Below are 57,671 nucleotides of genomic sequence, written 5' to 3'. Positions count from 1 at the left end.
AACCAGAGTCGGCATAGTCGAAGAACATCTTTGGAACGCGTCTGCGAGCGCGCGCTTTGAGGTCACTGATTTCTAGTATTGGTGCCATGTACGGGCCTCCCCCCGAAACATTAGTTTTTATGTATAGAGGGATTGCACGTATCGGTGATATGTCAACATTACATGTATACGACTTCAGTCTACCAGTATTGGGAAAAGTGTTATTCGCATTCATCTATGAATGCCGTAAGTACTCTGAAATATCTTTGAATTGACGGTACTGACTAAAGCGTAACTGTCAAATAACTATCTGAATTTGCTTGTTTTGTTTGTTTGCATAAACGTTTAGTGAGTGTCTGGTTGAGACTTCATCTTGCCTGGGTGCTATTTGTGATATGTAACTGAAATATATCTCAAAAAAGCGACATAAGCTTACTTTGCAGATACTCGAAGTTTAAGATTGGTGAGTGAAATTACGTAGCTTGTGAGGGCGTGTTGGTGGGGTGGGGGCCAGAAATTTCATGTAAGAGCGAACGTAGATGAGAGAGGCGATGCTACAAAAGAGGGCGTATACAGTGAGTGCTGGTCTTGCCGTCTCGTTGTGCAATCCGGGCGATGAGCTCTTCTGATTTTGCGCAGCTGGACCGGTGGGAAGCGGAGGTGCTGCTTCCCATTGTGAGTATCTGTATGGGAGGATCAGGGAGGCTTCGTGTTCTTATTTCTTCTGCCGGCTGATCCAGGCCATCCAATTGTAAAACCAGTTCCGAAGATTATCTCCGCACCGTTTAAGCACATTGGATATATAGTTCATGGCTTACCCTCCATGTGCAGTTTTGGCTGCCTCAATGGTGGGCTCAATTAGCTAAATGTAAATGAAAGAACTGCCTCAAGATTTAAGTTTGGATGGCGAGCCGAAGAGAGCTCACCATCCAATTGGCGGTTTACTTATCAGCGATAACCTTGTCGGCTTCGGCTTTTCTCATTACCAAGTCTTCTGTCTTACTCGTCGTAAGATTTGCGAATTGATCCCAATAAGTGCGGCCTCTCCATCGTATGAATGAGCCAAACTCGAACCAGAAGGCAGCGAGACTGAGAACAACCCCGCCTACGATCCAAAGCCAGAAATTTCCTTGTCCGAGGTTTTGAAGTAGTTCCTGAGCTTGTTTTCCTGCTTCTACCAAATCTAACATGATGATCTGATAGAGTGAGTAAAGCCCAAACAAGGCTGTGATGATGAGAACTGTCGCTTTAAAGTACTCACGCTTTAATGCTGACTTTAGATCAGGCTTCTGAAGAGAGGCATTATATACATTCAAATTGAGTAGACGCTTTCCTGGGGTCTGACCCATTCTAGCAAGAAACAAGGCAAATACGAATGGGGCGAGCAAATAGAAGAACGGCTCTGATGGGAGGTAAGTTCTTTGATTACCGTATTCATCAGAGTAGTAACTCACTGAGACAGAACGTGTGACATTGCCTTCCTTCCAGATTTTCTGAAGAGCCGTTATGTGGAAGCTACTTGCAAACATGTTTGTTTGCTTGCAGAGAATTTGCTGGCGTTGATGGCCTGGTTCGAGCGGTAAGATCTCATTCATACGCTCTTGCGAGATCATGTCAAATTGAGGTGCACAGGCAGTTGTCTTGAGAAGTTCTGGCGCAAGAAATCGTGTAGAAAAAACACTGTTATATGCGACGACAATAGCGGTAATGACAAAGCCGAGGATAAACAGATCTAGTAGATACGCGAATGCTCTTCGCCAGAAGTACTTTGCAGTCATTGGATATGTACCGGCATTTAATGCTAAGTACCTGAGGAACAAGAGTGATCGCAGATACCGCAAAAGCTGATTAAAATTTTGTTTCTATATACAGTCTTAGGTTCAAGGAAATCAAAGAATTAATCGTATGCAGAAGGGAGAAAGAGGCCTGTTCCCGTAGTAATTATTTTCTCATGCCGGGTCATTATAATTTCATATAAATGGTGACCCCGAGTGTCACCTTGAGTTTTTTAATTTATTATATTTTTCAAGTAGTTATTGATGTTACTTGCTTTTGTACCCCACAATCTACCCCACAAACTGAGTTTTCACGGTACTCTTGAGGTTGATCTTCAGGGACCTTTTTTGTTGGGGTATACCTCAGGGTATACCTTTTGAAGATGCTGGGGCTCTCAAGTAATTTCTGGCTTTGAGTAGCGATCTTCGGCTTTTCCTTTGCCAAAGTATGCAACTGATTGCTTTCTTCGTCACTTGGTCATGCTCAATTGGCGTCGTACTGCGTGCTTGGAGCAGGTATGATTCTACTACTCATTCATTGCCGGAGTAGCGCTCATGCCCGCAGTAAAGGCCCTTGATCATTCAGCAGCTGAAGCCCTATGCAGTTCCTTTGGAGTTGAGATTGTGCCCTACAATGTTCGCTTCCGTACCGGAGTAGATGCACCACCTCAAATATGCGGCTCCGCGCGTCTTCAGCGCCTTATAGAGCGTCATGGGGAGGATGTTGTATGGAAGGCTCTCTATGCCTTGCTGAACACCACCTACGACAGCAAACAGCTGCAATCGGCTGTTGTTAGTGCTCTGGTTGATCTGCTTCTGCAGTACCCGAGCTGGGGGGAGCGCTTGGGTGAGTTTTGCGATGTTTTGGACAAGGTAAAGATTGGCGAACTGTACGACATGTGCCGGAATGCACCTGGTGTTGATGGGGGAGCACCGAAGCGCCGTGTGATCTTCACTGCATACTTGGAAGCGCTGCTTATACCGGAGTTGGAAGGAAAAAGCCTAATGTATGAGACAGGGATGTCTCAGGACACGACTATGGGGCAAGGTAGTCGATAAACTGGTTCTCAAACTGAGTTACCCACGTGACTAAGTGGAAGGTTGTACTCTTGATTGCATAGCCTTCTTTATCAGTGTGTACCTCTTCTGTGCGGATTCTTAATGATCGAACCAATGCGAATAGGTTGATGATATTGCGGTTGTTGACAGTAACTTCATTCGTTTTCGCATTAGCGAACTTGGCCTGGAAAAGTACAACGTATCGGAGTTCAGCTGAGAAGGCATTTCACGACCCCAAGCGTTATAAATTGGTGCACATGCGCTTACTGAGACACTTTTCATCTCAATAGTCTCACCCAAATCAACATTCTCACCGGAACGATTTATCGGTGCGTAAAGCTCTAGCGGCTCGCCATCTTTCGCAATTAAGGTTGCGGCCAGTCCTTCTTCTCGTCCGGGAATTTCTGCAACTCTTCGATAACGATATTGAGGCTTAAACTTAGCCCGCCAAACCTCGTTGATTATCAAAACAGCGTCTCCGCCTAAACGCAGAACATCGTTAGCAAGCTGCCGCATTAAGATATACTTTTGCCCGTGCTCATCTACACGTAACTCCCGCATATTAATCATCTTTTTATCTTTAAAAATGAAGACAGCAAAAACGTGATGACCATCTTGTAAGAACAATCGTCGCGCTACCTCAAAATATTCGCGTGCTATTTCATACAAATCTCCGCTAGCACTAAACATTTTGCTTGTATCGAAGCCGTATCTCTCAGCAGCCTCTTCAAGATTCTCACGACTGACGGTTTCGCTCTTTCTCTCAAAATCAAAGCGTTCACCGGTTGCAATCCATATATTTAGCGATCTTCGCTCACTGTGCCCAATCATGCATGGCAAGCGCCCTCCAGCCATTGCGCGGTCATAGGGTATCTCGCCTTCATCTGTAACAACAATCGGCTCAGGTAGACCCATTTGCTTATGAGCATCCGAGACTAAAAGCGCAAGATGCCCGTAGGCAACTGCTACTGCGTCCAATAACTCATAATCTGGAAGCGTGTTCTCTACCCACCGTCTTTCAACTCGAAGAACCCCATCCTTGCGAATATGTGCTCCTTCGTCATTTGTAGGAATTCGCTCGATTAGGTTTTGAAGCCCTTCAAATAACTCTGCCGGAATTTCCTCTTGCATTCCATCATCATAATAAGAAGAAATAATCTCAGCATGAACTACGCTATGTTGTTCCAGATCTCCTTGCTTCTCGATTTTGTTTCGCGCATCTACCATCCAGCGCATTAGCGGTAATGCTTTTAAGCGCTCCTGCCATTTGCTGTACCAGTTTTCAAAGTCTGGGATGATAGATTTATTGCTTTGAAGAATAAAGGTAACTGTTCTAGCAGTCTGAATTGCGGTTTGAATTGATATTCGAAACTCTTCTGGATTGAAATAGGCTTCTTCTGCCTGATGCCACTGGCGATGCAGGTCACTCAATCGTCGATCTACAGCGCTAAGCGGGCAATGTTTGCTGTCATGATTAGAGTCACGCATTGGAATTCACCAAATTATCAAACTGACTGAGGACCACGTCGAATTAAAATCATCTTTTTGTAGAGCTTCACAGCTGCTACTCCAGTTTTTTGTCAGAGCTTTATAGCTTAGCATACGCTCTTCGGATGCAATCAGCACTATTGCAAGCCCGTGCTCCGCTCAGCCAGAGCTTATTTCCGATCTTGTCGGTTAACGGGCACTTGGCTACCCCTCGCTATTGACAGATCCCAGAATTCTCACCATGCTATTTCATAGCTAGCCTAAGGCTGGTGAGCGCATCAAACAGAGGTGCGCGGGGATTGGCGTCCCTTTCTGTTACAAGGCGTTCCAACCGCGCCACGTCTCCCTGTGAGCGTGGTTTTCTATGGTCGGGCGAATGAGAGCACGTATGTGCGCCGCTTCCTTGTAGCGGTAACGCCAATCTTGTTCTGCCCGACCACCAGAGATTGGCGTCTCTGTTGTCGGGTTGCCCTGCTACAAGGAAGCCGACTATGCATACTTCAAACAATTTTTCAGATCAGACAAACAGCTTGCTCCAAGTGGCCGTTGACTTCGTCGCCCAGCGTTGTGAAGTCAACTCTGTTGGAGAGATGGTCCATCTACATGTGATCCTCACCCAAGATGAAATGGATCGGCTTGCGCTCTTTGGTGCGATGGTTGATGAGCTGGAAGATCCTGATAGCTATGCGTAGGTCAGAGATGTTGGTGCTTGTCTAAGTGGTAGACACTGTGTGTGCTTATTGCCTGCCCGCTCTGTCTGGGACTAGCAGTGTTTGGGCAGCCCTCATAAGGGGAGACGCTGTATGCTTTGCCGACCTCATGGCGTCCCTCTGCTGTCCTTGCGGCCTAAATTTATTTTCAACTGCATAAGGTTAGAGTGAGTTCCCGTGTCCCCGTTCTGACCTTATGTTGTTTGTTCGAGTTGCTGTCGTGCCTCTGTCGCACTTCTCTGGAATTAGAGCCTCTTAGGTCTTGAGGCTGAAGGGGTAAAACCAGTTCTGCCTTGTCGCGGTATCTGATGAGTGTTTGTCGCGCCTGTAAGGGCAGCAGCTTTGCCCTTACTTACTTTTGTTGGGCTATCCTATGCTGGCTCTGGCGTTGCTGAAGTGGCCTCTTCCATGATCTCTAGCTTAGGCAGGGCGTTCACAATCTTCATCGTCTGAAGGCTTACTGTGATGACGCGTTGGAAGAGTTCTAGCGGGTAACGTGGATTGCCCACTGTCTCGATAGCGTACCGGTTGGCATCGTTGACGATACCGCTGGCCTTGTCAGTCTTCACGCATTGGCGTTCCATCACCCATGCAAGGGCAGGCTTGCCATTGACCACGTAGTCATAGGCTTCCTCTGGAATGCCTGTCATGGTGATATTTGCGTTGTAGGTCACCGTGGACTTGTCATCGACCTTCTTTGATTTTCCGTCTTCATCCTTGGCTTGTTTCTTGCCGAACTTCATCTTCTCAACGCGGAAAAAGGCTTCCTCATCTGTGATGTTCGCCAGCTCCAGAGAGCCTTCTTTGAAGATGACAGGATAAGGCTCAACACTCTCATAGTTCACATGCAGCTCACCCAGCGCTTTGCCTGCCTTGGAGAATGCCCAGAAGTCTTCAACTCGGGAAACCGCAGGGATGCGCGGGAGTTCTTTTGACAGGTTGTTCTTGAAACGCTCGCGGTAATCGGAGGAATGAAGCAGGCCATAGATATAGTAGAACAAGTCTTCCTTAGAGATGGACACAATCGAGTAGGCGTCTTGGAAGTGCTTTAGTCCCTCATCACTGATACCGTCTCTTTCTGTGTAGGCTGCTTCACCAGTGGCAAAAAGGCCATCATCGGTGCTAGTGGGCACGTAAAGTTTGAGGGGAAAGCACTGCGACCCGGCAAGTGAAGATGCGATGCAGAACTCAGGTAAATCTTGCGTCATAAGCGCAGAAAACATTACATTCCCTCTCGCAGCTGATAGGCAGATAGTAAGGTTCTGGCTCTCCCTTTCTGGAAACAAGTGGTGCATTTGGTACACCATCTCATTAAAGCGCCGATCAAAATATGCCCATTGATGAGTGAATGGCCGATAGAGGGAATGAACAACTCTCGCTGGATCATAATTAGCCTTTTTCGAGCGTTCAGCATCCTTGAGCAACGCCCTAGACCAACTGATTTGCTTGGCGTTCCTGTCAAAAAAAGTTTTAGGTTCTCGACCTCCACCGGCTTCTATAAACCTGTCGATCTCCGAATTGAAGAAGGCAATCGTGCGTTTCATTTTAGATTTGACTTCAATCTCAGAAGAATTGAAGCACCAAGCATCTCGGCTGGACAACACACCTTGCGAGAAATTTTGGAAAATTGCGTTGTCTTCTAGCCCCTTCTTGTCTCCAAGAGCAGGAAAACGAGCAAACGAACGATCTGCTTGATTTATCCAGTCGTTATTCTCGTCAGGTGTAAGTTGCGTCCATCCTTTTGAAGCTTCGATACCGTTAATGGACTTAAGGCCGCGTATGATAGACAGCTTTTCTTTTTGATCCAGATAATCACCAATATCGCGATAGTATATTTTCCCAAAATCAGTTGCTTCAGGATTGCGAACTAAAACTGATATTGCAACTGGAGTTCTGGTGCCTTCGCCAAATACGTTACCCCGTTCCTTGCGGCGTTCTTCACCAGATGTTCGAGCGTTGCCTCGTAAGTTGAAAATATATAAGCTAGAAAAGTCTTCAGTTAAGGACTTTCGAAGACCATCGTTTGCATTCCCATCGATCCAGCCTGCATTGGAAACGAAAGCAACAACGCCTCGTTTTTGGCCTGTATCAATTATTCTGTCAGTGGCCCAGCGAACGGCGCGGATATAGCTATCGTAAAGATTTTTTTGTAAGGTCGCTTTTGAATTTGCAGCGTAAGTCGAACGAATACGTTCATCCAAGTTTGCATAGGATATATTCGCCGCATTATCGTTCTCGCTACGCTGACCGGAAGAATAAGGTGGGTTGCCCACAATTACCCGAATATCGCGTTCCTTCTGGCGTGTTCTGCGCTCGGAGTTGTCAGGCATCAGGTCGGCTATCATGTCCTGTTGTTGCTCATAGAGCTGGAAAGTATCAGTCAAGCAGATGCCTTCAAACGGCGTGTAGGTGCCCTTCTCATGCAGTTCTTGCTCGTCTGCCAACTCATGATAGACCGCTTCAATATTGATGGCTGCAATGTAATAGGCTAGCAGAACAATTTCGTTGGCGTGGATCTCATTGCGGTACTTGTGCTCCAACTCCTCAGGCTTAATGAGACCAGACTGGAGAAGGCGGGTAATGAATGTCCCTGTCCCTGTGAATGGGTCAATGATGTGAACGTCCTTGCTGCCCAGCGTTTGACCAAACTCCGCTTGCAGCACATCGTTTACAGAATGGATAATAAAATCCACCACCTCAACAGGTGTATAAACGATGCCAAGCTTATCTTTCAGCTTTGGGAACGCTTTCTGGAAAAACTCGTTATAAAGTTTCACTACTAGGTTCTGCCGGCCTCCAGCGGTCTCAATAACGCTGGCTTTGCGCTTCACACTGGCGTAGAACTTACTCAGACTCTCAGATTCTTTGCCAAGATTTTCCTCCTCCAACGCTTCCAAAATCACATTGATAGCCTTGGAAACCGGGTTTTCTCTTGTGAAGGCATGGCCTTCAAATAAGGCATCAAACACAGGCTTAGTGATGATGTGTTGAGCTAACATTTCAATAGCATCACTTGGGGAAATTTCTGGATTCAGATCGTCTCTCAACTCAGCAAGGAACCCTTCAAATGCTTTGCGCTGGGCGGTTCCCTCTTTCTCAACAATAGTCGTGATGCGTGTGATATGGGTTTGAGCAATCGTGGCAATATCAGTCGCCCAGTCTTCCCAGTAATCCCTCGTACCACACTTCTTCACGATGCGAGCAAGTAGCGCCTTGGTGAACTCATCAAAGACAAAACCGAGCTGTTCCTCGACAGGGAGGTCCATGGAGACGCTATCGCCATCTGAACGGCTATCATCCGCTGAACCACCACTGCCAATGTCAGACTTCAGCGCTGCCCTCTTTTTCTCAGGCAAGCGATCCACAACAGGCACGACTTCAATTGACTTTGTGATGTCCTCGCCAAGCGATGCCTTATTGATGGTCGCATCAAAACGCTCGTCATGAGCTCTCAATGCGTTAAGAATTTGCCAGACAACCTTGTACTTCTCATTGTTGTTCAGCGCTTCTGCTGGTTCGACATCGGGTGGAATGCCTACTGGAAGGATCACGTAGCCAAGCTTCTTACCCTCTGCGCGGCGCATCACACGTCCGACAGATTGAACAACATCGACCTGGCTTTTGCGAGGATGCAAGAACATGATTGCGTCCAGTGAGGGAACATCGACTCCTTCAGATAGGCAGCGGGCATTAGAGAGAATGCGGCAATTGTTTGCCTCTGCATCAGCCTTCAACCAACTCAAAAGTTCGCCACGCTCCTTGGCGTTGAATGTCCCATCAACATGAGCCGCATCACACAGGAGGAGCTTATCGGCCTCAATTCCTTCTTCTTCAGCCAATGTCGAAAGGTAATCGTCTACGACCTTTTCAAACTCATCAACGATCAGCTTGGAGCTCTTGATATCCTTGCAGAAGGCCAAAGCACGGCGCATGGAGTTCTTGTCCCCGGCCCCATCATCAATAAGGTTCTCTTTGGTCAGCGCCTTATAACAACCGATAATCTTGGTTGCGTCATCCAGCTTCAGCTCAGCGCCATCTTTAAGTCGGTTCTGCACCGTGCGGCTGACCATGCCTTCATCAACCGCAAGAACGATGACCTTGTAATCTGACAGCAAACCATTTTCGACAGCCCATCCAAAACCTTTATGGAAGAACACAGGTCCAAACAAAGCCTCGTCGTCCATTGAGGTGAGAACAGCATCTACCTGCTTTGCCTTGGACTTAACCTCATCGCCGAAAATGCGTGGCGTGGCTGTCATGTAAAGACGCTTCTTCGCCTTGATGAAGCTGTTGTCGTGGACTTTTACAAACTTGGATTCATCTTCACCTGCCAGAGTTGCGCCGGTGGTCCGGTGGGCTTCATCGCAAACGATCAGATCGAAGTCGGGAAGCCCTAGCTGCTGAGCATCATTGAGTACCTGAATGGACTGGTAGGTTGCAAAGATAACGGTCATTTCATCACTGGGAAGATCTGCAATCTTCTCAGCAAGTTTGTGTGCATCAGTCGTGGCCGGAATGACGAGGTCATGGATATTGATGTCAGCAACATCATCCTTGACTTTGCGCTTGCCTACCTGCGTGTCTGAACAGACCGCAAAAGCTCTGAAATCCTCTACTGCATCATTCTTCCACTCGGTCACTGTTTGAGCCATAAGAGCAAGTGAAGGCACGAGGAACAATCCTAGCTTCCCTTTGCCAGCATGCTCTTCCATCAGGCATAGACCTGTGTAGGTCTTACCAGTTCCGCAAGCCATGATGAGCTTGCCACGGTCATGCTCTTTAAAGCGCTCTCGAATGACCCCAAAGGCCTCTACCTGATGTGGTCGTGGTGTCTTCTTGGAGCGAAGAACCACTTCACTGGTAGCGAGGTACTTCTCCCAATCGACACGGCTCTCTTCAAGCTGCGCAAGGCCGATACGGGTGGTCGTGATCTGCTGGCCTTGCAGAGCGTCCTCTGCATTCTTGCTGTATGGTGCTTCTGTTGAGTCAACAATGATGCGGCGAGTAAATGGCTCTTTACCGGATGCAGTGAAGAAGGAGTCGATCTCCCCTTTTTGCACGTGATGATCCCGCTTGTAGAACTTACATTGAATTGCGCAGTAACCCGATCCATCATTCATGCGGGCTACAAGGTCTATACCCGTGTCCTTGCCATCTCGACCATGCTCTTTTGCCCAGTCTCGAAATGTCCATACATGGTCGTATTCTGAGCGCTGAATATCGTCGTTCTCGAAGTAAACCTTTACGAGGTCTTCAAAGTACGTCCCTTTCTCTCTCTCGGTGACTGCCTGGGCGCGGTAACTGGCTAAGAGATCATGTAGGGAGGACATCATAAACACCTAATACATCAAAAGAATCACAATTTCGCGCTGCATATTGCAACCATAGATATAATTCTATCAATCATTAGTTTTTGCATGGCCTCAGTTTTATATAATCAGTTGTGTGCCGTTCTCTCAGCTTGTCCTAGCTGTCTCTGAAAGGTCCTTAAGCTGTGTCTATGACTGTTCTGTCGCTGTGCCGATCTTGTTAAGCTCATTTGGATTTGCTGTTTTGATTTGGTGGGTTATCTCTTTTGTGAGTGTGTCACTTGTTGAAGAGGGACGTTTCCTTGATCTGGGGTAACAGGTTGCTGATGGGGCTTGCGGCCTGACGGTTGCGTGTTCAAAACAGTGATGCTATTTATCCACCTAGAGCTTCAGAGTGCCAAGAGTACCAGAAAGCCGTTTAAGCCTGTTCTGGGCGCTTTCTCATCCTCGCTTTGATAATCCCAGTTCATTTGCCTTGAAGGCGCCTCATCATGGCTTCTAGCGCTTGTGCTGTGCCTTGATGGGGGAGAGGCGTTGCAGTGCTACGCTGGGCGTTTTAAAGCGTGCTGCAGTTCGATTTGGGCTTCTGCCTACGGTTGGTGGCGTCTGAGAGTGTTTCCTGCTTTATACGGGCTTTCTAAGCCTCAACGCGCGTAGTCCTGCTTCCCTCTTTGCTTGAGTGCTCTTGAGTGGGCAAAATGGAGCGGATGCTATGATGGGGCTGAACTCTGTCGTTTTTCAGCTTTAAAGGCCTTGCTTACCTTCCCCTCTTAAAAGCCCGTGGAAGCAAAAAAAGGATATACAATCAATCTATTACGCCTGTTTGGGTGAGGGAGCTACCCTCCGCTTTTTGCCCCCTTTGATTAGCGGTTGGAGAGCGAAGTTAAGCGGATGAAGGGGAGATCAGCCAATTGCAGCCAAAATGCGAAACTGAGTGAGTACGTTAAAAGGGGGTGATTTTACATGTTTTGAGGGGTGGGGCTTTGATTTACTTAATCTTTTCCGCCTGAACCTGACATGTAACCCCGCTGTTTTTTCAGCTGTAACGGGCCATAAATCGGGCTCCGCCACCGCAGCAAACTGAAAAAATCAAAACACGGTCCCTAAACCGGGGGGGGCAAGAACAGCCGGACCCGCTAGAGCAAGAACTACATTGCATTGTGGTCTACTTCTTCTAGGTAAACTACTTTGCCATCCTTGATGACGACGCGAAAAGCTCGATCATCCGCTCTTACATCAAAAATGTGGTCAACAGCTGATAACCATTCCATGTAAGGTGCGTCTTGAACGCCGTTTATCTTCATCGTGTAATCGACTTGGTCCAAACGGTTGTCGACGTAGTCGTATGCAATGACGGAAAGAGATATCGGATTGTAGGTAAGGTGGCTATTTACTGCATCTAATGCTAGCATCATAGCTCCGTTTTTACTGACGACTATCTTAGTTCCATTCGTCACATATCGCTTCACCTTTGCGGCAAATTCAATGTATGTCGCCGGAGCTTCAATGAGATCGGCACCAGTCACGATTATCTGAATACCCAGCCCTATTGTGACCAGCCATGCGGGCAAAGAGGCGCCAGGAAAGATGTCAACTTCAACTAAGCCCTCTAAATCATACTGCTCAATGAGTTGTTGTTTATAAGCCTGAGCTTCCTGTTCTTCGTCTTCAGCCGTTCCATAGGTCACATCCAAAAAACAGATGAAAAGCTGGTCATCTGGCTCCTGACTGGATGCTCCAAATGTCAAATCTAAATTTTCTTCAGACATGCAAACCTCGCGAAAGCTCTAAATTGTTGATACTTCGCGATTCTATTTATTGAAACAAGCATAATAATCCTGCCGACTGCAAACAGCCCTCTGACCTCTCTGCCGATCACAGTGGCAAAAGCACGTTCATCTACGACATGCGTGAGCGTCGTAAGTCGTTGCTGTTGAAATCGTATTGAGGGAGCAGAGCAGCATAGAGACGTCAGAAGGATAGCTTGCTGCCCGCCAAAAAAATCTCACTTTTTTCGCGAATGTGTGCAGAGCCTCACTTACCCCTCTCCAGCGCTCCTTAAGATCAGAGGCATCTTCAACCACTGCAAGAAAGGAGAAGGCATGGAGATGATTGATATGGTCATTGCAAATGTAGCGTCACAGCTAATCGTATTCTGCATACTCAGTATTTGGGCTCACTAAGCACTGCGCTGCTTGGTGTCATGAACTTGGGGAAATGTATGTTTCTGCTGAATGAAAAGGCGCGCGCCTATGTCAAGTGTTAGCTTCTTGCATCTCCTCAAGAACCCGATTGGGTTTCCGGTTTGGCTTGAGACATGGGTAGGAGCTGGAATTCGGGACGTCCAATTTAAAGTTGGGTGCATTAAGCACCATCGGCTATCCATGGATTTGGGCCTGACACCATGCGATTGCCCAGACTACAGATGATATTGTTAGGGCCTTGAGGGCCCACTCGATTACGATCATCTTCTGTTTTGCTGTGAGTTTGGTAGGCTGTTCCTGCATCGTTCTCACCGTGGTTTCAGGTGTGGTTCTTCAGCAGGGAGTAAGCGCCGGAGGCGCGTCCTTTGCCCTGCTTGAGTGCTGCTAAATCGACCAAATTGAAAATCAAACTTTTTGGCTGTCTTTTCGGTTTGGCTCATAGCTCGTAGCTTCTAGGGCCACCGCAGCAGAGAACTCAGAAACATGTAGTTCAACTACCTCAGGAGCAATTCCTGCAGATACTGCTTGCTTTCGCATGTTCTCAACTGTCCGCCGCCAATAGGCCTCCCGATCTTTACCGCGCTTTTTGGCAAAAATTGCAGCAACATGCCTGATTTTCCCTTTTCGATGCTTCATTGGGAACAATATCGTGTTGTTTTTCGGATCGGTGTTGTTGGCTGTGTCAGTCATGGAAGTTGCCCCTTGGTCCAAGATATATATAGTACCCCAACTTTGGGGGGTAAAAGGAATGGCTGAATTCTGCGATTTCAGTTTTACGCAGCATCTCTTTCACCCCCACTTTGGGGAGTGAGGCACCCCAACTTTGGGGAGTGAGGATTTTTTCTTGTCCGGTTCTCGTTGGCAGCTTGCCGTTTGGATTTTTTGAGGCCTCGCACTTTCATAGTCCAACGCTTCGCATCTGTAGCAGTCTTTCCTTTCCATTCATTAGTTGCGGGGTTACCTTCCCAATCTCCAATCCAAGTTAATCGGAACTCATTGGGATGCCCTGTGCCCTTGCCAGCTCTGCCTCGATTAACTGCAATCAATCCCACATACGCCAACTCGTCTATCGCATCGGCTATCCGGTTTCTGCCAACTCCGTACTCAGCAAATTGTAGGTGCGTGACCTTGCGCTTGCCGTTCTCCTTTCCACCATGAGCGATGTGCTCGATTTTGAGCCGGTCTAAAACTTTCCTAGCGTTGATACTGAGTGAGCGATACGTCTCGGATTCGAGGAGTTCACCTGTAACCCATATCCAATCTCCCTCAGGAGGCTTGTTCTTTGGCCCTTTATTGCGAAGTGTCTTGGGTGTTGTGCGCCCTGTTGCGTCATGCTTTGAGTATTTGCCTGCCATATTGCCCTTCAGTGTAATAGTAGGAGAGGGAAGGCCGCTTGCGCGACCCTTTTGTTAGGCTGCTTTACCTTTTGCTTTTTGAGTGTCGTCGTTGGCAGCTTGCTTGCTATCAAGCCAGCGTTCGATTTCATTGAGCCGCCAGCGTTGCCCCCTAGCTCCTTTGCTGATGTTGATTGGTGTAGGGATGTCGCAGGAAGGATCTTTGCGAAGTGCCCACAGACGGTTGAGCGATAGGCCAAGGATCACAGAGAGCTCTGTGGCTGTGATCAGCTTTGGCAGTTCGTTTTTCTCCGTTTCTACAGTCTTCATTTCTCAATTCCTTTCCTGCGGTCAGCCCATAAAAAAACTCGCCCTCGGGGCGCAGTTAGGTCATTTAGACACACTGCGCCTGTTGGCGAGTTTGGTTGCACATACTGGATACTGGACACAGTACGTGCGCATATTCGGTTTTTGAGAGACATCTCGTGGTTACAATGCACAGAACGTGCAACACTCACAAATATATCCCAGCAAGAAGAGAACTAAATTGAATCGTCTTAAGATGTCTAGTGGGATGCTGCAAAAACTTGTCACACGCAAAGCACTATGACGGTAGGAGGTATTATTTATCAGCAGGTTACAGGTTGAAAGTTTTTGCATTAATTTATGTGAGATGCGTTCAAGTGAAGTGAAATAACGTTGCTGCCTGCTTCTTCGGTTACAACATCCGCCCAGTTTTGCATGATCACGCGCCTTTGCTCTAACAAGTCTGCCTGATTGTAGGAGCGCTCAACTTTCTTTCTCACTTCGTGGCCTTGCTGGATTTCAGCGGCATCGTAGGGAAGGCTCATCTCTGCTGCCCATGTGCGGAAGGTTGCACGAAAACCATGAGGAACATAGCCGGTTTCATGTGCCTTCATCAGATCAGACATGGCGTTTTCTTGGAGAAAGGGATTTCTCTCTCTGGCGTGCTTAGCTTGGCGGGGGAACAGGTATCCATTTCGCGCATGTGGTTTCGTTAGCTCAATTACCCTGAGAGCTTCTTTACTCAGCGGGACACGCTGCGGGCTTTGATGTTGCCCAACACGCCCTTTCATGTCTTCAGGAGGAACGTTCCAGACATCATCTACAATATCGGATAGTCGCATACGTCTGATCTCACCTGACCGTCTGGCGGTGAGTATGACCAGCTGTAATGCACGTGCTTGAACGGTTCCGAGCTCTTCAAGCTTCCTGTAGTAGGCTGGAAGGTCAGATAATGGCATGGATGGGAAGGGCTGGGCTTTACTAATCTGTTTTCCTAAAAGCCGCTGGGCGCGCTCTGTGGTATCAAGGCGAACGTCTAGACCCATATCAAGGGCGTGAGCAAAGCCAATCTTCAGCCTTTGCATAGCCTTCTTTGCAACCTCTTGCTTAGAATGCCAGATCGGCTTCAGAACCTTAATTAGATCAGCTGGTGAGACCTCTTCTATGGGTTTGTTACCGATCTTAGGAAGGACATGGGTGTTTAATGCTGACCACCACCGCCCATTGACACCTTCCCCCTTCAAAGCGGACTTCCGAGCCTCGAACGCTTGCTCTAAGACGTATCTAAGCGTCAAGCTGTGCTCTTGCGCCTCTAACTGCTCTCGGTTGCGCTGGGCTACAGGATCTTTGCCTTCTTCCTTTATGGCTCGCCATTTAGCAGCCATCTCACGGGCCTGTTGGATGGGAACTGCGGGATAGGAGCCAAGGCCCATCTCTCGACGCTTTCCTGTAATTGGAGAGGTGTAGATGTATGCCCAGCTCTTTCTACCTGATTTGCTTGTGATGAAATATAGCCCGCCCCCATCACTCAACTTGCCAGGTGTATTGCTTCGAAGCTGTGCTGGTTTCAGGCGGAACAGGCTTGGCATGATAAGTACCCCTCAACGCTACCCCACAATCTACCCCACAAAATTTTCGCAATGGCGCATAATCTTGCACAAGCTAATGAGGCTCTATTGCACTATAAGACCCTGATTTGCCTGAACTTTGCAAGATCTAATAGGAACTAGTGAAAAGTAGTGTTGGTGACCCCGAGTGGATTCGAACCACTGACCTGCCGCTTAGGAGGCGGCCGCTCTATCCAGCTGAGCTACGGGGCCTTTAGGCGTGTCTTGATCCGTGACCGGATCGATCCGCTTAAGATGTTATCATCCGTTGAGGATGCAGCGCGTTTTCAAATATCATGAAATTTGGCTGTAGGCGAGATAGATTGCTTCTCTGTGAACAAGCTAGGTATCAGTTCAAGCAAGAGAATTTGTTCAACCGGCGTCTTTGAGGTTTGCTCTCAGAGAGTTCTCGGGGGCGTTCCGACTGCATCGACCTGATATAATTCCCAAATAAGACTTTGTTGGTGGGTTGTTGTGTTCCGGGGATTTGTTGCTTTTTTCTGCTTTTTGCTGAGCTGTATAGGAACCGTGTTAGCGACGCCGTGTGATGAGCGTTCGGTTCTTGATGAGAGCTTGCCGACCATCATGATGGAGGAGGTGCTCGCAAATCCTTTGAGATTTATCGCGAGCGATGGTGAGTTTTATTATCTCGCAGATTTGACAATGCCAGAGCGGGATTTGCTGCTTGCTGATGACTTTTTTGAGGAACGGGAAGTCAGGGTAAAGGCGTTGATTGAGCAAAAGGATCGGTGGGGACGCCGACCTGCGATTCTGGTTGATCCTGAATTGGGTGATTTGTCGGTCAGGCTGGTCAAAGCTGGAATGGCCATTGTTAGGCCACAATTAAGAGCTTTCAATTGCTTGAAATTCCTTATTAATTTGGAGAGTATGGTTCGCGAGAAAAATGTTGGATTATGGGTCATTAAAAATGTAATTAATGATTATAAGTCAATTAGCTACGAGCAAATCGGCCTTTATGGAATTGTGGAAGCCAAGCTGATTTCTGTTGGGCAAACACGATCCAAAACATACTTGAATTTTGGTGAGCGCTGGACAGAGGATTTAACCGGGATTATTCAAAGGGGAACGCTGGCGGATTTTTCGGAGTTCGGGCATGATCTTTCAGTGATGAAAGGTAAGCGAGTTCGCCTCAGGGGCGTTATGCAACTGAACCAAGGACCATTAATAGAGCTAAAGCACCCAGCGCAGTTGGAGCTTCTGGACTAAGGCAAAGAGCCGGAAACGCGAATGACTTTGAGTAGTGCATTGTCTGGACTTCAGACAAGCCTGAGAATGCTAGTGATATCTGCAGTGACCGTAGCTCTTGTTGCGTGTCAGCTGACCGGCTCTGCCAATCAAGGCGCTCAAAAACCAGGTAGCTTGCGAACCGGGCTTGGGAGTGACGTTGGGGCGAGAGAGCATCCGCGTGTCGTCGCGACTTATGGGGGTGTCTATAAGGATGGTAAGGCTGAAGCAGCTATTGCACGTGTTGTTGGTGGTCTTGTTGCAGCTTCGGAAGACCCTGAAGCGCACTACCGCATTACTTTGCTCAACAGCCCTGCAGTCAATGCCTTTGCTCTTCCAGGTGGTTATCTTTATGTGACGCGCGGGTTGCTGGCGCTTGCCAATGATACGTCAGAGCTTGCTGCCGTGCTTGCTCATGAAATGGCACACGTGACAGCGCGTCATGCGATCAAACGCCAACGTCAGGCTGAAGAGGCTGAGTTCGTCACCAAAGTGATGACCAATATCGGCAAAGATCAGCAGACCATTGATGCCGCAGTCAAAGAGAAACAGGTGCAGTTCGCGCGCTTTTCTCAGGAGCAGGAGCTTGAAGCTGATGATGTGGGTGTGAGAACACTTGCTGGCGCTGGGTATGACCCTTACGCCGCAGCGCGCTTCCTGAACACAATGGGGCAATTTGCACGCTATCAGCAGCTTGGTGGGCAAAGCAGTTCAGCGCCAGATTTTCTTTCTTCTCATCCAAACACGCCTGATCGTATTCAACGCGCTGTGCGTAGTGCACGGCAGATCGGTGCGCCGGGGATTGGTCTGAATGGTCGTGAAGACTATCTGACCAGCTTGGATGGCATGTTGTTTGGTGACGATCCACTGGAAGGGTATGTCCGTGCGCGGCAGTTCCTTCACAAAGGCCTTGGTATCTCCTTCAGTGTGCCAAAGGGTTTTGTGCTTGAGAACTCTGCTGAGGCTGTGTTGGCGAGTAATAACTCCGGCACTGCCATGCGTTTTGATGGTGCTGATCTGACGGGATATGCCAGCTTAACTGATTATATGTTATCTGGTTGGATCAATGGCTTGATTGATAACAGTGTTCGCCCGACCACGATCAATGGTTTGCCAGCCGTTATTGGATCTGCAATTACAGATGGTTGGTCTTTCCGCATCGGTGTCGTACGCATTGGCTTAACCGGATATCGGTTTATCTTCGCAAATCGTTCGCCAACTGCTGTATTCACTCGTGATTTTGAAAAATCTCTTGGCAGCTTCCGACAGCTAAGCCCGACGGAACAAGCCAGACTTAACCCACTTCGAGTTAAGATTATTCAAGCGAAGGGTGGAGAGACGGCTCGTAAGCTTGCTGTTGGCATGAGCGGCATTGAGCCATCGCGTCGGTTGGAGCTGTTCACGATCCTCAATCAGGTTAAGGCGAACCAACGCTTCAAGCCAGGTGAGCTCCTGAAGGTCATTACCGACTAAAGAAGCTCGTTTTTCAGGCAGTGCGTTATGAGCCGCTGGCTTCATAGCCATCCGAATGCGTGAGAGCGTCTTTCAATTTCTGCATTGCTCGTGACTCAATTTGCCGAACACGCTCCTTTGAAACACCCAGTTTTTTGCCAAGGGCTTCCAGTGTAACGCTTTCATCTTTTAGCTTGCGGTCTTTAATGACGCGCTGCTCGCGTGGTGGCAGCGTTTTAATCGCATTGAAAAGACGACGTTTTGCGCGTTCCTGGTCTAGGTGCACTTCGACGAGTTCGTCTGGCAGAGGTTCTTCAGCCGCGAGGGTGTCCTGAAGCTGCAGGTTCGTTTCGCTGCCTTTCAGGCTCGCATTGAGGGATGTGTCTTTCCGGCCTAATCTGGAAGACATCATTCTTATATCCCTCAGTTTTGCTCCTGTCTTTTCTGAGATTTGCTGATGCAGTTGTTCTTCATTCAAGTCAGGATGTTTGCTTGAGAGTTCTGCGCGCAAACGTTTGAAGCCGAAAAACAACATTTTCTGGCGAGAGGAGGTTCCACCGCGAACAATCGACTGGTTGCGGAGCACATAGTCCTGAATGAATGATTTGATCCACCAAGTTGCATAGGTGGCAAAACGGACGTCTTTGGAGAGCTGGAACCTGTTGGCTGCTTCCATAAGGCCGATATGGCCCTCCTGAATTAGATCAGAGAGCGGGACACCATAGGACTTGAACCGAAGTGCTTGAGCGATGACCAAGCGGGAGTGAGACAGAGATAGCTTATCGAGTGATCTGTGATCGCCTCTGACAATCCAGCCTTCCAAGAGCTTGTATTCTTCTTCTTTTGACAGATATGGGGCTTTTCTTGCCAGACGGGCAAGAGGCCCGAGACTTTGGTCTCTTTCATAATGAGCCATTTACGCCTCCCTCGATTAAACTGAGATACGGCGCTGAAGTTCATTTGGATCTTTTGACAAAAAAAGAAAGCCCCGCTTGGAGCAGGGCTTTCTTTTAATCAGTTAGATTAGGAGAGGCTGATTAAGCTGCCTCTTCCTGACCTCCGCCTTCACCATCAGTTGCTGGAGCAACTTTGGCAGCACGACCTGGAGACGTGGAAAGAACGCCTTCGATCTGTCTGATTGCTTCTGTGTCAGTCTGTTTCTGAACAGCTGCGATTTCACGTGCCATACGGTCTAATGCGGCTTCGTAAAGCTGACGTTCGGAGTAAGACTGTTCAGGCTGGGAATCAGAGCGATAAAGGTCACGAACAACTTCAGCGGTTGAAATGAGATCGCCAGAGTTGATCTTTGCTTCGTATTCCTGTGCGCGGCGACTCCACATGGTACGCTTCACGCGAGGTTTACCTGCGATGGTCTCAAGAGATTTCTTAACGGTAGATGCGTCAGACAGCTTACGCATTCCTACAGAAGCAATTTTTGCAACTGGAACACGGAGCGTCATCTTATCCTGTTCGAAGTCAATTACGAGGAGTTCAAGAGAGTATCCAGCTACGGTCTGCTCTTCAATTGCAGTAATCAATCCAACGCCGTGAGATGGATAAATGATGTGCTCACCTGTTTTAAACCCCTGACGCTGCGCGGTCTTTTTTGCGGGTGTGGCCATACGCTATACTTCTCCTGCGCAGTGGTTGTTTGCTGTCTGGGAGACGCAAGCAACCTAGATGCAGCGCGTTCGCCGCATCTTTCTCTTTGGAAAAACGTGAAAAGTCCAATGTATGCGGAAAGCTACTTCTCGCATCAATTGGTTCCGCGTTCAAATGTGATCAGTCGAATTCTATGTTGTGGCTACTTCGGCGAATGCTGGAGTAAATTATTGTGCGCACTTCAATTGAACTGCGACCATAAAAAAACCTCCGAGTGGGGAGGGTGCAACCAGACTGCCAAATGACTGTAAAAAACTGTATAGCACATTATCCACGGATTTCCAACCTCTCTCAAGCAAGAGAGGAATTAAGACATCCGCGGATACTGTCTGGCAAATAATAAATATTTGGTAGCTCTAAGCTTTTGGGACCTTAATCACCAGTGCCCGGCTTATCAGAGAAATACTTTTCGAGTTTTTCTGCAACACCATCAAACTCAGCAGCTTCTGGAAGCTGATCTTTCTTAACAGTCAGATTCGGCCACTTTTCTGCGTACTCAGCATTAAGCTCAACCCACTTTTCCAAGCCAGGCTCAGTATCTGGGAGAATTGCATCTGCTGGACATTCCGGTTCACACACACCGCAATCGATACATTCGTCTGGATGAATGACGAGCATATTCTCGCCTTCGTAAAAGCAATCGACCGGGCAAACTTCAACACAGTCGGTGTATTTGCATTTGATGCAATTGTCTGTGACGACGTATGTCATCGCAATCCTCTTAGTCTCTGGCGCTGCAAATTTGTCTGAAGACAAACGGCACGGGCTCTCGTGGCCCTGACGATTTTCTCGTCCTTTAAACTTGTGCTCTTTGCTACCGGTTTTCAGTGGGTAGTGCAAGCGCTGTCATAGGCGAAGAGATTGCAATATTGGGGCAAAATTTGCGTAAAGTTGCCGCTAAAAAGGATCAATTTCGTTGAAGCCCCGAATCCGGGCGATTTGGCGTCGATCCCGTTTCGTTGGGCGTCCTGCACCGGCCTCGCGCTTGGCAACCTGGACCTGTGTTTCCTTGGGTGGTGGAGGGGGAGACATGTCCTCATAAAGCAGCTGTGCTTCAGGGGCTGGACCGCGCCGGGTGCCAAGTTTTAAAACCTTAAGGATCAAAAGGCGTCGCGGCATTGTGATGGTCAGTACATCACCGGGCTTTACAGCTGTTTTGGCGGCCGCAATCTTATCTTTGTTCAATCTAACATGCCCGGACACTGCCAGTTTTTGTGCCAGTGTCCGAGATTTTGTAATGCGGGCATACCAGAGCCATTTGTCGATGCGAAGAGACTCTTGTGCTTCTGGTATTGCCATATCAGTTAGCCCGAAGGGGCGACTATTTGTCGCCCTTTTCCAAGTTCTGTTTCAAGGACATCAGTGCTGCAAACGGAGAATCCGGATCCAACGGCTTGTCTTTGCGTGGAGCAGGCTTGCCTTGCTGGCCGCGGTTCTGGTCTTTGCTAAAGCCACGGCCTTTACCGCCAGGCTTACCAGGATTGCGACGCTGCTGAGCGTTGTTGCTGCGAGGTCCGCCACGACGTTCGTTGCCACTGCGTGTATTGCGCTGACGTTCGTTGTTGTTGCGACGTCCACCGAAACGACCCGGGCGCCAGATTTCAACAGTAACTGTTTCCATCTCTGGCTCGCCAGCTTCGTCCTCAGAAGCTTCAGCAGGTGCTGCTTCTTCAACTGGTTCAGCTGGAGCCTCTTCGGTTGCAGGTTCTTCCGCTACTGGTGCTGCAGTTTCGCCTTCAACCTGTTCCGCTTCCGCACCTTCAGGTGTTTCAACTGGAGCTTCAGGCTTTTTGGCGACAGGGCGCTGTTCTTCGCGTGTTTCCAGACGGTAACCGAGAGACTTCAAGATGTTTGTGAAGTCTTCGCCTGCACAACCGAGCAGGGAGGTCATGGAAACAGTGACGGTGAATGCGCCGCCTTCTGTCAGTGCACCTTCTGGCGGCTCAATGCCTTCTTCCAGAGGTTTCCAGGCTACCAGCGGACGAATGATGTCTGCCAGGCGCTCCAGAATATCGACGCGTACAGCACGTGGACCACAAACGCGGAAGCCTACGACGCGATACAGCGCGCCTTCGATCTCCGGATCTACTGGAACGGACGTACGGCCAGAGGCGGACAGCTGAGGAAGTTCAGTCAGGCCTTTGATCTCGCCTTTGCCTTCTTTCAGCGCCCAGAGCTGCGCGAGCAGCTGGCTTGGTGCTGGTTTCAGAAGAGCAGGGACATAGATGTGATAGGCGCCAAAGCGAACACCGAGCTTGCGGAGTGAACCGCGCATCTGCTGGTCGAGCTGACGGATGTCATCTGAAATTTCCTGACGCTCAAGGATGCCAAGGCTCTCGGTCAGGCGGTATGCCACGCCACGAGCGATGCCTTCGATCTCTTCGCCCTGTTCCAGGTCGAAAAGCGGCTTCAGGAGTGTTTCGATGTGTGTCTTGATCCATAGATCAAGGCGCTCCTGCACCATATCGCGTGCAGGTCCCGTCAACTGCTCATCAGCAAGAATGATCAGGGATGGGCGCAGGGTCTGTTCACCAGCTATCAGGCGGGCGATAGATTCACCCTGCCATCTTAATGTGCCGTCTGCGGAGAGGATGAACTCTTCGTTGGGCGCGCGGGATAACCGTTCTGCACGGTTTTCAATCTCGCTAGCTAGTGCTTTTTGGGCCGCAGCACGGACAGCTTTTTCTTCCTGTCCTTCTGCCGTTGCATCCGGAGCAAAGCGGAAGCCGTGAAGCTGGCCAATGTGCTGTCCTTCTACAAGGACATCTCCGGTTGCGGTGATCTCCGCTTCGAGCATTTTGTTCTCTCTCAGACGTCGCATCAATACGCTGGTTCGCCGATCCACAAACCGCTGTGTAAGCCGTTCGTGAAGGGCATCTGATAATCGATCTTCTATGCCGCGCGTCACTTCCTGCCAATGAGCAGGATCGTTCAGCCAGTCGGCACGGTTTGCCACAAAGGTCCACGTACGGATATGTGCTATCCGGTTCGCCAGTGTGTCTATATCCCCATCGGTTTTGTCTGCCAGTTTTATCTGACTGTTAAACCAATCATCCGGAATGGCTCCATCCCGGATCAGATGGGAATAAATCCCTGTTACGAGATCTGCATGGTTTGCCGGAGCTATCTTGCGATAGTCTGGAACCTGACAGGTATCCCACAGTAATGAAACTCTTTCTTGCGTCGTCGCGAGGGAAAGAATGTCCCTGTCACGATTAGCAAGTTCGAGAACACCGATATCCTCCGCCGGAGGGGCTTTGGTCAAGCCCTCTTCTCGCGGAGAATGCTCCAAACTGCGCAAAAGTGCGCGAATCGAGGAAAAATCGAGATTTGGGTTGCGCCATTGCAGCACTTTGAGGGGCTCAAACTCGTGAGATTCGAGTTGATAGACAAGTTCGTCGTCAAAGCCGGGGACCCGGCCCGTTACACCAAAAGTACCATCTCGCAGGTGTCGACCTGCTCGTCCGGCGATCTGGCCGGTCTCCGACGGGGTTAACTGGCGGTACTGATAGCCATCAAACTTGCGGTGTCCGGCGAACGCGATGTGGTCTACATCTAGGTTCAGACCCATACCTACAGCGTCGGTGGCAATGAGCCAGTCAACATCGCCGTTCTGGAACAGGTCAACCTGTGCATTGCGCGTTCTCGGAGAAAGGGAGCCGAGGACAACTGCTGCACCGCCGCGCTGACGGCGGATCAGTTCTGCGATGGCGTAGACTTCATCGGAAGAGAAGGCGACAATTGCAGAGCGACGCGGGAGGCGCGTGATCTTTTTAGATCCTGCGTATGTCAGAATGGACATGCGCGGTCGCGTGATCACATTCAGACCCGGCATCAGCTTTTCGAGCAAGGGGCGTATTGTCGAGGAACCAAGCAGCAGAGTTTCCTCTCTGCCACGCAAATGCAGGATGCGGTCTGTAAAGACATGGCCACGTTCCAGATCGCCAGCCAGCTGCACTTCATCAATGGCAACGAAGTCCACGTCGAGATCTTTTGGCATTGCCTCTACAGTAGAGACCCAGAAGCGTGGGTTCTTCGGGATGATCTTTTCTTCGCCTGTAATCAGCGCGACAAGATCTGGCCCCTTCTTCTCTACAAGACGCCCGTAGACTTCTCTGGCCAGCAGACGGAGTGGTAATCCGATAAGGCCAGACGAGTATGCGCTCATCCGCTCGATAGCCAGATGCGTCTTACCAGTGTTCGTTGGCCCCAAAATCGCAGTGACAGACCGTGATCTTGTTGTTCGGTGCAGCGTGTTCTTGTTCATCTAGAAGTGCAATTCCGTAGTCTATGGCCAAACGTATCTCGGTACCCAATTCTTCGGCTGGGATACTGAAAATGCCCGTGCGGTGCCTCACCCAATGAAGTGGCATTTATATGGCAGAGAAAATCGCTGTAAAGCTCTGGAATGAATAAAGACGAAAAATGCTGATGATGAGTGCTGGAATGAAGTTTCAGTTTCATACCGGCATAAAAGGGTTTTTTGCGTATACGTTATTGTCCGCCTCCTGCTTTCGCTGAATAAGATGCATGACTATAACGTGCAGTATATGCCGTTTTGGGTAGGTTACATCGTGTTAAATGGTTACAAGAAGCCTGAAGTTTTGCGGGTTATGTGTAACACATTCGCCGTTGTTACTAGCCGATTTCATTAGTAAATGTCTTGTATTAGCATAAATTTTGCCAATTCTTATTGCCCCCAGACATGCCGCGGATAAGTGTTAGATGAGGCTTGTTGCTACTTCTGTTTTAACCAGTGAGTTTCATCGGGGAGGAGTTATCCCCGCTTTCCCCTCAGCCGTATCGTTAAGTTTTTTGCATCTATGCAGAATGAAAAGAAACACGGAATCTAACTGCGATACCTTGCTAATTGCTGGAATATTTTTCCTATATTACATACGCATCCGTATTGGTCGGTGTGCAATCTAAGGTTAACGTTTTATTAACCTGCTCCTAACAATAGCTTTTTCCAAAGAAATACTAATTCGATCTTTAAGTTTAAAGTTTTTCCTTCAGAGCTTTTCGAAAAAGACATAGTGCAATTTAACAATGTCAATATATATGGACGTAATTCTATTGGTATAGAAGTTAAATTGAATAGATTTCTTTCCCAATATGAAAACAATGAGCCTCGAATAGAAGATGGGTGATAGATACACCTTCTATATTGAGTGGATATTGCGTAGAGTAAGGTTGTTGGAGGCATAATATGTAGGGGTGTATAAAATGAATCCGTTGACTGCTGCACTAGAATTTGTTGAATCTATTAATAATGAAGAAACATCCGAAGGTGTTTCTAAGCGTATTGCTGAACTTGGCCAGTCTTTTGGCTTTACAAGCTTCTGTCTCGCTGCGATCCCCGAAGCTGGCGCATCTTTTGATGGGTCAATTATGTTGAGTGGTTGGCGCCCTGAATGGCAACAACGTTATCTCGACCGTGATTACGTACAAAACGATCCGATTGTTGCGAAGGCGCGCACCGCAAGCCGTCCATTCTTATGGTCAAGCGTTGCTCGTGATCGCAATATTACTGCCGCTGCACAGCAAGTTCTGTCAGAAGCGCGCGATTACGGAATGTACGACGGCGTCTGCGTGCCAGTGCATGGCCTTCAAGGCTATCAAGGCATGTTGATCTTTGGTGGGCCGGAAGTACGTCTGAATGAGCGCGAAATCAGTGTTCTTCATCTTGTTGGCATTTACTCGAGCAATAAGGTGCGCGAATTGATTGGTGCTAATACCAGTCGGCCCCGCCATCGCCTTACACCTCGTGAACTTGAATGCTTGAAATGGTCTGCTGCAGGGAAGACAAGTTGGGAGATTAGTCAGATCCTGAGTATCTCTCAGCATACAGCAGATTGGTATCTGGCTTCCGCTGCCAGAAAACTGCACGCTGCAAACAGAACGCATGCTGTGGCCGAGGGTTTCCGGCTGGGCTTAATTCGTTAAGCCAAAATGACACCTACCTATGCTCTCGGCAGGGTTCGCATCGCGAATCCTGCTGTTTGCACATGAGCGATCGGATAAAAGTTGCACCTTTAGTCGTAAAAGTAGAAGATTTTTCGTGAGATATATTAGAGAAGTCAAAATTTACAGTGTTTGTGTATATATTTTTACGTGTTTAGTTTTTCTCAATTGTACGATAAATTCCTTAGAATTTCCCCGTTTTCTTAATGTTTTGTGACCCGGTAAATATAGTAATAGCTCATGTGACTATAAATTAATCTTTCCATAGAGGGATTTGCTCGACTATAAAGCCCCAAAATACATAGAGACTGGGGGACCTAACTTTGGCTATTCAACGAATATTGGTTGCTAACCGCTCAGAGATTGCAATTCGAGTTTTTCGAGCTGCAAACGAACTTGGTCTCCAGACAGTTGCTGTCTTTGCTGAAGAAGACAAGCTGGCTCTACACCGTTTTAAGGCTGATGAAGCTTATCAGGTGGGTAAAGGCCTGGGTCCAATTGAGGCCTACTTGTCTATCGACGAGATTATCCGCGTCGCGAAAGAGCAACGCGTTGATGCAATCCATCCAGGTTACGGCTTCCTTTCCGAGAGTCCAGAGTTTGCTGAGGCATGTGCTGAGAACGGCATTATCTTTATCGGCCCATCGCCAGATACAATGCGCCGCCTGGGTAACAAAGTAGCAGCACGTGAACTGGCGATTAAAGCTGGTGTTCCTGTTATGCCTGCGACGGATCCGCTTCCTGAAGACATGGAAGAAGTGAAGCGTCTTGCTTTGCAGATCGGCTATCCGGTGATGCTCAAGGCATCATGGGGCGGTGGTGGCCGCGGTATGCGTGTGATCCGTGATGAAGAGACGCTTCTTCGCGAGTTTGTTGAAGCGAAACGTGAAGCGAGAGCAGCGTTCGGCAAGGATGAGGTTTACCTCGAGAAGCTTGTTGAGCGCGCCCGTCACGTTGAAGTTCAGATCCTTGGTGATCAGCACTGCAATCTCGTACATCTGTTTGAGCGTGATTGTTCCATTCAGCGCCGTCATCAGAAAGTGGTTGAGCGTGCGCCTGCACCATATCTTGATGAAGAAAAGCGCCGTGAGCTTTGCGAGTATGGCCTGAAGATTGGCCGCGAAGTGGATTACTGCGGCGCGGGCACCGTTGAGTTCCTGATGGATGCGGATACCGGCAAGGTTTACTTCATTGAAGTGAACCCGCGTATTCAGGTGGAGCATACCGTTACTGAAGAAGTCACCGGCATTGATGTGGTTCGCGCGCAGATCCGCATTGCGGAAGGTGGTCGTATTGGCGATAAAACGGTCACCGGTGTTCCTGAGCAGAACGCGATTGAGTTGAATGGTCATGCGCTTCAATGTCGTATTACGACTGAAGATCCTGAGCACAACTTCATTCCGGATTATGGCCGCCTGAGCGCTTATCGCGGTGCGACCGGGTTTGGTATCCGTCTTGATGGTGGCACGGCTTATGCCGGCGCGGTGATCACCCGTTTCTACGATCCTCTGCTTGAGAAGGTGACCGCCTGGGCCCCAACGCCTGAGGAAGTATGTGCGCGTATGGATCGTGCGCTGCGCGAATTCCGTATTCGCGGCGTTGCGACCAACCTGATTTTCCTTGAGCGGATTATTGGGCATGCGTCCTTCCAGGACAATTCTTATACAACGCGCTTTATTGATGACACGCCTGAGCTGTTTGAGAACATTAAAACAGCTGACCGCGCGACGAAGCTGCTGAACTACATTGCTGATGTCACTGTAAACGGCCACCCTGAAACAAAGGGACGCCCGAAACCACCAGCTGATGCACCGGCACCTGTGGCGCCGAAGTTCAAGTTGCCAGTAATGGACGGGACCCGCCAAAAGCTGGAACAACTTGGTCCTAAAGAATTTGCCAAGTGGGTAAAAGCTCAGCCGCAAGTGCTTGTTACCGACACGACGATGCGTGATGCGCACCAATCTTTGCTTGCGACACGCATGCGTACCTACGATTTGGCGCAGGTTGCTGATAGCTATGCGCAGGGATTGCCTGAGTTGTTCTCTTTGGAATGCTGGGGTGGCGCGACCTTTGATGTGTCCATGCGCTTCCTGACTGAAGATCCGTGGGAACGTCTGCGTCTCGTACGTGAGAAAGCACCTAACCTGCTGATGCAGATGTTGCTTCGTGGTTCCAACGGTGTGGGTTACGCGAACTATCCAGATAACGTTGTTCAGCATTTTGTGCGTCAGGCTGCTGAATCTGGTGTTGATGTGTTCCGTGTGTTTGACTGCCTCAACTGGGTTGAGAACATGCGTGTGTCCCTGGATGCTGTTCAGGAGCAAGGCAAGCTGTGTGAAGCAGCTCTTTGCTACACTGGCGACATTTTGAACAGCGCGCGTCCGAAGTATGATCTGAAGTACTACGTCAATCTGGCGAAAGAGCTTGAAACTGCAGGTGCGCATATTCTTGGTATTAAGGATATGGGCGGTGTGTTGAAGCCGCAGGCTGCGAAAGTTCTGATCAAGGCGCTGAAAGATGAGATCGATATTCCGATCCACTTCCACACCCATGACACCTCCGGTATTGCGGCCTCTACTGTTCTGGCGGCTGTTGAGAGTGGTGCTGACATTGTTGATTTGGCGATGGATTCCCTATCAGGTCTGACCTCTCAGCCATGTATGGGTTCCGTTGTTGAAGCTCTGAAAGGAACTTCTCGCGATAGCGGTCTGGACACAGATCGTATCCAGCAGATTTCCTTCTACTGGGAAGCTGTTCGTACACAGTACCGTGCGTTTGAGAGCGATCTACGCTTTGGGGCTTCTGAGGTTTATCTGCATGAGATGCCTGGTGGCCAGTTCACCAACCTGAAAGAACAGGCGCGTTCGCTTGGTCTTGAGATGCGTTGGCACGAAGTGGCGAAAGCCTATGCGGACGTGAACATGATGTTTGGTGACATTGTGAAGGTGACGCCAAGTTCCAAAGTTGTTGGTGACATGGCGGTGATGATGGTGTCTCAGGGCATTACGCCGGAAGATGTTATCGATCCGAACAAGGAAGTCTCCTTCCCGGAATCCGTCGTCAACATGATGCACGGTGACCTTGGTATTCCTCCGGGTGGCTGGCCTGTTGAACTGCAGAAGAAAGTTCTGAAGGGGCAAGAGCCGATTACGGTTCGTCCTGGGTCTTTGCTTGAAGCTGAGGACATGGATGCCAAGCGTAATGAGCTGACAGGTGTTCTGGGTCGTAAAGGTTCTGAGCAAGAGCTGTCTTCTATGCTCATGTATCCGAAGGTTTACACTGAATTTGCCAAGGCTCAGGACAAGTATGGCCCGACCAGCGTACTTCCAACGCCAACCTACTTCTATGGTTTGAAGGTTGGTGATGAGATTATGGCTGAGCTAGAGCCGGGTAAGACAATGGTTATCTCTTGTCTTGCGATTGGTGAAACTGATGAGCACGGTGAAAAGCGTGTGTTCTTTGAACTGAACGGTCAGCCTCGGAACATCCGTATTATCGACCGCACTCACAGTGCTGCAAACACACCTGCGCGTCGTAAAGTTGATGACGACAATGAGCTTCAGGTTGGTGCGCCAGTACCGGGCGTTATCTCTACGCTCGCTGTGAAAGCTGGTCAGGCTGTGAAAGCTGGTGATCTGCTTGTTTCCATTGAGGCAATGAAGATGGAAACATCTGTTCATGCGGAGCGTGATGGTGAGATCAACGAAGTCTGTGTGGCTCCAGGTGATCAGCTTGATGCGAAAGATCTGATTGTTACCTTTAAGGGATAAGTCCTGAAGGTATTTGCTAATCTGGATTAACCAGCAATGCGTTTGGTGCATGAGCACTATGCATTGCTGGTTTTTTTGTTTTAATGTTTTAAATATATATAATTATCAATATGTTACTCGTTTTTATCTGCAGCACGTGACGTTAGGTATTGCTACGTTCCGTAGTAGTGCGGTTGTTCCTGTCTGTGTCCTTCTGTACTCAGCGCTCCAACCAATTCAACAATGTGTTTCCCAATTTCTGATCTTTAGGAACTGCCTTCCTACCAGGCCAGAGTTGGGTTTTTTATTGAGGGTGCAACCGTGCAAACTAAAACAGGAAACCCAGCAGTTATCGGCCTTGCTGGATTTGGTATGACGACTTTTGTTCTGCAAATGGTGAACATTGGTCTTCTGGAAAACATGGGCCCAGTGCTCTGGCTTGGCGTTTTTGTTGGTGGTCTTGCGCAGTTGGTCGCTGGTTTCCAGACAGGAAAGACTGGCAATAACTTCGGTTACAGCGCTTTCACCATTTATGGTGCATTCTGGCTGGCGTTTGCAGGCATTCTTGTTGGCAACAAACTGGGCTTTTATACATCTTCCCATTCTGACATCGGCTTCTTCTTGCTGCCATTCACCATCTATACCGGCATTATGTTCTACGGCGCGCTGCACATTCACACTGCAGAAGCTTCCATCTTCGGCAGCCTGCTGCTCGGTTTCATCCTGCTGGTTCTGGGGCATTTCGGTCCAGCGGTCTTTAATGTGATTGCCGGTTACGTGCTGATCCTGTGTTCTTTCTGCGCATGGTATGTGATGGCGCACATTATCTATAAGGATGTTTGTGGTCGTGATGTTTTGCCAGTTGGTTCTCCAATCCTGCAGCCGGGAGAAAAGATGTCTGGTGCAGAGGCTGTTGCAGCTGAATAACTAAAGTGCAAACCTATATGAAAAGGCCCGGCAATGACCGGGCCTTTTTGCTATTTAGCTGAGTGAGATGACCAGTGACTGGCGGGTTCGGATGCGTAGCCGATCCAGTTGTCCATGAAGTTTTCCAGCCAATGTAGAACTGCTGGGTCGTACACAAAGCGCTCGCGGAAGTGCTCGCCGCGCTTTTTGGCTCCGGGCAACACCAGACGACTTGCAGCGCGAGTGGTCCAGCGGCTCATCATGGCGTATGTGAGTTCCGGGTGAAACTGGATGCCGAATGCATTATCGCCTACGCGGATAGCTTGATTTTTGTAGGTCGGGCTTGAAGCCAGGAGCTCTGCACCCATGGGAAGAGAGAAACCTTCCCGGTGCCATTGATAAACCTGCTGTGGCCATTCCATTAGGTCAGTGCCAGACTGAGTTGCTTCCAGCGGATAATAGCCGATCTCAACCAATCCATCATCATGGCCTGTGACTTGGCCACCAAGGTTTTTAGAAAGCATTTGTGCACCAAGGCAGATGCCCAGGAAGGGTTTGTTTTCTTTGAGCGGAACGCTGATCCAGTCGATCTCTTGCTTCACGAAGTCATCGGTGTCATTGGCGCTCATTGGACCGCCAAAAATGACAGAGCCCGCGTGGTCAGCAAGTGTGTCTGGCAGTTGGTCGCCAAAACGAGGGCGGCGAATATCCAACTCGAACCCGCGCTTGACCAATTGCTGCCCGACGCGACCGGGGTTTGATGTTTCCTGATGCAGCACCACCAGAACTTTGGCAGGGTGCTGATTATTCCGCTCTAACATTGTAAATCAAAACCTTCAGGTCGAAGAAGGGCTATTGCCACTCTGTCGTTTGGCTACTTTTTGCTTAAGCTTCATGCGGTCTCTGGAGGACACGCCTAATAGCTCGGCAACGCGCCAAATTGTGTTGTCTTCAAATTCATGGACGGACCCATCTGCGTAGACCATTTCCCAGAGTGCCTCGATGACTGTCAGGCGTTGCTCCGGCTCCAGCTTGCGCTTGAGGACTGATGTGAAGCCATAAAGATCAACTGCATCCTCATCACGTACTTTGGCGAGGTCCATCAGCTCTTTTGTGTCTTCCTCATTCAGCTCATACTGTTGCTGTAAGACGCGTTTTAACTGGTCCAGCTCCTGCTGCTCAATCTCGCCATCTACAGCGATGATATGGAACATGAGCGCTGCGACCGCCAGCCGTTCATCGTCTTCGGAAAAGCGGCCTGCTTCTTCCTGCTCGTTTGACAGGTCTTTGAAGAACTTTTTCAGGGCGTCCAGCATTCATGTGCTCCGTGCAACTATTGGTTTTCTTGCACTTTAAAATAGTGCTTTTCTGTTGTGCTTAAAGATGTTTCAGATCCGAATGGAATACTATTGATACGCAAAAACAATTACAAAAGCCAAGGAAAAGGACAGAAATACGCCAATTTGAAGCCACGTGATACTGCGACAATTGGGAGCAAATATGATAGAACGCAGTGGTTCAGGATAGGTTGTGCTTTTGTTCTGGGTCTTGAAAGGCTTTAACCAATCATAATTTAGACGTTTTCTACGGGCTTTTTGCCCTGTATTTGTTGAGTACAAGCTGCTTACATGAGAGTCCTTTTTCGGGCCTCACGAAACCGTCCACTAGGATACTAAGACTAAATGAAACGCTCTCTTCTTATTTTTGGAGCTCTTGCCGCTCTTGTGGTTTGTGGTCTGGTGCTTGCGCCACTTCTCGTTCCGCAGAAACAGCTGAAGGCCCAAATTGCAGAGTCCTTTGAGACAGCAACCGGATGGAAGCTGCGTCTTGATGGGCGTACGAGTGTGGATCTGTTTCCGACACTGGCGATTGAAGTTGATAATGTTGGCGTTGCAGGTGTTGCGCGAGCTGACGGGATTGAGTTTGCGCGGGTTGAGAAAGCCCGGTTCGAGCTGAACTCTCTGCGTTTGCTGACTGGTGGCAACATCATCCGCAACATTGAGCTTGTTGAGCCAAAGTGGACGCTTGAATTTGATCAGAAAGGCGGCGCGTCCTGGCAGCCGCAGCTTTCTGAGGGTGAAGAAGGGGAAGCCTCTCTGGTTGCTGCAAATATTGCAGGCCGCGTTGCTTCCTTTATGCAGCAGTTGGACTTGGACACCGTCAGCATTCAAAAAGGTGTCGTTTCTTACAGTGAACCTGAGCAAGAAGCACCGATAGTTCTTTCTGAGATCGATCTCGTGCTTAATTTTGAGCATGACGGTGATGGCCTGACAGCAGAAGGTGCGTTTAATCAGAGTGACGAGCGTTATGTTGTTGGTGGGCGTGTTGGATCAGTTACCGCGCTGAGCGAGGCTCGCGCGACGTCTGTTGAGGCTCATGTAACTGGACCTGCTCAAGAGAAAGTTCGTTTTAATGGCCAGCTTGCCTTTGGTGCACGGCCTGTTGGCACATTGCAAGTTTCTGTTGAGTTGCCGAGCCTTGCTGCCGTTGCTGCGCAACATGATGCGGCCTTTCCAGAAGGGGTTGGCAGTGGTGCACTGACAAGTGAGCTGCAGTTCCGTCAACGTGGGGTTCGCACAAAAGACCTTTCCATTACCGCTGGCTCTGTTGGCTTTGGCGGCAACATTGCGCTGAACTACCTTGAAGATGGCTATGAATTAAAGGGGCAGGTCAGCGGGCAGTCCTTGAATTTTGAGCAACTGCTTCGCCTGGTAGGGCTAGACGCCCCTGCATCCGGCTTTGCCAATGTGGATGCGTCTTTCTACGGCGTTGGCCAATCCTACGATGAGTTGGTTGCTGCGCTGGAAGTTGATGGTGGTGCGATCCTGCGGAAGGGGCGTGTCGCTGACATTCACCTGCCAAATATGCTGGCGGTTGAAGGGCGCGACGAAGCTCTTGATGACATGGATCTGACTTTTGTCTTCTCAGGCCTGTCTCAGCCACTACAGCTGCAAGGCACCGCGCGCTGGCATGGTGAGCCGATTGTTTTGCAGGGTGGTCTGCGTTCTGATGCGAATATTGATCTCGCGTTCTCCAGTGAGATGTTTTCCGGGAGTTTGACGGGTCCGTACTCATTGCGTGATGGCTTTGATGGGATCTTTGCTTTCCAGACAGATGACTTCAACAATTTTGCCCGTTGGTATGGTCGACCGCTCCCTCGCTATCTACGCGGTCAGAAGCTGGAGCTTTCTGGTCAGTTTGAAGCTGATGATAGCGGTGTCGCCTTTGAGAATGCGCGGTTTGTTCTGGATGACACAAGCCTCAAAGGAACTGGCCGTCTGGATACAGGTGAAGTTCCAAAGCTCAGTGGTGAATTGGAAGTTGCGCATGCGTCTTTCGATAAGATGTTCTCTCGCAGTGATGAGAAGAATGCCAAGGGCGAGGGCGCTTATGACTTCTCCGTCCTGCGCAGCTTTGATCTGGACCTGGCGCTTTCCATTCAGGACCTGAAGCTCGGTGCGCTTCGTGGACGGAATGCAGAGCTGAAAGCAGCGCTGTCTGATGGTCGACTGGCTTTGGATGTTGCCCGTGTTGGCCTTTATCAAGGTGAGGGCGCTGGCAAGCTTCTTCTGAACGGCGCAACGGTTAAACCGGGTATCTCTGCTGAGTTCTCGCTAAAAGGTATTGATGCGGCTCCATTCCTTGCATCGCTCAGTGATATGCCGCGGGTTGATGGTAATCTGTATGCTGAAATGGATGTGAACACCTCCGGTAAGACACCGAGTGACCTCTGGGTCAATATGGGTGGAGCGCTCAGCTTTCAGCTTGGCAACGGCATATTGCATGAATTGGATGTGGACCGGCTGGTTGCTTCTGTCGGAGGCAAAGGCATTACAGGTTGGCCGTTTACGGACAATGATCAGACTGAATTTTCCAGCTGGGGTGCTGATGTGATCTTTGATCAGGGTACTGCAGAATTTCAGGCACTGACGTTGCAAAGCAAGACTGCATTGGTTGAAGGACGCGGTGCGATCAACATCAAAGATGGTGAGGTCTTGTGGTATTTGCAGCCAAGCCTGCTCGATCAGTCCAAGCTGGATGATGAGGGAGCTGCAACGACGCAGACTGCGGATATGACACCGCTGAAGATCCGTGGATCGATCAACCTTCCGAGCTTTGAGCCCGTCGATGTTCAGGAGTATGCAAGCGCGTCTTTTGGTGATGTGAAGCAGACACAAAAGCTTTCTGAAAAGCTGGCGAAGGATCTTGATACTGCAAAGACAGTTGCAGAGGCGCAGCGTTTGCGGGCTGCTGCTGCAAGAGATGCGGCTGTTGCGTCACCTGAAGCTGCTAAGGATGTGGCAGCTGAACCAGCCGTGCTTGCTCAGCCATCAGTGGAAGATAATGATGTGACTACAGCCTCGGTTGGGGATGGTGATCTGCCTCCTCTTGCCGAAGGAGCCGTTGCGAACACTGATACCTCTAAGGTTGTTATGCCTGTAGCCAAGCCGGGAGAGGCGTCAACGCCTGCGGTTGCAGCTACAACACCGAAGAAATCACGGGTGATCGCAGCTCCGAAACGGGACTTGAAGCGCCGTGATGTGGTGCCGCGTGGGCCGGGGAATGTGAATGTGGAAGCGGTTGCCGATGGTACAGCGGATCCGGATGCGACACTGAGCTCTTTGGAAGAAGCGTTTGGAATGCCAGCTGGCTTCCTCTCCGATTGATCAAGCCTCCATACAGAAATGAAAAGCCCGGAGCGGTGAATGCTCCGGGCTTTTTTTGCTTTGAGCGAATTCTTGTCGTTTGATTGAATGCAATCAAACGGAACGCTCTCTAGATAAAGTCGATCTCGTTGCTGAGTGGCATCTGTCTGATACGTTTGCCCGTTGCTGCGAAGATCGCATTTGCCAATGCTGGCGTTGATGGTGGTGTACCAGGTTCGCCTGCACCACCCATTCGTGGAGAATTCTCCAGCAACTCAATGGTGATCTTGGGAGCTTGATACATGCGCATGGCATCGAACGTGTCGAAGTTTGCTTGTTCGATCTCGCCATCAACCCATGTGATTTCCTGTCCCAGCGCCTGACTGAGCCCGAAGTTGATACCGGACATGATTTGATCCTTGAATATACCCGGATCAAGAACGATGCCCGGATCGGCAACGGCCCAGACTTCCTCAATGGTGACAGTGTTGTCGGTGACATCAACCTGAACCACTTGTGCGGTCCACGTACCGAAGGAGAGAACGTGGGCGATGCCGCGGCCTTTGCCAGCGGGTAACGGGGTACCCCAGCCGGACATTTCTGCGACGCGCTTCAGGGCTTCCCGTGCTGGCCGGAATTCATCGCTGGTTAGATGAGCTAAGCGGAACTCAAGTGGATCTTTACCAGCTTTGTGTGCGGCCTCATCCATAAAGCTCTCATGGAAGAAACCGTTGACTGAATTACCGACTGAGCGCCAGAAACCAATAGGCACCTGAAGATCTGCCACGTGAGCCTGACAGCGGATGTTTTCAACATCCAGCGGCTGATTGAAGGCACCATCGAGTACAGTGTTGTCTGGACCTGCGGGGCTGATACCCGGGAAGATCCGTGGCATTACGCTCTGGATGATGGATGGGGAAGCCACCTGCATGTCCATGGTCTTTAACCTGCCATCCGGTGTCACCTGACCTTTGAACTGGCCAATCGCCATTGGACGGTAGGTGTCGTGCTGCGTGTCTTCTTCGCGCGTCCAAGTCACTTTTACTGGATTTGGTGCAGTTGCTTTAGCGATGACGGCAGCATAGAGCGCAAAGTCGACTTCCAGACGACGTCCAAAGCCTCCACCGAGACGGGTAGTGGTAACGTCAATGTCGGCGCTGTCCATGTCGAAGTGACTGGAGACAACAGACTGAATGAGGCCGGGGGCCTGTGTTCCAGTCCAGACACGGATCGTGTTTTCGTCGTGCTGGGCTGTCGCGTTCATTGGCTCCATGGTGGCGTGGGCCAGGAATGGGACACGGTATTGCGCTGATACGGCTTCACTTTCCGGAATAGATGTAAAGACCTCTGCATCAGACCCCGTGCCACCCAACTCGAATGTGGCTTCTTGCGTCAGTGCGTCTTCAAGGGCGGACCACATCTGATCGGAGTTTTGAAGGGAGAGTGGATCGTCCCACTCGATCTCTAAGGCTTCAGCACCTTTGAACGCTGCCCAGGTGTTGTCAGCAACAACGCCCAGGCCTTCACCCGTGATTGTTCTGATTTCGACGACATCTTTGACGCCAGGAATGGCGAGTGTTGCGGTCTTGTCGTAGCTCTTGAGGCTGACACCTTTGCGCGGGGCCATTCTTACGGTGCCGTAAAGCATGTTTGGCAGTTGTACGTCGATGCCGAAAATGCGGCCTCCGGTGACTTTGTCTTTCAGCTCAACACGTTTTTGCGATTTGCCGAGGATCTTCCAGTCACTGGCTTTCTTAAGCTTCATCTCGCTTGGAGGTGAGACCGCAGCGGCTTTGCTTGCCAGCTCTCCATAAGTGACAGACTTGCCAGAGGCTGTATCTGTGATGGTACCATCTGCAAGTGTGAGATTATCTTCTGAGGTGCCGAAGTGTTCTGCTGCTGCTTTTAGAAGGACGAACTTTGCAGCATATCCGGCTTCGCGCATCTTCACAAAGGCGTCGGTGGTGGAAGAGGAGCCACCGGTCATGTTCAGACCGAGGAACTTGGCGACGATTTTCATCGAGCCGCGAGCAAGTTCTGCCAAGACACTTTCATCATAAAACGGGAAGGGGGTGGATTCCTCCAGCATTGCAGCATTGAAGTAAGCCGGGCTGGATGGACCATGTTCCACAACCACCTGCTCAAGTGGAACTTCCAGCTCTTCGGCGACCAGAGCTGCCAGTGTTGTGTGGACGCCCTGACCCATCTCAGCACGTGGAGTGATGATGGTGATGGTGTTGTCTTGATCAATCATCACATAGGGATTGAACGGTGTTTCACCTTCAGCCTTCTTAGCATCCAATGGGTTTGCATAGGGCTTCTGGTAAAAATAGAAGCCCACGGCAAGACCGCCGGCAGCTGCAACGCCAAGGCCGAGAAAGGCGCGGCGGGTGTATTTTCCCAATCGGCTCATCTTCAAGCTCCCAGCGTTTGTGCTGCGTCTTTGATCGCGGCTTTGATTTTTGGGTAGGTGCCACAGCGACACAGATTGGTCATGGCATCGCTGATGTCTTCATCGGTCGGGTCCGGATTTTCTTCCAGCAGAGCGACTGCAGCCATGATCTGGCCGGACTGGCAGTAACCGCATTGAGGAACGGAGTGTTTCATCCACGCTTGCTGAACGGCATGCAGTTCATCGCCTTGGGAGATGCCTTCGATGGTGGTGATCTCACCTTCGACTTCTCCAACCGGCTGTGAGCAGGAACGCACGGCCTCCCCATCAATCAAAACGGTGCATGCGCCGCAGGCTGCAATACCGCATCCGAATTTGGGGCCTTTGATATCCATAATGTCCCGAAGCGCCCACAGAAGTGGCATTTCCGGGTCGGCTTCTATCTCTTGTTTTTGACCATTCACGGTCAGAGGTATTTTCGGGTACATTTGTCTGGCGATCCCGTAAATTTATAGTTAGGAGACTTTTGTTCTCTTAACTTATGATCTGACAGATGTTTGTCAATGGACCTTGCCAAGTTTAATTGACATGGATTGGAATGAGACCTATCACCAAACTATGACCAACCAGAGTTTTCAGCGCGCCAGATCTGCCGAAGCGAAGGCACAGCGCCATAATGATCTTATACGTGCCGCGACCTGCGTGCTTGAGCAGGACGGCGTAGATGGACTGACCTTGCAGGCAATTGCCAGCCGTGCAGGTATCGTGAAATCCAACATTTATCGGTATTTTGAAACGCGGGAAGCCATTCTGGTTGAGTTGCTGCTACGTGATTTTGTCAAGCTGATTGAGGATCTGGAGCAGGAAATCCCCGGTGAGATGGCTCCCGCTGATATGGCGAAGCTTCTTGCTGAAATGTTCGCGTCGCGTCAGGTGCTATGTGAGCTGATGAGTGAAATTGCTCCGACAATGGAGAAGAATATCTCCATTGATTGTGTACGTGATTTCAAGCGCGCCTTGCTGGTGGAAGCTGCCCGAGCAACGAGTGCGTTGCAAAAAGGGTTGCCGTGGCTTGATGCGGAAGAGGCGATGAGTGTCTTCTTCAGCATTCATGTGTTTGTTGCCGGACTGTGGCCTGTGACCAATCCACCACCAGTTCTGGTGACACTCTACGAGGAGCCAGAATTTGCTCCACTCAAGTACGAATTTGCTCCGGCATTGTTTGGCATGATCACTGCGCATCTGCTTGGCCTGGAGGCGATGAAAAAGCTCAGCGCATAAATGTCGCGATTGCTTGTTGCAGCTGCTTGATGCCGACCTGAGGGTCGTTTGTGTTTTGTATCTCCACCAGATGCGGTAGTTTCGGCAGGGACAGGTCTGCGCGCCTTAACCGTTGCTCGATATCCTCTGCGGTTTCGCGGCCTCTCATGGAGAGGCGTTGTGCGAGCACGTGGATTGGTGCCGTAATATGTACGACCAGCAGTTTCTCATACTTGCCGACAGCGTCTGCCAAGGCTTTTCGAGAGCCATTTGCGACAGCAATCCCACCCTTAGTGATGTGATGATCCATGCATACTGGCAGGGCATAGGTCAGCCCATGGGCTGGCCACGACAATGCCACGCGGCCCTGATCGATAAGCTCTGACATTTGCTTGTGGCAGACTGCTTCGTGCGGTTCTGAACCGGCATCTGCCGGACGGGTGATCAGGCGACGGGCAAACATGATGTTCTCGTCGCCTTCGCACAGTTCTTTATAGCCGTGAATCAGCGTGTCTTTGCCTGCGCCGCTTGGCCCTACGACCATGATCAGTGCGCCGGGACCAAGCTTTTTTGCTTGCTCCTGAGCTGTATCCAAAACTGTCACGATAGTTCCCCCCTCTCATCCGCCGTGCTAAGCGACGCGATATCCTTCGCGCCAGACACCACGGACGATTGGGACGTCGCCAACCATACGCACCTGTACAAGGTCTGCGCGGCGGCCAACTTCCAGTGCACCACGGTCAGCAAGGCCGACAGCCTCTGCCGGGATCTTTGTTACCTTCTGTACGGCTTCAGGAACGGAGATGCGCTCGATTTGCTGGGCCAGCAAGAAAGCGGCTTGCAGAAGTGAGACTGGGACGTAATCAGAAGACAGAACGTCCAGATAACCAGCTTCTGCCAACTCGCGTGCAGAAATGTTGCCTGAGTGGGACTTGCCGCGTACCACGTTCGGAGCACCCACCAGCACAGCCATGCCAGCTTCGTGTGAAGCCTTTGCAGCTTCCATGGTGGTTGGGAATTCAGCAACATTGATGCCAAACTTGTTTGCTTCCTCAACATGGGCGAGGGTTGCGTCGTCATGGCTGGCCAACATCATGCCTGCAGCTTTGGCGCGGTCTGCAATGGCAAGACGGTTCTTATCGGAGTTGCGATTTGCACGGGCCTGCATTTGCAACATGAACTCTTGCATCTGTTCGTCAGAAAAACCCTTCTTGGTTTTGTAGTAAAGCTCGAACTGATCCAGAGAGGTGAACTGGCGTTGCCCCGGTGTGTGGTCCATCAAGGATGCAAGACGAACGCGCGGATCGTCATTGAACAGCTCAAAGCCTTCAACACAGTTGTCGGCGGAAACCTCACAGCGCAGGTGGATGTAGTGATCAGCACGCAGGCGGCCTTCTTGTTGACCGATCTCGATTGCATCGGCCATGGCACGCATGTCTTGGGCCGTCAGGTCAGCATCGTCTTCCATGCCAACGCGCAGGGCATCGAACACGGTAGTGATGCCGGAGCAGGCGATCTGTGCATCGTGGGCCTGAACGGCAGAGACTGCGTTCCATGTGACGCCGGGGCGTGGCTTGTAGTGGTTTTCGAGATGATCGGTATGCAGCTCGACAAGACCGGGGATGAGGTAGTCGCCTTCACAGTCCAGCGCGTTGGATGTGTTGCCGTCGCTTAAGTCGCTGATCATGCCATTTTCGACCGCCAGTGTGCCTTCCAGCGTCTGATCGGGGAGGATCAGTTTTGCGTTGGTGAAGGTCATTGGTGTGTGTGGCTCGACCATTGTTGATGTCTGATGTGGCGCTTCGCCGACTAATACATCGCTCATGCTACTTGTCCTTCCAATGGTCTTATTTCAATGACTTGAAATGGCGCCCCAGCCTCTGGTTCAACGCAGAGGGTGAGGTGCGAAATGGAGATTGGTTGATGAATGACAGGCTTGAAGTGGTCTTCTGCGGCAGCTTTGAGAGCTTTGCGCTCGCTCTCGTCTTCAAGTCGTTTTGACAGGGTCATATGAAAATGGAAATGCTTGAAAATGTAGGGGTAGCCCCACTCCAGCATGTAGGCATCCTGCTGTGGTGTCAGGTTCGCTTTGCGGCGTCGTTCGATGTCTTGTTCGCTCAAAGGTGCGCGAAGATGGTCGAGCTGTTTGATGCATTGCGCTGCCAGTCCGTTGAGCTGTTCTGACGGCTGCGTCGGTGTCAGGGCGAGAAACTTGCCGAGGAAGGTTGGCGCAAGTCCTTCGATGGTGAAGGCAGATGTTTGCTTGGCGAACGTGCTGAAAGCTGCTTTTGCATCTTCCTGCGATTTACCTTCCGCCAGATGAAATGGTGGTTTCATGGTGGCGTGGAAGCCATAGCGACGTGCGTCTTCGGTGATTGAGTGCAGGTGCCCGGGCTCAAACTCGTTCAGGTGCGGGTGTGCGAGGCTTTCATTGGAAAAGGCTGAGCGCCCGAGCCATTGGCTTCCCAACTCCGTGAGCGTGGCTGACTGTGGGTGTGTGAAATAGATTGAGTAACGCATATCCAGAATATCCTTGGGCTTCGAAGTACCGGGCAAACGGTGTCAGTCCTATGACACCTCAGGCTGGTTCGAAGTGTTCCAGAAACCTTTCCACAGTCATCGATTGAAACAGAGGGAGACGCTCGAAGATTATGTCCTCTGGCCAGTCCCACCATTTGAGTTGGATCAGTCTATCAGCAGCTTCCTTGGAGAAGCGTCTCTTGATCGGCTTTGCCGGGACGCCGCCTACGATGGTGTAGGGCTCCACGTTTTTTGCCACCACAGCGCCTGCTGCGAGGATTGCACCATCGCCAATCGTTACACCGGGTAGCACGGTTACGCCGTGTCCGATCCAAACATCATTGCCGATAGTGACACGCGCAGCTCTGCGGTCAGCAAAGAACTGGTGATCCCGTTCCTTATCTTCGCGGTAGTATTCGGGGGTGTAGGTAAAGCGATGTTGGGAAACCCGCTCCAGGGGATGATTGGGAGGACCGAGACGAACATTGGATGCAATGGCCGTGAACTTACCGATTGTGGTGTCCGCAACCGTTGAGTTCGGGCCAATGTAGGAGTAGTCGCCGATCTCACAATATTCCAGATAGGTTGGGCCAAGCACTTCGCATTGCTTGCCAACCGCAGCCTCTCGATGGGTGACGGTTGACTCGATGACCGTCTCCACAATTTTGGGGGGCTTTATCATGAAGTGAGTTTCCCTTTTCTACATATCGGTTACGGATATGCTTTAGGCAGCCGATGCGAATGAAGTTACATCGATGATCCGGTCTGCAATGGCATCACGAACGTCATGATCGTGAAGAATGCCTACCATTGCTACACCTTGCGTTTTCTTCTCTTCCACCAGCTCCACAACAACGGCTCGGTTTGCTGCATCGAGTGAGGCTGTTGGCTCGTCGAGAAGAAGGATCGGGTAATGTGCGATGAAGCCTCTTGCGATGTTAACGCGTTGCTGTTCACCACCCGAGAAGGTTGCTGGTGGCAACTGCCAGAGACGCTCTGGCACATTGAGGCGTGAGAGCAAGTTGCCAGCACGCTCAAAAGCTTCGTCTTCTGCAATGCCTTGAGCCATGAGGGGGTCAGCAACCAGCGTGAGAGCAGGGACGCGTGGGATGGCGCGGAGGAACTGTGAGACGTAACCGATTGTGGTTTCGCGCAGGCGGATAATGCGGCGCGGAGTTGCGTCGGCTACGTTGACAATCTCATCACCATCCGTGATCAGGATCTGGCCTTTCTGACAACGGTAGTTGGCGTAGATCATTTTCAGGATTGAACTTTTACCCGAACCTGACGGACCGCCAAGAACCACACATTCTCCCGCTGAAACGGAGAAGTTTACACCGGAGACGACCGGGATTTCCAAGCCATCTCGCAAGTGCATCTTGAAGGACTTGGCAAGGTCAGAAACAAGCACCTTGGTTTTAGGAGTGTTTGTCATTGTCTTGTCCTTATGGCTGCAAGATGGAGGAGACGAGGAGCTGGGTGTAGCTCTCTTGCGGGTCGTCCAGTACCTGATCTGTCAGTCCGCTTTCGATGACATGACCGTGGCGCATCACCAGAATACGGTGTGAGAGCAGGCGGGCCACTGCCAGATCATGGGTCACGATGACCACGGAGAGGCCAAGGTCAGCAACGAGACCGCGCAGCAAGTCCAACAAGCGTGCCTGAACAGACACATCCAAGCCGCCAGTTGGTTCGTCCATGAAGACCAGTCGTGGGGCCGTGACGAGGTTTCGGGCAATCTGGAGACGTTGACGCATGCCGCCGGAGAATGCGCGTGGGTCATCGTCAATGCGGTCTTCTGCGATCTCGACGCGGCCTAGCCAATCGGTGGCAGTGTCGCGGATGTTGCCGTAGTGGCGAGCGCCAACTGCCATGAGGCGTTCACCAACGTTGGCTCCTGCAGAGACTGTCATGCGCAGGCCATCTGCTGGATGCTGGTGGACGAAACCCCAGTCGGTACGCATGAGCATGCGGCGCTCGGCTTCACTCATTTCGTAGAGGTTGCGCATCTGGCCCATGCGATTGCGGTAGTTGACCGAACCTGAGGTCGGGGTGAGGCGGGTTGCAAGGCAGTTGAGCAGCGTTGTTTTGCCCGAGCCACTCTCGCCTACAATTGCAAGCACCTCACCCGGATAGAGATCGAAGCTGACGTCTTTACAGCCGATGCGGCCGCCATAAAGTTTTGTCGTGTTGCTGATCTGAAGCAGCGGAAGGTCTTCAGAGCTTTGAATATCCAGGGACATTAGTCGTTTCCTTCTGCTTCTAGAGGATTGGTTCCAAGGTGGCCGACATGACCAGCATCGCGGCGTTCCTCGCAGAAATCACTGTCGGAGCACACGAACATGCGGTTGCCATCGTCATCCAGAATGACCTCGTCCAAATAGACCTCTTCTGCACCGCAGATGGCGCAAGGCTGGTCGAACCGGGTCACTTCAAATGGATGGTCTTCAAAATCCAGGCTCACCACCTTGGTATGTGGTGGGATGGCATAGATGCGTTTTTCGCGGCCTGCCCCAAACAGCTGGAGTGCTTCCATCTGGTCCATCTTTGGGTTGTCAAACTTAGGCGTCGGGGATGGGTCCATCACGTAACGATCCTGCACCATGACCGGGTAGGCGTAGGCTGTTGCTATGTGGCCGAACTTGGCGATGTCCTCGTAGAGCTTCACATGCATAAGGCCGTATTCTTCCAGCGCGTGCATCTTGCGGGTCTCAGTTTCGCGTGGTTCCAGAAAGCGGAGTGGTTCAGGGATCGGAACCTGATAGACAAGCACCTGATCCTTTGTGAGATTTTCTTCCGGGATGCGGTGGCGAGTCTGGATGATGCTGGCGTCTTTTGTCTTTGTGGTGGTGTCCACACCTGTTGTCTCAATAAAGAAGTTGCGCAGGGCGACCGCGTTTGTGGTGTCGTCTGAACCCTGATCGATCATCTTCAGGCAATCGTCCTTGCCGATGACTGCCGCAGTCACTTGCACGCCGCCTGTACCCCAGCCGTATGGCATTGGCATTTCGCGGGCGGCGAAGGGAACCTGATAGCCGGGGACCGCAATGCCTTTAAGGATTGCGCGGCGGATCATGCGTTTGGTTTGCTCATCCAGATAAGCGAAATTGTAGTGTTCGCCGGAGATGCCTTGTGTTTCAACGCGCTCGGTCATTGTGCCGCCTCCGCAACGAGTTCCTGTTCAGCCGCTTCACGTTTCTCTTGCCACTCTTTGCGAACCTTACGGATCAGCTCCAGTTCTGACTGGAAGTCGACGTAGTGCGGAAGTTTGAGGTGCTCTACGAAGCCGGTGGCCTGCACGTTGTCGGAGTGAGACAGGACGAACTCCTGATCTTGTGTCGGGGAGTCGATTTCTTCGCCCAGCTCTTCAGCTCGCAAAGATCGATCCACGAGCGCCATTGCCATGACCTTGCGCTCGCCCTGTCCGGGAACCAAGCCGTAGCCGCGTGTGAATTGTGGTGGTGCGGATGCGGAACCCTGGAACTGGTTGATCATCTGACATTCGGTGACTGTCATGGTGCCAAGGGGAACTTCGAATCCGAGCTCCTCCATGAAGAAGTCAACCTCGACTTCGCCGAGTCTGATTTCGCCTGCAAACGGGTGCGTTCTGCCAAAACCGCGCTGGGTTGAGTAACCAAGTGCCAGCAGAAAGCCTTCGTCGCCACGTGCCAAATTCTGCAAGCGCAGATCACGGTCTGCTGGGAAAGTGAGCGGTTCGCGGGTGATGTCGCCAACTGGAGCATCCGGTGCGATTGGCTCATCCGGCTCAATCAGGCCTTCATCATTGAGGAGGTCTGTCACGCGTGGGACGACCTCTTCCTTCTCGAACTCCTGCACTTCTGGTACTGGAGCTTCGCCATCTGCCGCCAGCTTAAAATCGAGCAGGCGCTGGGTGTAATCGAAGGTTGGGCCGAGTAACTGTCCGCCTGGAAGGTCCTTGTAAGTTGCGGAAATACGGCGACGGATCAGCATCTTAGCGGTGTCGATTGGCTTGGAGTACCCAAAGCGTGGCAGGGTTGTTCTGTAAGCGCGCATCAGGAAAGCGGCTTCGATGAGATCGCCGCGAGATTGCTTGATGCCGAGTGCTGCCAGTTCTGCATCAAACAGAGAGCCTTCTGCCATCACGCGGGAGACAGAGAGGTAAAGCTGCTCAGAGATTTGCTTGAGGCTCAGGGATGGCACGCTGGTATCGCCGCGGCGATCCCGTGCCATGAGCTTGTGAGCGTTACGGATGGCTTTCTCGCCACCTTTCACAGCAACATACATGATTTAAGCCTCCAAACCGGTGATTTTGGTGGAGCGAGGCAGGCCTGCGACCTGATTGGTTCCAGCAAAAATGATGTCGATGCCGAGTGGGTAGAGTGTGCTGTTGTCTTGCATCTGCTGCCAGAACATTGCTGGTGCGGGAGCAAAGCTGAACTGCTTCTCAGTTTTGATGCCCGGACCTTTCAGCGTGATACCGTCGTCTTCGGTGAGCTCATCGACCATCAAAACGATTGTGGTTGAGCGGTCTGGATATTCCGCATTGCCAGCGGCAAAGCTTGCAATCGCAGGGAGCAGTTTTACATCCGAGACTAGTGCAAAAGCAGCTTCTGCAGGGCTCTCAACGAAGGGTGCTGCCGTGTGGAAGCGGATGTAATTCTTGACGGTTTCATTGGTTGCTAGCGCAGGATCCAACCAGAGCGGTGTGTCATAATCGCAAAGTGTCAGCACGAGCGCTGTCGCAGCTACAGACAGTGGAGCAGGAGGGCTGAGTGTGAGAATGTCCAGCTGTTGCACAGTTCCCGGTTGAGCCAGTGCGTTCATGGCGGAGCGGAAGACGGACTGGGCGTCGTGGACTGGATCTGCCAGACCCGGAGCGGGCGCTTTGGCGAAAATTGAGGAGGCTGTTTGCGTGCTCATATTACTCTCCCCGGACCATGGTGAAGAAATCAACTTTGGTGGCTGCGACTTCAGCGCGTGTTTCGTTTTCTGCTTGTTCTTGAGCGGCGGCTAATGGTTGAAGAACCTTTGTCTTAACGAGATCCCGGTGTTCTGGTTGTTGCCAAAGGGCGTCAATGAGAGCCGCCTGTAGGACTTTTTGTTTTTCGCGGCCAAGGGCTTGACCGAAACCGGTGGTCCCGTCGTCCAAAGCTATGACGCAGCGAGTGACGGTTGCTTCACACATGTTGAAGGGAGCGCCGGTGCCACCAGCGCGACCACGGACCATCACGAGCCCGATTTCTGCTGGGCGGATAACCGTGTAGTTCGGCTCTAAATCGAGGTTTTTCCAGGCTTCTGCAAGGTCTTGCGCTGAGGCCCTTGCCAGAATGCCCATGGCATTCTGCCTAGCTGCAATTTCCGGTGATTGCTCTTTGAGCGAACTTGCCGTCATTTCAGCCCCTTTAACTTTCAGGAACACGCTGGTTCTCTGGCATTGTGTGGTGACGCCTTGCGGGTTTGTCGAAAGATTGGGTCCGCGCGTCTGAATTCGGTTGCTAAGCTAGAACTAATGTTGTCTAGTTGTATAGACAAATATTTTGCTCGCCAACTGATTAGTGTTGTTTCATGACGAAGACATGACGAATGCGATGAAATTTGATTTCTCTCCTGTTGAGCGACGTGCGGGCGTTGCCATGTGGAAGCAGATTGCTGAAGTGCTGCGCTCTGAGCTTTCGCGAGCTGAGGTTTCTGAGGGGGAGAAAATCCCGACAGAACAAGAGCTTGCACATAGCTTTGAGGTTAACCGCCATACTGTTCGGCGTTCGATTTCCACTTTGATCGAAGAGGGTTTTTTACGTTCAGATCAGGGGCGGGGGACCTTTGTTGCCAAGGCTCCGCTGGTCTATCCCATCGGTCCGCGCACGCGCTTTTCGGAGAACTTGTCGGGTCAGGCGCAGGAGGTTTATGGGGATATCTTCCGCACGACCGAAGTGATTGCAGATGCTTACACATCCGAACTGTTGGAGATTGAACCAGGCACTGCACTGTTTAAATGTGAGTCTGTGAGTTACGCAGATGGCACACCAATTATCGCAGGAACGCGCTGGTTTGAAGTGTCTCGCTTTCCCAATCTACCTTCAGATTTGAATGAGACCAACTCGATCACCAAGATCATGGAGAAGTATGGTTTCGGCGATTATCAGCGCCAGGAAACCCGGATTACAGCAGCGCTTTGTAGTGCGCATAATGCGGAGTTGCTTAAGATCTCCGAGGGATCGCCTGTGCTCGTGATGGAATCTATCAATGTGATTGCGAGTGGAGCACCTATACAAATTGGTCGTGCCTATGTGGCTGCTGACCGGATGCACCTAACCGTCAGAAATGACTAGGCTTTTGTTTAGGGCCAGTACTTGGGTGCTTCTACGGCGGCGTTCCAACGTTCCTGCGCTTCCAGCCATGCATTGTCTGCTCTGGCCTGATGCCAACCGGCGACAAAACCGATGACCGTTGAAACTTCGTTGTTTTGTAAGGACTGCGGAAGCTTCATTGCGACCAGACGGTCAGCCATGGCCACATCGTTGAGGTAGCCGAAGGTATTTTGAAGGCGTTTCAGGCACTTAAGGAAGATACGAAGATCTTCTGGTTCATAGAGAGAGCGGAAGAACTCAACCGTATAACGCATTTTTTTGAGCGATTTGCGGAGGTCATGGCGTTGCTCGATGGTGAGATCCTGCAAGTTCTCGGCCCGTTTTTCGCAGGCCTTCCAGCGCTTGGACAATGCGTTTTGGGCGAAGGTTTGAATTGGTAGGTCCAGTTTCTTGAACTCGCTTAATCCCAGGTTCTCTTTCCAAGCTGAGCTGTGTGCCAGTTCTCCCAATTGGAGTAGGAAGCCGTTGAGCTTTGGATCGATCAGCTCCTGTCTCAGTTCAACCTGAGCTTCCACATGTGCTAGTTTAATGGCTTCAAAGAGCGGTTCGACTGAGTGCGTGTCTGGCAGTAACGGGATAACCGGTGTGATGATATCTTCCACCAGCACATCGATATCTCTTTGATTTCCTGCAGTTGTTGCCAGTTGCTTCGCGGAGATATCCAGCGCTGCGATGGTTTCGTTGCCCGGGAAAGCTGCTTTGTAGATATTGAACGCACTTCGTAATCTACGCAGTCCGACACGTAGTTGATGTGGGCCTTCAGAGATGTTTTGCTGAAGGACGCAAGAACGGTTGGCAACAATCTGGTTGAGGCATTCGCTTAGGATTTTTTGGAAGGCTGAGCCTGCGTTGTCTCCTGGTTCCAACTCTATGTAGTTGGAGTGAAGTGCTTCTGAGGGCAGCTCAGGTGGTTCACCACTTGCTAATCGATAGCCAATGCCTGCCTTGTTGCTGCTGGAAAACAGAATTGGTCGATCTTTCATGAGTGCGCCTGCCAGTTTGTACAGGCTTTCGACCGGGCCTTCCATCAGCTCCAGCTCTACTTCATGGATCGGATGCTCTTTAGTGGCTGTTTTGGCTATGCCGGAATCCAGAGCCACTTCAATCTTCGCACCTGCTTTATCTGTATAGTAGGTCAAAGTGCGCGTGATGGCGGTCTCGAACAGGATTCCCCATTGCTTGCCCTCAAGCAGAGATAAGAGCTTCTGCTTGATTTCATTATCAGAAATCACATGGAAGTCTGGCTCAATTCCGGCTATGGGCAATTCCAGCTCAATCCGTTTGGAGAGCCCGGACTGCATGCCGCCGCCTTGCTTGATGGTTTGTAGCCAGTTGGTGCCGTTGTGGCGCGTGCGCAGCGAGATACGGGCTTTTTTGAGTGTGTGGTCCGGCGTGTCGTAATACACGGAACGGAGACGTTTCACGGATTGCTCACTGACCGCAAAGCCTTTTGGTGGTTTTGCTTTGGCCAGTTGCTCCAGAGTTGTTTCGTCTACAGAAAGCTTAAGCTCAATCTCGTGCATGATTGCCGGGCCACCCTATGCACAGCGTGCGAAGTGGAAGCTGGTTCCATCCCACTCTTGTTGATTTTACGTAGTAAACATCTCGCGAACGCATCCGCCTGTAAAGGGTGCAAAACGTCTATGGGAATTTATCAAAGATATAATCCCCATTTGGCAACGGTACTATGAATTGTGCTCTATTAATGCCCGTTGGTGGGTTATGCAGGCGTTAGCGGATCCTGCTGGAACAGGTATGCATCAAAAGCCGGATCGTCGACGTCAGATAAATCCATCAGGCGTTTCTTGACGTTCTCAAGGTGTTGCCACATCGCTTGTTTTGCTGCTTGCGGGTCTCTTCGCTTCAGGGCATCGAGGATGTCCTGATGGTCGTTGAGCCACTCTTCGCGGTATGTGTTGTCGAAGATGCGTTCGTGCAGCTTATCCCACATTCTGGAACGGGTGCGTTGCTGCCAGAGGTTTCTGACCATATCGACCAGTACCGAGTTCTGGGTGGCTTCTGCTATGAGCAGGTGAAATTCCTCGTCTGCCTCATACCCGCCGGAGCCTTTTGCCAGGTCTTCGCGCTCACGCTCCAGAGCATCGCGCATGCGCAGGATATCTGCTTTGGTGACCATGGATGCTGCGAAGGCTGCGATGTTGCTTTCCATAAGCTGGCGTGCCTGCAGGAGCTCAAATGGGCCGATGTCTTCCAGATTTGAGGTGGGAGTAACTTGCTCCGCATCCGGCAGGCGTACAACGTAAGTGCCTGATCCTTTGCGCACATCAATCAAGCCTTCGATCTCAAGCATGATCATAGCTTCGCGCAGAAGTGAGCGGCTGACGTTCATTTCTTCAGCAATCTGGCGCTCCGGGCGCAGGCGGTCTCCAACCTTGAACGTTCCGTTGCCTAACTCTTTGCGCAAGACCTCAGCTACTTCCTGATAGCGGCGACGCTGACCATCCATTTCGCTCATTCTCCCATGCCTGCGCGGTTTGGCGGATTTTTAGTGATTGCTGCACGCTTAAGATACTAAATAAAGCAGATTTGCAAGCGAGACAAAAGGCCAGAGATTTGCCTTGTTACTCTGGCCTTTCTTATTCCATTAGAAGGCTTATTGGGTCAATGCTTTGATGCGTGTGATCAAGGAGCCAACTCTCTCAGATTTTTCCGCAGCTTCTGCATGCATTGGCAAAACAGCTTCGATGAATGGTGCTTTATCCACCTCAATGAACTTCACATTAAGCTCGGACTTTGCCTGCTCGATGTGTTTCTTTGTCATCTCATTCCACTGGGCACGGTGGAAGTGCATGGAGGACTTGGCAGCATCACGAATTGCTGTTTGTTCGTCTGTGTTTAACGAATTCCAGACCGTGGTTGAAATGACAACGATAGACGGGATCATTGTGTGGCCGTCATCGGAATAAACCTTGGAGACTTCACCATGACGGGCTGTGGTCAGCGCCAGCGGGTTATTCTCTGCACCATCGACCACGCCCTGCTGAAGTGCGCTGTACAATTCGCCCCAGGATATTGGCGTTGGGCTGCCGCCGAGCAGTTCTACCATGCGGATTGCTGAGGGGGATGGTTGGACGCGGATTTTCATGCCTTTGAGATCAGCTGGTGAATGGATTTCCTTGTTGGCGTAGAAGGAGCGGGCACCTTCCACGTAAAAGGTCAGACCAATAAAACCTTTGTCTGCTGATGCTGCAAGGATGTCGTCGCCGATTGGGCCGCTGAGAACATCGAAATAATGGTTCTCATCTACGAAGATGTAAGGCAGGTTCAGCGCTGAGTATGACTCTTCAAAGGCTTCCAGTTCGCTGGCGTTGGTTTTGGCCATTGCGAGGGTGCCTTCTTGCACTAACTCCATGGATTCTCTTTGTGTTCCCAGTGCGCCATTGCCGTAGATGCGGATTTTGAGAGAGTCGTCGGTGGCTTCTGCAACTTTATCTGCCATGTGCTGCATGGAAATGTGCAGAGGGTGCTCTGGTCCCTGATTGTGACTGAGTTTCAATGTCTTCGCGTAGCCGAATGAAGTTGTTGCAAGCAGAGCTGCGCACAGAACTGTGGCTTTGGCAATCTTTCTCGTAAACATATGCTTCCCCCCGGATGATCGCAGCGAATGTATTCGTGAGATGAAACTATAGAATGCTGAGGCTGCGATATGTAATAGAAAGAATTGGATGGATTCGAGGAGTTGTCAAACCATTTTATATATTGGTTGACCTTATGAAGAGCTTATTTGTTTTCCGTCTAACTGAATTATTTCTACTGCATCAGCCTGATAGATGTGATGAAGCATTATTCTTCTAGTTAGCGCTCTTATGATTGGTCGGAGTTCTTCTAAGAAAGAACGGTATTGGTCAACCGAAGGGCGAGAAGATGCAAAAAAGCCCCTGAGTTTGTCTTTCAGGGGCTGGATTGATGATGTCAGTTCATGTTCTTCGGTTTCCAGCGCCGCAGCAACATGGCGTTGGTAACCACGGAGACGGAACTCATGGCCATGGCGGCTCCTGCAATGACAGGGGAGAGCAATCCCAGCGCTGCCAGCGGAATGCCGATGATGTTGTAGATGAAGGCCCAGAACAGATTTTGTCTGATTTTTCTGAGGGTTGCTTTGGAGATGTCCAGTGCTGCCGGGATCATCTTTGGCTCAGAACGCATGAGTGTGACGCCTGCGGTTTCCAATGCAACATCTGCGCCGGAGCCCATTGCAATGCCGAGGTCTGCAGCTGCGAGAGCAGGGGCATCGTTGATGCCGTCGCCGACCATTGCAACTCTATAGCCTTGTTCTTTCAAGTCATTTACGACTTCGTTCTTGCCTTCTGGCTGAACGCGTGCCTGAAATTCGTCAACGCCGACCTGATCTGCGATGTTTTTGGCGGCGAGTTCCGTGTCGCCGGTGATCATGACTGTGCGAATGCCTTGTTTCTTAAGGGATTCTACAGCTTCACGGGCGGAGTCCCGTGCCTGATCAACAAAGGCCAGAACACCGATTGCACGGTCACCCAGAGCGACTGTAACTGCGGTTTTACCTGAGGATTCGTAAGTCTTTACAAGACCATCACCCATCATGGATGGGGCGACATTCAGGTCTTTCATCAGGGCTGCGTTGCCGATGGAGACCTGCTGTCCAGTGAGCTCTGCAATCAGGCCCTTGCCGGGGATAGCCTTGATGGAGCGTGGGCGGGTGAGCCTGAGGTTGCGCTCTTCTGCTGCGCGGATAAGTGCGCTGGCGAGTGGGTGTTCGCTGCCCAGCTGGATGCTGGCTGCGATTGTCAGCAGGCGGTCGTCATTGCGGTCAAAGGCCTGAGCATCCGTCAGAACTGGCTTGCCGACGGTCAGCGTGCCGGTTTTGTCAAAGAGGATCGTATCGACTTTGTGGGCGCGTTCCAGCGCTTCGATGTCGCGGATAAGTATGCCAGCCTTCGCGGCTGCGCCAGTGCCTGCGACAAGTGCTGTCGGGGTAGCAAGTCCCAGTGCGCAAGGGCAGGCGATGACGAGGACGGCGACGGATGCGCTGACGGCTGTTGTGACGTCGCCGGAGTAAAGCATCCAGCCAGCGAAGGTTGCGAGGGCGATCAGCACAATAACGGGAACAAAAATAGCTGCGACTTTGTCGACTAATTTTTGTAGCGGTGCCTTGGAAGCCTGTGCGCCTTCAACAAGGTGGATAATCTGAGCTAAGCGTGTTGATTCACCAAGGGCGGTGGTGCGGACAAAAATTGCACCTGCTCCGTTGATTGTTCCACCAGTTACCTGATCACCCTTGTTTTTGTGCACGGGGAGGTTCTCTCCGGTGAGCATAGATTCATCCAGCTCGCTTTCACCCTCTTCAATCAAGCCATCGGTTGGAACGCACTCGCCCGGTTTGATAACTATGTAATCGCCGAGGCGCAGATCTGAGATGCCAACGGGGATAATCTTGTCGCCGACGATCTTGTTGGCCGTGGTTGGTCGCAGGGCGATCAGAGAGCGAACTGCTGCTGAGGTGGAGCGTTTCGCCCGTATTTCCAGATACTTACCCATCAGAATGAGGGTGAGAATGACGGCGGATGCTTCAAAATAGAGGTCTGTTGCCTGCGCCTGTGTGGCGAAGAAGACGTTATAAACGCTGTACAGATAAGCGGCGGATGTGCCGAGCGAGACGAGGACATCCATGTTGGCGCCGCCATGACGCAGCGCTGCAAACGCACCCTTGTAGAATCGCGCACCGACGAAAAGTTGGATTGGCGTTGCTAATGCAAACTGCAGTACGCCAGAGAGCTCGAATTGCACGCCAAACGCCATCAAAACCATTGGAATGACTAATGGAATCGCAAGGAGCGTTGATAGCGCGAAAAGTTGAAAGGTTTTGCGTTCTTCTGCGTCGCTATGTGCTTCGCGCTCCTCAAAAGCCTTCTTTGCTGCCTCTGCCTCGTCCCGGCGCTCCCTGGCCTCAAAACCAGCTGTCGAGACCACATCCACCAGATCATTTGCGGCGACCTGAGGCAGGTGTTCCACCTCTGCCATTTCAAGTGCGAAATTGACCGTGGCTTTGACCACACCTTCGGTTGCCTGGAGAGTCTTTTCCAAGCGAGATGCGCAACCTGCACATGTCATTCCGGTGATGTCGAGTTTGACGGTTTGGGCTGCAGAGGCTGAGGGTGCGTTCATCAGAGCTATCTTCGGTTGCCGAGTTCAGACCCTCAGGACTTATTACCATTGGTGAGGGCGGGTCAAGTGGTTGTAGAGAGGGTAAATACGCAAGCTCTCCGATGTGATGTAGTCGTGTTGTGATCCTGATCGAAGCCGAGACCACAGCCTGATCATTTTTGCAGGGAACACATAGGGTTTTGCGAAGTTTGACCGCTCCTTGGCCCTTCGGTACGGAAAGGCGCTCTGTGGATAGTCACGTAATGGGAACGAGCGGTGTCTGCTCAATGGCTATGCCAGCAGCAAAGAGATGATCTGTGTGATCTCTTTTGATGGGGTTGGCAGGCTGGCGCATTCCAGGATGAGGGATTTTCCGGTTGGTTGCCATTGGGTGAAAGGGGCTTTGAGGTCACCTTTCTTGAGAGACGGTTCGACAAGGGCTTTGTGACCCATGAGGATGCCTGCACCGTTTTTCGCTTCTTCCATTGCGATGGCATAGAGGGAATAGTTTGGGCCGTCGCTTAAACCATTCAGAGTTGGTGCGTTTTTGCTGGCCCAGACCTGCCAGTCCTCTGCCCAGATCACATCGTGGAGGAAGGTTTCTGTCTCAAGATCCTGTGGTTCTTTCAGGCCCTTTGCTGTTGCTGGTGAGCAGACCGGGGTGATGAGGTCCTCTGCGATGATACGTTCTTGAGCCGTGCCTTTGGGTTTACCGATGAAGATGGAGAGGTCGTAGATCTCGCGGTCCAGATTGGGCGGCGTTTCCAGTGCGATGACAGAGATGTTGGTATCTGGCAGGGCTGCTCTGATCTTCGGTAGACGCGGAGAGAGCCAGAGTTGGGCGACGCTTGGCAGGGCAGCAATGTGAATGGTTTTGCGGCTGGTTTTGGCTCGTAATTGCCGGACCGCGTTGCCCAGTTCATCGAAGGCCTTAGAGAAGTGCGGGGCGATGTCCTGTCCCAGCTCTGTCAGGTGGACGCCTTGAGAGCGGCGCTCGAACAGGTCCGCGCCGACCCATTCCTCCAATGCTTTGATGTGCTGGGAGACAGCGCCTGCGGTGACGCTCAGTTCTTCTGCTGCATTGGCAAAACCGCCGAGGCGGGCGGCGGCTTCGAATGCACGAAGGGCGTTGAGAGGTGGCCCTTTGGGGCGGGAGGGAGAGACTGACATGGCTTAGCCTTAGTTTTTCTAGGCCAATAATTACATATTCTGGTTTGCGCTCTCAAGCGTTCTGTCCGCACACTCCTCTCAACAATTGGGAGGTTGTGATGGTTTTAGCGAAACGAAATTGGGTTCCAGCTCACTGTGAAGCACTGGTGCAGGAGGTTGCGCAGCGTACGCAAGCACAGAGTTCTGCGGCTCTTCTGGGGCGACTGGATGCGCTGGCTGCTCAAAACAGGGAAATTCATGAGGAGCAGTGCTTCAATCTAAACCCGGCAACGAATGTGATGAACCCAAGGGCTGAGGCGTTTCTAGCCTCTGGCATTGGTTCTCGTCCGTCTCTTGGCTACCCCGGTGATAAGTATGAGATGGGGCTGGAAGCTATTGAAGAGATTGAGGTGATTGCGGCTGAGTTGAGCGCGGAAGTGTTTGATGCGCAGTATGCGGAGATCCGTGTACCGTCTGGAGCCGTCGCTAATCTTTATGGGTTTATGGCGACCTGTCAGCCGGGTGATACGATCATCGCGCCGCCTGCTTCCATTGGCGGGCATGTGACCCACCACATTGCAGGCTGTGCCGGGCTTTATGGTTTGCGCACTGTGCCTGCTCCGGTGAATGCGGATGGTTATACCATTGATGTGGAGGGGCTTCGTGAGCTTGCTAAAGCGGAAAAGCCGAAGCTGATTACTGTGGGTTCCAGCCTCAACCTGTTTGAGCATCCTGTGCGCGCTATTCGTGAGATCGCCGATGAGGTGGGTGCGAAGGTGATGTTTGATGCGGCGCATCAATGCGGGATCATTGCTGGCAGAGCCTGGGCGAATCCGTTGGAAGAGGGTGCTCATTTTATGACCATGAGCACCTACAAGAGCCTTGGCGGGCCTGCGGGCGGTCTGATTGTCTCCAATGATGCTGAGTTAATCGAGCGGATGGATGCCATCGCGTTTCCGGGGATGACTGCCAACTTTGATGCGGCGAAGTCTGCTGCGCTGGCGGTGACCATGCTGGATTGGCGGGACTATGGGCAAGCGTATGCTGCTGAGATGATTGCCCTTTCAAAAGCACTGGCGCAGGCGCTCGATGCGCAGGGCATTCCCGTGTTTGCCAAGGCGCAGGGCTTTACGCAGTCACATCAGTTTGCTGTTGAAGCAGCTTCGTTTGGCGGAGGGCAGGCGGCTTCCAAGAAACTCCGCAAGGCTGGGTTCCTTGCCTGTGGCATTGGTTTGCCGATTGCTGAGGTTGAGGGAGACATGAACGGGCTGCGTATCGGGGCGCCTGAGCTGGTGCGCTGGGGTATTGGTACCAGCCATGCGAATGAGATGGCGCGATTGATTGCAGCTGCTTTGCGCTCGGACCAGCCCGCGCAGTATCTGCCTCAGATTTCTGCATGGCGTCAGCAGTTCAAGAAACTGCATTATGTGATAGCCGAAGAGCCGGTGTCAGCCTAACAGCTGTTACGGCATAACAAAGCGTTCAATGATGAGGTCGCGTTTACTGGGTTGTGTTCTTCTTAGTTGCTTAGATTTAGGCGGTGGGCATCAGGGACATCACACAACGCGACCCATCCAGACTGTTCTTGAAGCTGGAGCATCAAGCTCGCTAAACCCATACTTCTGCCAAAAGCGAATGGCTCTAGCGTTCTTTGCATTCGCACCAACATGTACAGCTGTTACCCCATGTCGTTTCGCGTCTCGCATCCATTCCTTAAGAAGAAGGGCACCCATGCCTTGTCCTTGAATAACTGGGAGAAGGTTCATGTGTAGATGTGCAGGAAAGCATGTAGAAATCTGTTCTGGTGTTCTCTCCGGAAGATGTATCATCTGGCATCTGCGTTCTTCCGCTGTCCAAGCTGATCGCATTCCTTGGTCAGGTTTTGGGTACCTTCGTCTTAAGCTCGGCCACCATTGAGATTCTAGGACCTCCTCAAATTCAACGGTATTATGTGTGCCTACACAATAACCTACGACTTGGTTTTGACTCTCAATCACGTAAGCGAATTGAGGTGAGTACTTTAGGTAGGGGGCTGAATATATGTGCCCCATCATTCGATGATCGGCATACAAGTGGCTGGCATCATCACCCAAATGGCCTGTTTGAACCGAAATACGGTAGAGTCCTTCCAAATCATGGGGACCAGCTCTTCGTATTTTGCTCATTTCAATATCCCCATTTGGAATGCAACCGCTCTTACATCTTATGAAGATCAAATATTGGCAGCAAGCTGAAGATGAGTGCTTTCAAGTCGTGCGGGCCATATGTATGGACCGCCTGCATTTCGCAAGAGAGTTTTTACTTGGAACCTTGAAGTCGCTACTATGTATCCGACCTGTCTATCGGCACGCGGGCCGTGGCCTTGATGGTAATACGCACGTACCTACAGTATAATTACCGGACAGGTTACTTAGAACCATTATGGCCCTCTGACTTTGAGTGCGTTCTTTCTTCCGTTCCATGCTTA

45 protein-coding genes and 1 tRNA gene (1 of these 46 running past the window's edge) are annotated in these 57,671 nt (G+C 50.9%); 11 read left to right on the top strand and 35 right to left on the bottom strand.

Annotated features, from left to right (window positions below; all coding sequences use genetic code 11):
* Positions 1-88 carry the start of an alpha-hydroxy acid oxidase gene (locus PsAD46_RS26610; protein WP_063291774.1) on the bottom strand. The gene continues 1,067 nt to the left of window position 1, outside the view, so the window shows 88 of its 1,155 coding nt (coding positions 1-88); it begins with the start codon at positions 86-88; the stop codon falls past the left edge of the window.
* Positions 89-920: 832 nt separating this feature from the next.
* Complete coding sequence (locus PsAD46_RS26605) at positions 921-1,757, bottom strand: RDD family protein (RefSeq protein WP_063291773.1); 837 nt, start codon at positions 1,755-1,757, stop codon at positions 921-923.
* A 552-nt stretch (positions 1,758-2,309) separates the two neighbouring features.
* Here PsAD46_RS26605 and PsAD46_RS26600 point away from each other — a divergent pair.
* Positions 2,310-2,813 (top strand): hypothetical protein, encoded by a 504-nt coding sequence (locus PsAD46_RS26600; RefSeq protein ID WP_063308263.1) that lies wholly within the window; start codon positions 2,310-2,312, stop codon positions 2,811-2,813.
* Between the two features lie 99 nt (positions 2,814-2,912).
* On the opposite strand, the gene PsAD46_RS26595 is transcribed toward PsAD46_RS26600, so the two are convergent.
* Positions 2,913-4,301 carry a hypothetical protein gene (locus PsAD46_RS26595; protein WP_063308262.1) on the bottom strand — a complete coding sequence of 463 codons (1,389 nt, stop codon included), beginning with the start codon at positions 4,299-4,301 and terminating at the stop codon, positions 2,913-2,915.
* A 491-nt stretch (positions 4,302-4,792) separates the two neighbouring features.
* Between PsAD46_RS26595 and PsAD46_RS26590 the strand changes: the two genes are divergently transcribed.
* Entirely contained in the window at positions 4,793-4,993 is a 201-nt protein-coding gene (locus tag PsAD46_RS26590; protein WP_063308261.1) for a hypothetical protein, read from the top strand.
* Between the two features lie 389 nt (positions 4,994-5,382).
* Here the strand turns inward: PsAD46_RS26590 and PsAD46_RS26585 are convergent, their stop codons facing one another.
* The 7 genes from PsAD46_RS26585 to PsAD46_RS26555 form a co-directional block, all read right to left on the bottom strand.
* Positions 5,383-10,341: a type ISP restriction/modification enzyme gene (locus tag PsAD46_RS26585; protein ID WP_063308266.1), complete on the bottom strand. Its 4,959-nt coding sequence runs from the start codon at positions 10,339-10,341 to the stop codon at positions 5,383-5,385.
* 1,127 nt (positions 10,342-11,468) lie between these two features.
* Entirely contained in the window at positions 11,469-12,089 is a 621-nt protein-coding gene (locus PsAD46_RS26580) for a hypothetical protein (protein WP_063308260.1), read from the bottom strand.
* Between the two features lie 840 nt (positions 12,090-12,929).
* Positions 12,930-13,214: a DUF6074 family protein gene (locus PsAD46_RS26575; RefSeq protein ID WP_063308259.1), complete on the bottom strand. Its 285-nt coding sequence runs from the start codon at positions 13,212-13,214 to the stop codon at positions 12,930-12,932.
* 83 nt (positions 13,215-13,297) lie between these two features.
* Positions 13,298-13,879: a hypothetical protein gene (locus tag PsAD46_RS26570; RefSeq protein ID WP_063308258.1), complete on the bottom strand. Its 582-nt coding sequence runs from the start codon at positions 13,877-13,879 to the stop codon at positions 13,298-13,300.
* A gap of 54 nt (positions 13,880-13,933) precedes the next feature.
* Positions 13,934-14,188, bottom strand: coding sequence for a hypothetical protein (locus PsAD46_RS26565; RefSeq protein WP_063308257.1), 255 nt, complete (start codon positions 14,186-14,188; stop codon positions 13,934-13,936).
* A 329-nt stretch (positions 14,189-14,517) separates the two neighbouring features.
* A complete protein-coding gene (locus PsAD46_RS26560) occupies positions 14,518-15,753 on the bottom strand; it encodes a site-specific integrase (RefSeq protein ID WP_063308256.1) in 1,236 nt (411 codons plus the stop codon).
* Between the two features lie 154 nt (positions 15,754-15,907).
* Positions 15,908-15,984, bottom strand: a tRNA-Arg gene (locus PsAD46_RS26555).
* 261 nt (positions 15,985-16,245) lie between these two features.
* Here PsAD46_RS26555 and PsAD46_RS26550 point away from each other — a divergent pair.
* Positions 16,246-16,998: a hypothetical protein gene (locus tag PsAD46_RS26550; protein WP_063308255.1), complete on the top strand. Its 753-nt coding sequence runs from the start codon at positions 16,246-16,248 to the stop codon at positions 16,996-16,998.
* A gap of 84 nt (positions 16,999-17,082) precedes the next feature.
* Positions 17,083-18,489, top strand: a complete 1,407-nt coding sequence (locus PsAD46_RS26545) for a M48 family metalloprotease (protein WP_082827061.1) — start codon at positions 17,083-17,085, stop codon at positions 18,487-18,489.
* 25 nt (positions 18,490-18,514) lie between these two features.
* Here the strand turns inward: PsAD46_RS26545 and PsAD46_RS26540 are convergent, their stop codons facing one another.
* The 5 genes from PsAD46_RS26540 to PsAD46_RS26520 form a co-directional block, all read right to left on the bottom strand.
* Positions 18,515-19,384 carry an RNA polymerase factor sigma-32 gene (locus PsAD46_RS26540; RefSeq protein ID WP_063291770.1) on the bottom strand — a complete coding sequence of 290 codons (870 nt, stop codon included), beginning with the start codon at positions 19,382-19,384 and terminating at the stop codon, positions 18,515-18,517.
* Positions 19,385-19,505: 121 nt separating this feature from the next.
* Positions 19,506-20,090 (bottom strand): CarD family transcriptional regulator, encoded by a 585-nt coding sequence (locus PsAD46_RS26535; protein ID WP_057461899.1) that lies wholly within the window; start codon positions 20,088-20,090, stop codon positions 19,506-19,508.
* 412 nt (positions 20,091-20,502) lie between these two features.
* Entirely contained in the window at positions 20,503-20,841 is a 339-nt protein-coding gene (gene fdxA / locus PsAD46_RS26530; RefSeq protein ID WP_057461898.1) for a ferredoxin FdxA, read from the bottom strand.
* 186 nt (positions 20,842-21,027) lie between these two features.
* A complete protein-coding gene (locus PsAD46_RS26525) occupies positions 21,028-21,429 on the bottom strand; it encodes an RNA-binding S4 domain-containing protein (RefSeq protein ID WP_063290334.1) in 402 nt (133 codons plus the stop codon).
* Positions 21,430-21,451: 22 nt separating this feature from the next.
* Complete coding sequence (locus tag PsAD46_RS26520; protein WP_063308254.1) at positions 21,452-24,397, bottom strand: helicase-related protein; 2,946 nt, start codon at positions 24,395-24,397, stop codon at positions 21,452-21,454.
* A 959-nt stretch (positions 24,398-25,356) separates the two neighbouring features.
* Between PsAD46_RS26520 and PsAD46_RS26515 the strand changes: the two genes are divergently transcribed.
* From PsAD46_RS26515 to PsAD46_RS26505, 3 genes are all read left to right on the top strand, one after another.
* Positions 25,357-26,076 carry a LuxR family transcriptional regulator gene (locus PsAD46_RS26515; RefSeq protein ID WP_057461895.1) on the top strand — a complete coding sequence of 240 codons (720 nt, stop codon included), beginning with the start codon at positions 25,357-25,359 and terminating at the stop codon, positions 26,074-26,076.
* Positions 26,077-26,417: 341 nt separating this feature from the next.
* Entirely contained in the window at positions 26,418-29,864 is a 3,447-nt protein-coding gene (gene pyc / locus PsAD46_RS26510; protein WP_063308253.1) for a pyruvate carboxylase, read from the top strand.
* A 300-nt stretch (positions 29,865-30,164) separates the two neighbouring features.
* Positions 30,165-30,770: a GPR1/FUN34/YaaH family transporter gene (locus tag PsAD46_RS26505; protein WP_063290331.1), complete on the top strand. Its 606-nt coding sequence runs from the start codon at positions 30,165-30,167 to the stop codon at positions 30,768-30,770.
* A 50-nt stretch (positions 30,771-30,820) separates the two neighbouring features.
* On the opposite strand, the gene PsAD46_RS26500 is transcribed toward PsAD46_RS26505, so the two are convergent.
* Positions 30,821-31,570: a glutamine amidotransferase gene (locus PsAD46_RS26500; RefSeq protein WP_063291767.1), complete on the bottom strand. Its 750-nt coding sequence runs from the start codon at positions 31,568-31,570 to the stop codon at positions 30,821-30,823.
* 15 nt (positions 31,571-31,585) lie between these two features.
* Positions 31,586-32,065: a TerB family tellurite resistance protein gene (locus tag PsAD46_RS26495; RefSeq protein ID WP_063290330.1), complete on the bottom strand. Its 480-nt coding sequence runs from the start codon at positions 32,063-32,065 to the stop codon at positions 31,586-31,588.
* Between the two features lie 366 nt (positions 32,066-32,431).
* Between PsAD46_RS26495 and PsAD46_RS26490 the strand changes: the two genes are divergently transcribed.
* Complete coding sequence (locus tag PsAD46_RS26490) at positions 32,432-35,416, top strand: AsmA family protein (protein ID WP_063291766.1); 2,985 nt, start codon at positions 32,432-32,434, stop codon at positions 35,414-35,416.
* 109 nt (positions 35,417-35,525) lie between these two features.
* Here the strand turns inward: PsAD46_RS26490 and PsAD46_RS26485 are convergent, their stop codons facing one another.
* On the bottom strand, positions 35,526-37,808 hold the full coding sequence (locus PsAD46_RS26485) for a molybdopterin cofactor-binding domain-containing protein (protein ID WP_063291765.1): 2,283 nt from the start codon (positions 37,806-37,808) through the stop codon (positions 35,526-35,528).
* Positions 37,809-37,810: 2 nt separating this feature from the next.
* Positions 37,811-38,275 carry a (2Fe-2S)-binding protein gene (locus tag PsAD46_RS26480; protein ID WP_082827038.1) on the bottom strand — a complete coding sequence of 155 codons (465 nt, stop codon included), beginning with the start codon at positions 38,273-38,275 and terminating at the stop codon, positions 37,811-37,813.
* A 100-nt stretch (positions 38,276-38,375) separates the two neighbouring features.
* Here PsAD46_RS26480 and PsAD46_RS26475 point away from each other — a divergent pair, with 100 nt between their 5' ends.
* Entirely contained in the window at positions 38,376-39,068 is a 693-nt protein-coding gene (locus tag PsAD46_RS26475; protein WP_208982059.1) for a TetR family transcriptional regulator, read from the top strand.
* Here the strand turns inward: PsAD46_RS26475 and phnN are convergent.
* Genes phnN through phnG form a run of 10 tightly spaced genes read right to left on the bottom strand, consistent with a single transcriptional unit; the run spans position 39,058 to position 46,941 of the window.
* The gene (phnN, locus tag PsAD46_RS26470) at positions 39,058-39,651 is read right to left on the bottom strand and encodes a phosphonate metabolism protein/1,5-bisphosphokinase (PRPP-forming) PhnN (RefSeq protein WP_063308252.1); all 594 of its coding nucleotides are present in this window, start codon (positions 39,649-39,651) and stop codon (positions 39,058-39,060) included. The genes PsAD46_RS26475 and phnN overlap by 11 nt on opposite strands.
* 27 nt (positions 39,652-39,678) lie before the next feature.
* A complete protein-coding gene (locus PsAD46_RS26465) occupies positions 39,679-40,827 on the bottom strand; it encodes an alpha-D-ribose 1-methylphosphonate 5-triphosphate diphosphatase (RefSeq protein WP_063291762.1) in 1,149 nt (382 codons plus the stop codon).
* A gap of 41 nt (positions 40,828-40,868) precedes the next feature.
* Positions 40,869-41,567: a DUF1045 domain-containing protein gene (locus PsAD46_RS26460; protein ID WP_063308251.1), complete on the bottom strand. Its 699-nt coding sequence runs from the start codon at positions 41,565-41,567 to the stop codon at positions 40,869-40,871.
* 58 nt (positions 41,568-41,625) lie between these two features.
* Entirely contained in the window at positions 41,626-42,249 is a 624-nt protein-coding gene (locus tag PsAD46_RS26455) for a DapH/DapD/GlmU-related protein (RefSeq protein WP_063308250.1), read from the bottom strand.
* A 42-nt stretch (positions 42,250-42,291) separates the two neighbouring features.
* Positions 42,292-43,002 carry a phosphonate C-P lyase system protein PhnL gene (gene phnL / locus PsAD46_RS26450; protein WP_063308249.1) on the bottom strand — a complete coding sequence of 237 codons (711 nt, stop codon included), beginning with the start codon at positions 43,000-43,002 and terminating at the stop codon, positions 42,292-42,294.
* Between the two features lie 10 nt (positions 43,003-43,012).
* Positions 43,013-43,810 carry a phosphonate C-P lyase system protein PhnK gene (gene phnK / locus PsAD46_RS26445; protein ID WP_063308248.1) on the bottom strand — a complete coding sequence of 266 codons (798 nt, stop codon included), beginning with the start codon at positions 43,808-43,810 and terminating at the stop codon, positions 43,013-43,015.
* Positions 43,810-44,721, bottom strand: a complete 912-nt coding sequence (locus PsAD46_RS26440; protein WP_063308247.1) for an alpha-D-ribose 1-methylphosphonate 5-phosphate C-P-lyase PhnJ — start codon at positions 44,719-44,721, stop codon at positions 43,810-43,812. The genes phnK and PsAD46_RS26440 overlap by 1 nt, the downstream gene beginning before the upstream one ends.
* Positions 44,718-45,833, bottom strand: a complete 1,116-nt coding sequence (locus tag PsAD46_RS26435; RefSeq protein ID WP_063308246.1) for a carbon-phosphorus lyase complex subunit PhnI — start codon at positions 45,831-45,833, stop codon at positions 44,718-44,720. Before PsAD46_RS26435 ends, PsAD46_RS26440 begins: the two co-directional genes overlap by 4 nt.
* Positions 45,834-45,836: 3 nt before the next feature.
* On the bottom strand, positions 45,837-46,469 hold the full coding sequence (gene phnH / locus PsAD46_RS26430) for a phosphonate C-P lyase system protein PhnH (RefSeq protein ID WP_063308245.1): 633 nt from the start codon (positions 46,467-46,469) through the stop codon (positions 45,837-45,839).
* Position 46,470: 1 nt separating this feature from the next.
* Entirely contained in the window at positions 46,471-46,941 is a 471-nt protein-coding gene (gene phnG / locus PsAD46_RS26425) for a phosphonate C-P lyase system protein PhnG (protein ID WP_063308265.1), read from the bottom strand.
* 184 nt (positions 46,942-47,125) lie between these two features.
* Here phnG and phnF point away from each other — a divergent pair, with 184 nt between their 5' ends.
* Positions 47,126-47,878, top strand: a complete 753-nt coding sequence (phnF, locus tag PsAD46_RS26420; RefSeq protein ID WP_208982058.1) for a phosphonate metabolism transcriptional regulator PhnF — start codon at positions 47,126-47,128, stop codon at positions 47,876-47,878.
* 8 nt (positions 47,879-47,886) lie between these two features.
* Here the strand turns inward: phnF and PsAD46_RS26415 are convergent, their stop codons facing one another.
* The 5 genes from PsAD46_RS26415 to PsAD46_RS26395 all read right to left on the bottom strand — a co-directional run bounded on the left by PsAD46_RS26415 (position 47,887) and on the right by PsAD46_RS26395 (position 55,225).
* The gene (locus tag PsAD46_RS26415; RefSeq protein WP_063308243.1) at positions 47,887-49,440 is read right to left on the bottom strand and encodes a CYTH and CHAD domain-containing protein; all 1,554 of its coding nucleotides are present in this window, start codon (positions 49,438-49,440) and stop codon (positions 47,887-47,889) included.
* Positions 49,441-49,637: 197 nt separating this feature from the next.
* Positions 49,638-50,384 carry an FCD domain-containing protein gene (locus tag PsAD46_RS26410; protein ID WP_057461877.1) on the bottom strand — a complete coding sequence of 249 codons (747 nt, stop codon included), beginning with the start codon at positions 50,382-50,384 and terminating at the stop codon, positions 49,638-49,640.
* Between the two features lie 147 nt (positions 50,385-50,531).
* Positions 50,532-51,515, bottom strand: a complete 984-nt coding sequence (locus PsAD46_RS26405) for a TRAP transporter substrate-binding protein (RefSeq protein ID WP_063308242.1) — start codon at positions 51,513-51,515, stop codon at positions 50,532-50,534.
* A gap of 335 nt (positions 51,516-51,850) precedes the next feature.
* On the bottom strand, positions 51,851-54,076 hold the full coding sequence (locus tag PsAD46_RS26400; RefSeq protein WP_063308241.1) for a heavy metal translocating P-type ATPase: 2,226 nt from the start codon (positions 54,074-54,076) through the stop codon (positions 51,851-51,853).
* A gap of 270 nt (positions 54,077-54,346) precedes the next feature.
* Positions 54,347-55,225, bottom strand: a complete 879-nt coding sequence (locus tag PsAD46_RS26395) for a LysR family transcriptional regulator (RefSeq protein ID WP_063308240.1) — start codon at positions 55,223-55,225, stop codon at positions 54,347-54,349.
* A 98-nt stretch (positions 55,226-55,323) separates the two neighbouring features.
* Here PsAD46_RS26395 and PsAD46_RS26390 point away from each other — a divergent pair, with 98 nt between their 5' ends.
* The gene (locus tag PsAD46_RS26390; protein WP_063291750.1) at positions 55,324-56,661 is read left to right on the top strand and encodes an aminotransferase class I/II-fold pyridoxal phosphate-dependent enzyme; all 1,338 of its coding nucleotides are present in this window, start codon (positions 55,324-55,326) and stop codon (positions 56,659-56,661) included.
* A gap of 99 nt (positions 56,662-56,760) precedes the next feature.
* Here the strand turns inward: PsAD46_RS26390 and PsAD46_RS28845 are convergent, their stop codons facing one another.
* Positions 56,761-56,970, bottom strand: coding sequence for a GNAT family N-acetyltransferase (locus tag PsAD46_RS28845; protein ID WP_342585838.1), 210 nt, complete (start codon positions 56,968-56,970; stop codon positions 56,761-56,763).
* Positions 56,971-57,671: the final 701 nt, after the last annotated feature.

It is taken from the genome of Pseudovibrio sp. Ad46 (assembly GCF_001623065.1).
GTDB lineage: Bacteria > Pseudomonadota > Alphaproteobacteria > Rhizobiales > Stappiaceae > Pseudovibrio.
Note: the sequence above shows the minus strand (reverse complement) of the source record. Positions and strands in the feature narration are given on the sequence as shown.

What these genes read in the sequence shown, in the direction of transcription:
- PsAD46_RS26605 (WP_063291773.1), bottom strand. Translation starts at nt 1,757, where the DNA reads ATGACTGCAAAGTACTTCTGGCGAAGAGCATTCGCGTATCTACTAGAT.
- PsAD46_RS26600 (WP_063308263.1), top strand. Translation starts at nt 2,310, where the DNA reads ATGCCCGCAGTAAAGGCCCTTGATCATTCAGCAGCTGAAGCCCTATGC.
- PsAD46_RS26595 (WP_063308262.1), bottom strand. Translation starts at nt 4,301, where the DNA reads ATGCGTGACTCTAATCATGACAGCAAACATTGCCCGCTTAGCGCTGTA.
- PsAD46_RS26590 (WP_063308261.1), top strand. Translation starts at nt 4,793, where the DNA reads ATGCATACTTCAAACAATTTTTCAGATCAGACAAACAGCTTGCTCCAA.
- PsAD46_RS26585 (WP_063308266.1), bottom strand. Translation starts at nt 10,341, where the DNA reads ATGTCCTCCCTACATGATCTCTTAGCCAGTTACCGCGCCCAGGCAGTC.
- PsAD46_RS26580 (WP_063308260.1), bottom strand. Translation starts at nt 12,089, where the DNA reads ATGTCTGAAGAAAATTTAGATTTGACATTTGGAGCATCCAGTCAGGAG.
- PsAD46_RS26575 (WP_063308259.1), bottom strand. Translation starts at nt 13,214, where the DNA reads ATGACTGACACAGCCAACAACACCGATCCGAAAAACAACACGATATTG.
- PsAD46_RS26570 (WP_063308258.1), bottom strand. Translation starts at nt 13,879, where the DNA reads ATGGCAGGCAAATACTCAAAGCATGACGCAACAGGGCGCACAACACCC.
- PsAD46_RS26565 (WP_063308257.1), bottom strand. Translation starts at nt 14,188, where the DNA reads ATGAAGACTGTAGAAACGGAGAAAAACGAACTGCCAAAGCTGATCACA.
- PsAD46_RS26560 (WP_063308256.1), bottom strand. Translation starts at nt 15,753, where the DNA reads ATGCCAAGCCTGTTCCGCCTGAAACCAGCACAGCTTCGAAGCAATACA.
- PsAD46_RS26540 (WP_063291770.1), bottom strand. Translation starts at nt 19,384, where the DNA reads ATGGCTCATTATGAAAGAGACCAAAGTCTCGGGCCTCTTGCCCGTCTG.
- PsAD46_RS26535 (WP_057461899.1), bottom strand. Translation starts at nt 20,090, where the DNA reads ATGGCCACACCCGCAAAAAAGACCGCGCAGCGTCAGGGGTTTAAAACA.
- fdxA (WP_057461898.1), bottom strand. Translation starts at nt 20,841, where the DNA reads ATGACATACGTCGTCACAGACAATTGCATCAAATGCAAATACACCGAC.
- PsAD46_RS26525 (WP_063290334.1), bottom strand. Translation starts at nt 21,429, where the DNA reads ATGGCAATACCAGAAGCACAAGAGTCTCTTCGCATCGACAAATGGCTC.
- PsAD46_RS26520 (WP_063308254.1), bottom strand. Translation starts at nt 24,397, where the DNA reads ATGAACAAGAACACGCTGCACCGAACAACAAGATCACGGTCTGTCACT.
- PsAD46_RS26515 (WP_057461895.1), top strand. Translation starts at nt 25,357, where the DNA reads ATGAATCCGTTGACTGCTGCACTAGAATTTGTTGAATCTATTAATAAT.
- PsAD46_RS26500 (WP_063291767.1), bottom strand. Translation starts at nt 31,570, where the DNA reads ATGTTAGAGCGGAATAATCAGCACCCTGCCAAAGTTCTGGTGGTGCTG.
- PsAD46_RS26495 (WP_063290330.1), bottom strand. Translation starts at nt 32,065, where the DNA reads ATGCTGGACGCCCTGAAAAAGTTCTTCAAAGACCTGTCAAACGAGCAG.
- PsAD46_RS26490 (WP_063291766.1), top strand. Translation starts at nt 32,432, where the DNA reads ATGAAACGCTCTCTTCTTATTTTTGGAGCTCTTGCCGCTCTTGTGGTT.
- PsAD46_RS26485 (WP_063291765.1), bottom strand. Translation starts at nt 37,808, where the DNA reads ATGAGCCGATTGGGAAAATACACCCGCCGCGCCTTTCTCGGCCTTGGC.
- PsAD46_RS26480 (WP_082827038.1), bottom strand. Translation starts at nt 38,275, where the DNA reads ATGTACCCGAAAATACCTCTGACCGTGAATGGTCAAAAACAAGAGATA.
- PsAD46_RS26475 (WP_208982059.1), top strand. Translation starts at nt 38,376, where the DNA reads ATGGATTGGAATGAGACCTATCACCAAACTATGACCAACCAGAGTTTT.
- PsAD46_RS26465 (WP_063291762.1), bottom strand. Translation starts at nt 40,827, where the DNA reads ATGGTCGAGCCACACACACCAATGACCTTCACCAACGCAAAACTGATC.
- PsAD46_RS26460 (WP_063308251.1), bottom strand. Translation starts at nt 41,567, where the DNA reads ATGCGTTACTCAATCTATTTCACACACCCACAGTCAGCCACGCTCACG.
- PsAD46_RS26455 (WP_063308250.1), bottom strand. Translation starts at nt 42,249, where the DNA reads ATGATAAAGCCCCCCAAAATTGTGGAGACGGTCATCGAGTCAACCGTC.
- phnL (WP_063308249.1), bottom strand. Translation starts at nt 43,002, where the DNA reads ATGACAAACACTCCTAAAACCAAGGTGCTTGTTTCTGACCTTGCCAAG.
- phnK (WP_063308248.1), bottom strand. Translation starts at nt 43,810, where the DNA reads ATGTCCCTGGATATTCAAAGCTCTGAAGACCTTCCGCTGCTTCAGATC.
- PsAD46_RS26440 (WP_063308247.1), bottom strand. Translation starts at nt 44,721, where the DNA reads ATGACCGAGCGCGTTGAAACACAAGGCATCTCCGGCGAACACTACAAT.
- PsAD46_RS26435 (WP_063308246.1), bottom strand. Translation starts at nt 45,833, where the DNA reads ATGTATGTTGCTGTGAAAGGTGGCGAGAAAGCCATCCGTAACGCTCAC.
- phnH (WP_063308245.1), bottom strand. Translation starts at nt 46,469, where the DNA reads ATGAGCACGCAAACAGCCTCCTCAATTTTCGCCAAAGCGCCCGCTCCG.
- phnG (WP_063308265.1), bottom strand. Translation starts at nt 46,941, where the DNA reads ATGACGGCAAGTTCGCTCAAAGAGCAATCACCGGAAATTGCAGCTAGG.
- phnF (WP_208982058.1), top strand. Translation starts at nt 47,126, where the DNA reads ATGACGAATGCGATGAAATTTGATTTCTCTCCTGTTGAGCGACGTGCG.
- PsAD46_RS26415 (WP_063308243.1), bottom strand. Translation starts at nt 49,440, where the DNA reads ATGCACGAGATTGAGCTTAAGCTTTCTGTAGACGAAACAACTCTGGAG.
- PsAD46_RS26410 (WP_057461877.1), bottom strand. Translation starts at nt 50,384, where the DNA reads ATGGATGGTCAGCGTCGCCGCTATCAGGAAGTAGCTGAGGTCTTGCGC.
- PsAD46_RS26405 (WP_063308242.1), bottom strand. Translation starts at nt 51,515, where the DNA reads ATGTTTACGAGAAAGATTGCCAAAGCCACAGTTCTGTGCGCAGCTCTG.
- PsAD46_RS26400 (WP_063308241.1), bottom strand. Translation starts at nt 54,076, where the DNA reads ATGAACGCACCCTCAGCCTCTGCAGCCCAAACCGTCAAACTCGACATC.
- PsAD46_RS26395 (WP_063308240.1), bottom strand. Translation starts at nt 55,225, where the DNA reads ATGTCAGTCTCTCCCTCCCGCCCCAAAGGGCCACCTCTCAACGCCCTT.
- PsAD46_RS26390 (WP_063291750.1), top strand. Translation starts at nt 55,324, where the DNA reads ATGGTTTTAGCGAAACGAAATTGGGTTCCAGCTCACTGTGAAGCACTG.
- PsAD46_RS28845 (WP_342585838.1), bottom strand. Translation starts at nt 56,970, where the DNA reads ATGAACCTTCTCCCAGTTATTCAAGGACAAGGCATGGGTGCCCTTCTT.